This is a genomic window from Arthrobacter sp. R3-55, assembly GCF_054161505.1.
In genome coordinates this window covers 4,236,567-4,293,456 of record NZ_CP096423.1, presented here as the reverse complement: position 1 = coordinate 4,293,456, position 56,890 = coordinate 4,236,567, and the positions used below count along the sequence as shown (strand labels likewise).

At 61.0% G+C, this 56,890-nt stretch carries 57 protein-coding genes and 1 pseudogene (2 of these 58 only partly in view); 32 read left to right on the top strand and 26 right to left on the bottom strand.

From position 1 onward, the window contains the following. Positions 1–132, bottom strand: the start of a protein-coding gene (locus M1D51_RS19585; protein ID WP_458107692.1) for an SIR2 family protein. Its footprint begins 1,413 nt before the window's first position; only the first 132 of its 1,545 coding nucleotides appear in the window; its start codon is at positions 130–132; the stop codon falls past the left edge of the window. Positions 133–916: 784 nt separating this feature from the next. Here M1D51_RS19585 and M1D51_RS19580 point away from each other — a divergent pair. The 5 genes from M1D51_RS19580 to M1D51_RS19560 all read left to right on the top strand — a co-directional run bounded on the left by M1D51_RS19580 (position 917) and on the right by M1D51_RS19560 (position 9,863). Further along, positions 917–3,151: a GmrSD restriction endonuclease domain-containing protein gene (locus tag M1D51_RS19580; protein ID WP_458107691.1), complete on the top strand. Its 2,235-nt coding sequence runs from the start codon at positions 917–919 to the stop codon at positions 3,149–3,151. A 453-nt stretch (positions 3,152–3,604) separates the two neighbouring features. Then, the gene (locus M1D51_RS19575; RefSeq protein ID WP_458107690.1) at positions 3,605–4,492 is read left to right on the top strand and encodes a hypothetical protein; all 888 of its coding nucleotides are present in this window, start codon (positions 3,605–3,607) and stop codon (positions 4,490–4,492) included. A gap of 291 nt (positions 4,493–4,783) precedes the next feature. After that, a complete protein-coding gene (locus M1D51_RS19570) occupies positions 4,784–5,593 on the top strand; it encodes a hypothetical protein (protein WP_458107689.1) in 810 nt (269 codons plus the stop codon). A gap of 8 nt (positions 5,594–5,601) precedes the next feature. Next, positions 5,602–7,263, top strand: coding sequence for an Eco57I restriction-modification methylase domain-containing protein (locus M1D51_RS19565; protein WP_458107688.1), 1,662 nt, complete (start codon positions 5,602–5,604; stop codon positions 7,261–7,263). After that, entirely contained in the window at positions 7,260–9,863 is a 2,604-nt protein-coding gene (locus M1D51_RS19560) for a DEAD/DEAH box helicase (protein ID WP_458107687.1), read from the top strand. Before M1D51_RS19565 ends, M1D51_RS19560 begins: the two co-directional genes overlap by 4 nt. 381 nt (positions 9,864–10,244) lie before the next feature. Here the strand turns inward: M1D51_RS19560 and M1D51_RS19555 are convergent, their stop codons facing one another. The 5 genes from M1D51_RS19555 to M1D51_RS19535 all read right to left on the bottom strand — a co-directional run bounded on the left by M1D51_RS19555 (position 10,245) and on the right by M1D51_RS19535 (position 14,460). Beyond that, entirely contained in the window at positions 10,245–11,246 is a 1,002-nt protein-coding gene (locus M1D51_RS19555) for a hypothetical protein (protein WP_458107686.1), read from the bottom strand. A gap of 133 nt (positions 11,247–11,379) precedes the next feature. After that, complete coding sequence (locus M1D51_RS19550; protein WP_458107685.1) at positions 11,380–11,937, bottom strand: hypothetical protein; 558 nt, start codon at positions 11,935–11,937, stop codon at positions 11,380–11,382. Between the two features lie 1,374 nt (positions 11,938–13,311). Continuing rightward, positions 13,312–13,629, bottom strand: a complete 318-nt coding sequence (locus M1D51_RS19545; RefSeq protein WP_458107684.1) for a helix-turn-helix domain-containing protein — start codon at positions 13,627–13,629, stop codon at positions 13,312–13,314. Next, on the bottom strand, positions 13,626–14,030 hold the full coding sequence (locus M1D51_RS19540) for a hypothetical protein (RefSeq protein WP_458107683.1): 405 nt from the start codon (positions 14,028–14,030) through the stop codon (positions 13,626–13,628). The genes M1D51_RS19545 and M1D51_RS19540 overlap by 4 nt, the downstream gene beginning before the upstream one ends. Positions 14,031–14,238: 208 nt before the next feature. Further along, complete coding sequence (locus M1D51_RS19535) at positions 14,239–14,460, bottom strand: hypothetical protein (RefSeq protein WP_458107682.1); 222 nt, start codon at positions 14,458–14,460, stop codon at positions 14,239–14,241. Positions 14,461–14,596: 136 nt separating this feature from the next. On the opposite strand from M1D51_RS19535, the gene M1D51_RS19530 reads away from it, so the two are divergent. Both M1D51_RS19530 and M1D51_RS19525 read left to right on the top strand, forming a co-directional pair. Continuing rightward, positions 14,597–15,409 carry a hypothetical protein gene (locus M1D51_RS19530; RefSeq protein ID WP_458107681.1) on the top strand — a complete coding sequence of 271 codons (813 nt, stop codon included), beginning with the start codon at positions 14,597–14,599 and terminating at the stop codon, positions 15,407–15,409. An 11-nt stretch (positions 15,410–15,420) separates the two neighbouring features. Continuing rightward, positions 15,421–16,920, top strand: a complete 1,500-nt coding sequence (locus M1D51_RS19525) for a tyrosine-type recombinase/integrase (RefSeq protein ID WP_458107680.1) — start codon at positions 15,421–15,423, stop codon at positions 16,918–16,920. A 227-nt stretch (positions 16,921–17,147) separates the two neighbouring features. On the opposite strand, the gene M1D51_RS19520 is transcribed toward M1D51_RS19525, so the two are convergent. Both M1D51_RS19520 and M1D51_RS19515 read right to left on the bottom strand, forming a co-directional pair. After that, entirely contained in the window at positions 17,148–18,788 is a 1,641-nt protein-coding gene (locus tag M1D51_RS19520; RefSeq protein WP_458107679.1) for a serine/threonine-protein kinase, read from the bottom strand. Continuing rightward, positions 18,785–18,928, bottom strand: coding sequence for a hypothetical protein (locus tag M1D51_RS19515; RefSeq protein WP_458107678.1), 144 nt, complete (start codon positions 18,926–18,928; stop codon positions 18,785–18,787). Before M1D51_RS19515 ends, M1D51_RS19520 begins: the two co-directional genes overlap by 4 nt. Positions 18,929–18,984: 56 nt before the next feature. Between M1D51_RS19515 and M1D51_RS19510 the strand changes: the two are divergent. The 8 genes and pseudogenes from M1D51_RS19510 to M1D51_RS19475 all read left to right on the top strand — a co-directional run. Next, positions 18,985–19,158 (top strand): annotated as a pseudogene (locus M1D51_RS19510) (ArsR/SmtB family transcription factor); the annotation flags it as partial. 128 nt (positions 19,159–19,286) lie between these two features. Beyond that, entirely contained in the window at positions 19,287–20,288 is a 1,002-nt protein-coding gene (locus M1D51_RS19505) for an SIS domain-containing protein (RefSeq protein WP_458107677.1), read from the top strand. Positions 20,289–20,369: 81 nt separating this feature from the next. Next, positions 20,370–21,254 carry a PfkB family carbohydrate kinase gene (locus M1D51_RS19500; protein WP_458107676.1) on the top strand — a complete coding sequence of 295 codons (885 nt, stop codon included), beginning with the start codon at positions 20,370–20,372 and terminating at the stop codon, positions 21,252–21,254. A 74-nt stretch (positions 21,255–21,328) separates the two neighbouring features. Then, positions 21,329–22,435: a LacI family DNA-binding transcriptional regulator gene (locus M1D51_RS19495; RefSeq protein ID WP_172324167.1), complete on the top strand. Its 1,107-nt coding sequence runs from the start codon at positions 21,329–21,331 to the stop codon at positions 22,433–22,435. 209 nt (positions 22,436–22,644) lie between these two features. After that, entirely contained in the window at positions 22,645–23,967 is a 1,323-nt protein-coding gene (locus M1D51_RS19490) for an ABC transporter substrate-binding protein (RefSeq protein ID WP_458107675.1), read from the top strand. Positions 23,968–23,978: 11 nt separating this feature from the next. Further along, positions 23,979–24,950: a carbohydrate ABC transporter permease gene (locus M1D51_RS19485; protein WP_458107674.1), complete on the top strand. Its 972-nt coding sequence runs from the start codon at positions 23,979–23,981 to the stop codon at positions 24,948–24,950. Beyond that, positions 24,944–25,780, top strand: a complete 837-nt coding sequence (locus tag M1D51_RS19480; protein WP_458107673.1) for a carbohydrate ABC transporter permease — start codon at positions 24,944–24,946, stop codon at positions 25,778–25,780. The genes M1D51_RS19485 and M1D51_RS19480 overlap by 7 nt, the downstream gene beginning before the upstream one ends. A gap of 11 nt (positions 25,781–25,791) precedes the next feature. Further along, complete coding sequence (locus tag M1D51_RS19475) at positions 25,792–26,649, top strand: sugar phosphate isomerase/epimerase family protein (RefSeq protein WP_458107672.1); 858 nt, start codon at positions 25,792–25,794, stop codon at positions 26,647–26,649. On the opposite strand, the gene M1D51_RS19470 is transcribed toward M1D51_RS19475, so the two are convergent. Both M1D51_RS19470 and M1D51_RS19465 read right to left on the bottom strand, forming a co-directional pair. After that, positions 26,646–27,446 (bottom strand): PKD domain-containing protein, encoded by an 801-nt coding sequence (locus tag M1D51_RS19470; protein WP_458107671.1) that lies wholly within the window; start codon positions 27,444–27,446, stop codon positions 26,646–26,648. The genes M1D51_RS19475 and M1D51_RS19470 overlap by 4 nt on opposite strands. Positions 27,447–27,609: 163 nt before the next feature. Then, entirely contained in the window at positions 27,610–28,287 is a 678-nt protein-coding gene (locus M1D51_RS19465) for a DUF6318 family protein (RefSeq protein WP_458107670.1), read from the bottom strand. A gap of 222 nt (positions 28,288–28,509) precedes the next feature. Between M1D51_RS19465 and M1D51_RS19460 the strand changes: the two genes are divergently transcribed. From M1D51_RS19460 to M1D51_RS19430, 7 genes are all read left to right on the top strand, one after another. After that, the gene (locus M1D51_RS19460) at positions 28,510–28,956 is read left to right on the top strand and encodes an Asp23/Gls24 family envelope stress response protein (RefSeq protein WP_172322118.1); all 447 of its coding nucleotides are present in this window, start codon (positions 28,510–28,512) and stop codon (positions 28,954–28,956) included. Continuing rightward, entirely contained in the window at positions 28,953–29,144 is a 192-nt protein-coding gene (locus M1D51_RS19455; RefSeq protein ID WP_026542624.1) for a DUF2273 domain-containing protein, read from the top strand. The genes M1D51_RS19460 and M1D51_RS19455 overlap by 4 nt, the downstream gene beginning before the upstream one ends. Next, positions 29,141–29,521 (top strand): hypothetical protein, encoded by a 381-nt coding sequence (locus M1D51_RS19450; RefSeq protein ID WP_458107669.1) that lies wholly within the window; start codon positions 29,141–29,143, stop codon positions 29,519–29,521. Before M1D51_RS19455 ends, M1D51_RS19450 begins: the two co-directional genes overlap by 4 nt. Next, positions 29,518–30,183 carry a DUF6286 domain-containing protein gene (locus M1D51_RS19445; RefSeq protein WP_172322116.1) on the top strand — a complete coding sequence of 222 codons (666 nt, stop codon included), beginning with the start codon at positions 29,518–29,520 and terminating at the stop codon, positions 30,181–30,183. Before M1D51_RS19450 ends, M1D51_RS19445 begins: the two co-directional genes overlap by 4 nt. Then, positions 30,180–30,791 carry a hypothetical protein gene (locus tag M1D51_RS19440; RefSeq protein ID WP_172322115.1) on the top strand — a complete coding sequence of 204 codons (612 nt, stop codon included), beginning with the start codon at positions 30,180–30,182 and terminating at the stop codon, positions 30,789–30,791. Before M1D51_RS19445 ends, M1D51_RS19440 begins: the two co-directional genes overlap by 4 nt. Before the next feature lie 99 nt (positions 30,792–30,890). After that, positions 30,891–31,226 (top strand): hypothetical protein, encoded by a 336-nt coding sequence (locus tag M1D51_RS19435; protein ID WP_216659616.1) that lies wholly within the window; start codon positions 30,891–30,893, stop codon positions 31,224–31,226. 212 nt (positions 31,227–31,438) lie between these two features. Further along, positions 31,439–32,125, top strand: coding sequence for a DNA alkylation repair protein (locus tag M1D51_RS19430; RefSeq protein ID WP_458107668.1), 687 nt, complete (start codon positions 31,439–31,441; stop codon positions 32,123–32,125). A gap of 46 nt (positions 32,126–32,171) precedes the next feature. Here the strand turns inward: M1D51_RS19430 and M1D51_RS19425 are convergent, their stop codons facing one another. Next, entirely contained in the window at positions 32,172–32,573 is a 402-nt protein-coding gene (locus tag M1D51_RS19425) for a helix-turn-helix domain-containing protein (RefSeq protein ID WP_026542619.1), read from the bottom strand. Between the two features lie 262 nt (positions 32,574–32,835). On the opposite strand from M1D51_RS19425, the gene M1D51_RS19420 reads away from it, so the two are divergent. From M1D51_RS19420 to aqpZ, 5 genes are all read left to right on the top strand, one after another. Next, positions 32,836–34,182 carry an ABC transporter substrate-binding protein gene (locus M1D51_RS19420; protein ID WP_458107667.1) on the top strand — a complete coding sequence of 449 codons (1,347 nt, stop codon included), beginning with the start codon at positions 32,836–32,838 and terminating at the stop codon, positions 34,180–34,182. 96 nt (positions 34,183–34,278) lie between these two features. Beyond that, positions 34,279–35,244: a carbohydrate ABC transporter permease gene (locus M1D51_RS19415; RefSeq protein WP_172322113.1), complete on the top strand. Its 966-nt coding sequence runs from the start codon at positions 34,279–34,281 to the stop codon at positions 35,242–35,244. Beyond that, entirely contained in the window at positions 35,241–36,203 is a 963-nt protein-coding gene (locus M1D51_RS19410) for a carbohydrate ABC transporter permease (RefSeq protein WP_172322112.1), read from the top strand. The genes M1D51_RS19415 and M1D51_RS19410 overlap by 4 nt, the downstream gene beginning before the upstream one ends. A gap of 116 nt (positions 36,204–36,319) precedes the next feature. Continuing rightward, entirely contained in the window at positions 36,320–37,375 is a 1,056-nt protein-coding gene (locus tag M1D51_RS19405; RefSeq protein ID WP_172322111.1) for a LacI family DNA-binding transcriptional regulator, read from the top strand. Between the two features lie 218 nt (positions 37,376–37,593). Beyond that, positions 37,594–38,334, top strand: a complete 741-nt coding sequence (gene aqpZ, locus M1D51_RS19400; protein ID WP_458107666.1) for an aquaporin Z — start codon at positions 37,594–37,596, stop codon at positions 38,332–38,334. 32 nt (positions 38,335–38,366) lie between these two features. On the opposite strand, the gene M1D51_RS19395 is transcribed toward aqpZ, so the two are convergent. From M1D51_RS19395 to M1D51_RS19375, 5 genes are read right to left on the bottom strand one after another with little or no spacing between them, the layout of a single operon-like run. After that, entirely contained in the window at positions 38,367–39,326 is a 960-nt protein-coding gene (locus tag M1D51_RS19395; protein WP_458107665.1) for a hypothetical protein, read from the bottom strand. Between the two features lie 32 nt (positions 39,327–39,358). Next, the gene (locus M1D51_RS19390; protein ID WP_172322108.1) at positions 39,359–40,165 is read right to left on the bottom strand and encodes an exodeoxyribonuclease III; all 807 of its coding nucleotides are present in this window, start codon (positions 40,163–40,165) and stop codon (positions 39,359–39,361) included. Positions 40,166–40,224: 59 nt separating this feature from the next. Then, positions 40,225–40,791, bottom strand: a complete 567-nt coding sequence (locus M1D51_RS19385) for an HdeD family acid-resistance protein (RefSeq protein WP_458107664.1) — start codon at positions 40,789–40,791, stop codon at positions 40,225–40,227. A gap of 27 nt (positions 40,792–40,818) precedes the next feature. Beyond that, positions 40,819–41,445 (bottom strand): response regulator, encoded by a 627-nt coding sequence (locus M1D51_RS19380; RefSeq protein WP_458107663.1) that lies wholly within the window; start codon positions 41,443–41,445, stop codon positions 40,819–40,821. Next, a complete protein-coding gene (locus M1D51_RS19375; protein ID WP_458107662.1) occupies positions 41,442–42,659 on the bottom strand; it encodes a sensor histidine kinase in 1,218 nt (405 codons plus the stop codon). The genes M1D51_RS19380 and M1D51_RS19375 overlap by 4 nt, the downstream gene beginning before the upstream one ends. A gap of 174 nt (positions 42,660–42,833) precedes the next feature. Between M1D51_RS19375 and M1D51_RS19370 the strand changes: the two genes are divergently transcribed. Both M1D51_RS19370 and M1D51_RS19365 read left to right on the top strand, forming a co-directional pair. Beyond that, positions 42,834–43,409 (top strand): GlcG/HbpS family heme-binding protein, encoded by a 576-nt coding sequence (locus M1D51_RS19370; protein ID WP_458107661.1) that lies wholly within the window; start codon positions 42,834–42,836, stop codon positions 43,407–43,409. Positions 43,410–43,411: 2 nt separating this feature from the next. Beyond that, positions 43,412–44,113 (top strand): ankyrin repeat domain-containing protein, encoded by a 702-nt coding sequence (locus M1D51_RS19365; protein ID WP_458107660.1) that lies wholly within the window; start codon positions 43,412–43,414, stop codon positions 44,111–44,113. On the opposite strand, the gene M1D51_RS19360 is transcribed toward M1D51_RS19365, so the two are convergent. The 3 genes from M1D51_RS19360 to M1D51_RS19350 are packed head-to-tail and all read right to left on the bottom strand — an operon-like array spanning position 44,114 to position 46,781. Continuing rightward, positions 44,114–45,346: an acetyl-CoA acetyltransferase gene (locus M1D51_RS19360; RefSeq protein ID WP_458107659.1), complete on the bottom strand. Its 1,233-nt coding sequence runs from the start codon at positions 45,344–45,346 to the stop codon at positions 44,114–44,116. Further along, positions 45,343–46,044 carry a CoA transferase subunit B gene (locus M1D51_RS19355; protein WP_458107658.1) on the bottom strand — a complete coding sequence of 234 codons (702 nt, stop codon included), beginning with the start codon at positions 46,042–46,044 and terminating at the stop codon, positions 45,343–45,345. Before M1D51_RS19355 ends, M1D51_RS19360 begins: the two co-directional genes overlap by 4 nt. A gap of 20 nt (positions 46,045–46,064) precedes the next feature. Further along, on the bottom strand, positions 46,065–46,781 hold the full coding sequence (locus M1D51_RS19350; RefSeq protein WP_458107657.1) for a CoA transferase subunit A: 717 nt from the start codon (positions 46,779–46,781) through the stop codon (positions 46,065–46,067). Between the two features lie 171 nt (positions 46,782–46,952). On the opposite strand from M1D51_RS19350, the gene M1D51_RS19345 reads away from it, so the two are divergent. After that, positions 46,953–47,726, top strand: coding sequence for an IclR family transcriptional regulator (locus M1D51_RS19345; protein WP_458107656.1), 774 nt, complete (start codon positions 46,953–46,955; stop codon positions 47,724–47,726). Between the two features lie 48 nt (positions 47,727–47,774). Here the strand turns inward: M1D51_RS19345 and M1D51_RS19340 are convergent, their stop codons facing one another. From M1D51_RS19340 to M1D51_RS19330, 3 genes are all read right to left on the bottom strand, one after another. Further along, positions 47,775–48,356, bottom strand: a complete 582-nt coding sequence (locus M1D51_RS19340; protein WP_458107655.1) for an N-acetyltransferase family protein — start codon at positions 48,354–48,356, stop codon at positions 47,775–47,777. Between the two features lie 62 nt (positions 48,357–48,418). Beyond that, a complete protein-coding gene (locus M1D51_RS19335; protein ID WP_172322097.1) occupies positions 48,419–49,057 on the bottom strand; it encodes a response regulator in 639 nt (212 codons plus the stop codon). Further along, on the bottom strand, positions 49,045–50,286 hold the full coding sequence (locus M1D51_RS19330) for a sensor histidine kinase (RefSeq protein WP_458107654.1): 1,242 nt from the start codon (positions 50,284–50,286) through the stop codon (positions 49,045–49,047). The genes M1D51_RS19335 and M1D51_RS19330 overlap by 13 nt, the downstream gene beginning before the upstream one ends. A gap of 110 nt (positions 50,287–50,396) precedes the next feature. Between M1D51_RS19330 and M1D51_RS19325 the strand changes: the two genes are divergently transcribed. Together M1D51_RS19325 and M1D51_RS19320 are read left to right on the top strand one after the other, a co-directional pair. After that, complete coding sequence (locus M1D51_RS19325) at positions 50,397–51,707, top strand: acyltransferase family protein (RefSeq protein WP_458107653.1); 1,311 nt, start codon at positions 50,397–50,399, stop codon at positions 51,705–51,707. 191 nt (positions 51,708–51,898) lie between these two features. Beyond that, positions 51,899–52,585, top strand: coding sequence for a fasciclin domain-containing protein (locus M1D51_RS19320; RefSeq protein WP_458107652.1), 687 nt, complete (start codon positions 51,899–51,901; stop codon positions 52,583–52,585). A 130-nt stretch (positions 52,586–52,715) separates the two neighbouring features. Here the strand turns inward: M1D51_RS19320 and M1D51_RS19315 are convergent, their stop codons facing one another. From M1D51_RS19315 to M1D51_RS19300, 4 genes are all read right to left on the bottom strand, one after another. After that, positions 52,716–52,928: a hypothetical protein gene (locus M1D51_RS19315; protein ID WP_458107651.1), complete on the bottom strand. Its 213-nt coding sequence runs from the start codon at positions 52,926–52,928 to the stop codon at positions 52,716–52,718. A gap of 45 nt (positions 52,929–52,973) precedes the next feature. Continuing rightward, entirely contained in the window at positions 52,974–55,013 is a 2,040-nt protein-coding gene (locus M1D51_RS19310; RefSeq protein WP_458107650.1) for a BCCT family transporter, read from the bottom strand. A gap of 370 nt (positions 55,014–55,383) precedes the next feature. Further along, complete coding sequence (locus M1D51_RS19305; protein WP_458109623.1) at positions 55,384–56,190, bottom strand: IclR family transcriptional regulator; 807 nt, start codon at positions 56,188–56,190, stop codon at positions 55,384–55,386. 123 nt (positions 56,191–56,313) lie between these two features. Next, positions 56,314–56,890, bottom strand: partial view of a molybdopterin molybdotransferase MoeA gene (locus M1D51_RS19300; protein ID WP_458107649.1) — the final stretch only. It continues 632 nt past the right edge of the window; the window shows 577 of its 1,209 coding nt (coding positions 633–1,209); its start codon lies off the right edge, out of view; its stop codon occupies positions 56,314–56,316.

The following is a 56,890-nucleotide window of genomic DNA, read 5'->3' as shown; positions in this document are numbered from 1 at the left end:
CGCGAAATACCGAAGGAGCCCCTCCCAGTCTGGGATGCCCGCATAACGGCGGGAGAGTCCGGAACCCACGAAGAGGTACGGGCCGGCCAGACCCTTTAGATGGGGGCCGAGGTAATCTGCTACTACTCCCAAGGTTTAGCCTTCTTTCTGGTCCTGACATGCATTTTCCCCGGCCATTGATGCAAAACCCCCGAGGCGCGCAGCTTGGTTGTCGCTACCCACTAAGGTCGAAGTTACCACCGGCGGTCAGCATTTCCGGTTGCACGCGGGGAGGTTACCTGCAGCAGAGGGAAGCCTCTAATTCGAGTGCTCGTGAGCCGATCCTCTTGCTGGCCCAAGCCCCGACAAGCGGTGGACAAACGCCGTCAGCTACTTCTGGAATCGTATTCTTGCAGCCCTGAACGATGGGAGGCTGTCCTGCTTCTAAGAAGGCGGTTTGACATTTAGTAGCGTTTGGGGCCCTTCACTGGGCATTTCGCGAGCAAGTCTTACGGAACTCAGGTAGCCCGGGTCACGCACAGCCTCTAAAGAGCGTTAGATGCGGTCGGGGTGGGGACTCGGGGCGTCTCGCAACCAGAACAGCGATAGGTGTGAATGGTCGCAGTTCGTTTCAGTTGATTTGGGCCCCTAATGACTCCATGAAGCAGCCAGCCTCGGGGCTTGAGATCTGGCCGTCGCTAGTCGCAGAAGTCTGTGTCGAACCAGAGCTACGGGCAGGCGCGTGACGAACTGCAAGATCAGTTAGGGATCGGTGCGGCGCGCCGCGGCCGTTGATATTCCTGAACGTCAGCCGGGCTGTGTAGGTTCAGGTATGGGCTTGTCTCGGGCCATCCCTTCCGGGGAACTGATGACAGCGGATGACAATTGATTCACCCAGCTAGGAATATGCAGTTATGGCGACGAACGAGAACAAGGCATGAAGCCCGAGAAGGTCAATCCACGGGAGGTCTTTTATCAGCCCTCGAGAATGGTGGTGCCCCTTTTCCAGCGCCCTTACGTGTGGTCCAAGGAGCGGCAATGGGAGCCACTGTGGGAGGACATAGCTCGGCTCGCTGATGTGCTGGCCACGAAGAACCCGGCCGCCACGCATTTCCTCGGCGCTTTCGTCGTGCAGCAGCTGCCTTCCACGCTCGGTTCCATGCCGGAGTGGAGCGTCATCGATGGTCAGCAGCGACTCACGACGCTTCAGATCCTCCTCGACGCCCTTCACTCGCAGCTTGACGCCCGCGGTCTGTCGATGCTCGCGGCGCAGGTCGAGCCGCTTATCGTTAATCCGGCTGCCTTTCTCAAGAAGCAGGATGACCGTTTCAAGGTCTGGCCGACGAATCTAGACCGGGTAGGGTTCAAGTCGGTCATGAGCGCCTCGGCTCCGGTTGACTATTCTAGCGTCGTGCCATCGCGGCTCGCTGAAGCGCATCAGTACTTTAGCTATTCCATCGGCCTGTGGCTCGACAAAGCGGACGAGCTCGAGATTAGTGCGAAGCTTCTCGTTGATGCCGTGTCCGGTCAGCTCGAGATCGTGAGCATCCGCCTCGACGCGACAGAGGATGCCCAGGCGATCTTTGAGACGCTGAATGCACGGGGCGAGCCACTGAGCGCTGCGGACCTAATCAAGAACTTTATTTTCCAGAATCATGCTGGCACCGAAGCGGAAGTCGAAGTCGCCTACCTCAGTAATTGGGCTGAACTCGAGACTCCGTGGTGGGTCACGCCGGTCACGGCCGGACGCGTCTCGCACCCGCGCGCGTCCTGGTTCCTCTGGCACTGGCTGCGCGCCCGACTGCTCGATGACTTCCCGATTCGAGAGCTATTTACTCAATTCAAGAGTTACGTGAATGACAAGCGGCCCGATCTGTCTAACTTGCTACCGGAGATCAAGACGGCGGCGGACAGATATCGGTTCGTGATCGAGGGAGCGCATGCGGTAAACGGTCCGTTGACGAGGGCGCAATGGTTCAGTTACCGCGTCGGCACTCTCGATTCTGAGGTCGTTCGACCGCTGCTGATCTGGCTAGATGAGGAGCCGCAGCAGGATGTTCCGGAAATAGATAAGACCGAGATCCTCAAGTACCTCGAAAGCTGGTTTGTCCGCCGCGCGATCGTGAAAGCCCCTTCGCAGGGCACGAACCGATTCATGGTCGACCTCATCGTTCACCTCAGCAAGCAGCCGCACGATCGTCTAGCCATTGAAGTCCGGTCCTACCTCGCTTCGAACAAGACGCCCGTCGGCTACTGGCCGGATGACGCAGAGGTCATCTCGGCGCTGAAGGGCGCGCCGGCATACAACAAGTATCTTCGGGCTCGACTCCGAATGATCCTTGAAGCGCTCGAAGATTACCGCCGTGGTTACCCTGATTGGAATGCCCTTGGTATGGGGCCGATCGCGCGTGGGGTTGGTACGGTCGAGCACTTCCTGCCTCGGAAGTGGCGGGCAAACTGGCCGGCTGTCTGGTCGCCCGAGGAAGCCGAGATGAAGGCGGCGTCACGTGACCGTGCTCTCCATGAAATCGGCAATCTCACCTTGGTGACCCAGAAACTGAATTCGAAGGTATCAAACGGGTCGTGGGCGACGAAGGTAGAGCACTTTAAGCACATTAACGACGTTCTCCTCACGAACGATGTCATTCAGTCCGTCCCAACCGACTGGGACGAAACGGCGATTGCAGCACGTACGTCGACGCTCGCGGCATCGGTCCTAGAGGTTTGGCCTGCCCCAGCAGGACATATTGGACTCGCAACGCATCCGGCGCAGCCTGAAGCTTTGGGGGAAGTCGATCTGGCTCTGCTTGTCTCGGAGGGGCTCATCCAACCGGGAACCGTTCTCGTCGCTCGTCCCGCTGTCCTAAACGGTGCGACCGCCGCGGTTGGGCTCGACGGGCGCGTGTTCGTCGGCGATGTCGGTTATGACACGCCGTCCGCGGCGGGGGTGGCTGCTAACTCAACCGGCCTGTATCGGGGCGGGATCAATGGTTGGCGATTCTGGAAGATCCAAGGGTCTGGGAAGTCGCTCTGGGAAGTTCGCAACGAATACCGCGCCAGCCTTGGCGAAGATGACCAAGGAGACGAGGTCGGCGTGGATGCCCAAGTCTCAGAGCAGATCGAGGCCGAACTGGTCGCCGCGGAGGGCGCAGACGAAGTTGACGACGAATAGGTCAGCAGGCTTCTGGCTCTTCCCAAGCACTTCGGACGCGCTGGGCTGAATTTTGCCAAGCCTCAGACGCATAGCTGTTCCGTTTATCGATCACTAGCTGGCGCCGGTATTGCCGACTTCATGGCCTCGGTTTGCGGGTGGAATAGCCTGAATCCCATGGTCATTCAGCGGTGCCGTCCTGATCTCGGATGTCCGCAGGGACGTCGTTATCGCTGCCGGCAAGCATGCGTAGATTTTCCGAATCGACGCCTTTCCAGTCATTTAGCACCAATGGCGGGGAAGTGACGTAAAAGTTCGGCGATATAGGGCTTAAAGCCGCCATTTATCGCCGAGCGTCGCAGATGGGGAGTTCCCCGATCTGGCTGTTCCATTTCCAAGGAAATGTGACACCCTGTATATCGATCTGTATACGTTGTGGCGGGCGCTGTCTCTCATCCCAGTTATCGTCATGACATGTACAACACCACAGGGCTGTTCAGTAAAGACGTCAAAGACCCGAAAACCTCTATCGGTCAATACCTCCGCGCCAACTTTCCCAATGCGAAGCCGCTTCAGGCTGAATATAAAGCGCTTGCGGGCGACCTCGTCATCGACTCGTTAGGGGCGAACGCCGGAAACGTGGGAACTGCTGTCGATCTGATCGTGCGTCTACTCCTTGAGCCTGACGAGACCCCGGAGTCAGCGCTCATACTCTTTCCCTTTAACGCGACCTACCACGAAATTGTCAAGGAACTAGCGGGCCTCGTTGGTCGGTCGGGTGACAGTGAGCTAGCCGCTCGCGCGGCCTGGGCTCTAGCTCTCTGCGTGAGCGCATACCGGGCGGGTGCTGCCTGGGCTCCTCTCGTACCCGATCTGGTGCACAGCAATGACTTCACCGTGGACAAGATGCTTGAGCAAGCGAATGATGCCGCTGTCGCTGAGCTAGTTGCGTTGAAGGAACTCGCCGAAGTACGCCTCATTCCGAAGCTCGCAGGTCCACTGAGCCTAGGTCCCACCTTCGATCTCTCGACGCTCGGCGCCACCCAACGCATTGCCGCGGAAGCTGACCTCATCGCAAATGGATTGCTAGTTGATATCAAGACCACACTTGCTCCCAGGAACAAGGAGGGACTCCGCCCAGACGTGCTGAAAGCCGATCATGTATATCAGCTTCTTGGCTATGCGCTGCTGGATTACTCAAACCAATACAACATTGACCGGTTGGGCATCTTCTCGGCTCGCTACGGTACGTTGACCGAGTGGCCTCTCGAGCGAGTCACGTCGCTCATGTCTAATAGGAAGTTCGATTTCCCTGCGGCGCGCCAGGAAATCTGGGACATAATGCAGCAGGACACCGCCTAACTCGCTGCAATTTCTTAGGTACTGCGCCCCGTAGCCATGCCATGCAAGACGGTACTGCCGCCAGATCTGTTTGAGTTAGTGCCATCGGGGAGGGCGTCCCAGTTCCAACGAAGTGGGATGCTGCGGCGCTGCCTCGTATGCCGGAAAGGCATGCCCAACCGGACCCTGACGCCTTTCTTATGGCCTAACAACGTCTTAGCCCGCTGCAGACGGTCATGTTCTTGTCCAGAATCCTCTGAGGAAGCCGCTACAGTGAGACTGCAAGGGACAGACTGAGATAAAGGGGGCGGAATGACTTCGCCTGACTGGTGGGCGCCACACTGGAGCCAAGACAGCACCCAGGATCCCGACGCTGGCTGGAACCCGCCGTCAGATCCGATACTCGTTGGTAATGCTCCTTGCGAGACCCGTGCCGATACAGCGCCCGTCACCGAGGACGCCAGCCTCGCACCCCTGAAAGCGCAGCTTGCCCAGGTTCGCTCACGCGAGCGGGTGCGGGACCTGGCAGAGGTATTTACGCATCAACGCGAAGTCGACGCAATGCTGGACCAGCTGCCAGACGCTTTCATTGCCCTTGACGTGAAGTTCCTGGAACCAGCTTGCGGATCGGGCAACTTCCTCACAGAGGTCCTCAGACGCAAGCTTCGGCTAGTCGCCAAAAATGACTGCGTATCGCAGGAGCAATACGAGCATCGACTGTTGCGAGCGATCGCTTCGATCTACGGCGTTGACATCTCTGCTGAGAACATTTCGGAAGCCCTTGGGCGAATGGCCAACGTACTACTTGAGCATTATCAGTTCGATGCAAACACCACACAGCCCACGACTGGCTTCTTGCACGCATCTGCGCTCATCCTCGGGGACAACATTGTCGTCGGGGACACCCTCAACGCGCCGGAGCAGGTCCAGCTCTGTGACTGGCAGCCACGGCCCGGGGGCTGCTTTGTTCGCGTGTGGAGTAATGCTCTGGTCCCTCCGAATGAGCGGGACCTATTTTGGGCGGAGCGCATCCAGGACAGCGAACCCGTTCACTATGCCGCGTTGGTGCACGAGAAGACAGCACTGGAGTCAGCTCAATCATGGGCACTGGCGTTGCGATGACCACGGACATGACCAGCAAAGTCGTCCGGACAAGACCGAACATGCCTGACATCCTCGACGTGATCGCAGCCCTGTCGTCAGATTCCGTCCCCACACCCCCGGTGCTGGCCCGAGCATTGCTGGACGTTCTTCCCACCGAGGTGTGGTCCAATCCCGACTATAGGTGGCTGGACCCGGCGACAAAATCTGGTTCGATCCTGCGGGAAGTCGCACGACGACTCATGCAGGGGCTCGCCGAGTGGGAAACGGACCCGGCAAAACGCGCGGAACACATCCTTACGAAGATGCTCTACGGCTGCGCCGTATCCCTGGTACACGGGGAAATGACACGGCGTTCGGTGTACATATCCCGAGATGCCACCAGCCCACTATCGATCGCGTCCTTCGATACCCCGGATGGGAACCTGCCCTTCGTATGGGCAGAGCATGACTATCCTCTGAATCGTCAGGGACGCCCGGCCGGCCCGTGTCGAATCTGCGCCGCCCCGGTGGAGCTGGAGCGCGGCGCGACCAGAGAGAACTACGCACACGCATTCATTCACGGGGCATACCCAACAGAGGAGACGAAAGACATGCAGTTCGATGTGATCGTTGGGAACCCCCCGTACCAGTTGGAGACGCAGGGATTTGGGTCTACTGCTTCCACGATCTATCACCATTTCGTCGAGCGCGCGATCGCGATGGAGCCGAAGTACGTGGCTATGATCACCCCATCGCGCTGGTTCACTGGGGGCAAAGGCCTCGGGGAGTTCCGGACCCGCATGATCGCTGACCGTCGACTGCGAGCCATCGTCGACAATCCGAAGCTCTTTGACTGCTTTCCAGGCGTGGAAATTAAGGGTGGCGTGAGCTACTTCCTGTGGGACCGAGACCACGACGGGGACTGCGAGTTCTCTACGCGGATCGACGGAACGATCATCTCGAGCATGAAGCGGGACTTGCGCATGGGCCACGGCGTACTCATTCGGGACAACAAGGCAATGAGTATCGTCGAGAAGGTCAGCTCCAAATCCATGAAGAGCGCCGAAGAGTTGTGCACTGTCACCAAGCCGTTCGGCCTCACTATGCGCTCCAACTATCCAGGCAGCGTACCCGAGCCGTTCGACGGTGCGATCCCGCTTATCTACGCAAGCCACGTCGGGTACAGCCGAACCGACCAGATCCAGCGCAACCACCAATGGATCAACACGTGGAAAGTGCTGCTTCCCAGGGCTGGGGACGGACATGGCCGCGAGGTATCGTACGTACTGGGCGAACCCATCGCGCTCGCACCTGGATCGGCATGCACGCAGACGTATTTCATCGCCGGTATGTTCGGCACACGCGAGGAAACCGAGAACTACGCTCACTACCTGACGACAAAATTCGTTCGCTTCCTCGTTCTGCAGCGTAAGACCACCCAGGACGTCACTCCAGACCGGTTCCGCTTTGTGCCCCTGCTGGACATGAAGCGTCGGTGGACGGATGCCGACCTTTACCAGCACTTCGGTATTAGCGAGGATGAAGCCGTGTACATTGAGTCGACAATCCACCCGCGCGAACCCATTCTGTCGCTCGATTCGCCCACCCCAGCCTCCCACTTGCCCGGCGGCATCAAGTACCGGCCCCCGGGCGTCCGCAACGAGACGGAGGCACCAGACGTTGATGACAGCGATCAGGACGATGAGTGAAGGCCAATAAGGTTCCAGGCCGGATCTACGTCTACAGCGCCCCGGGCTATGATACGGACTGGACCCGCACGGTCGGATCCGTCACTGTAAACGGGCGTGGACGATTCAAGGTCGGCTACACCGGGCGACCCGACTCACGAGTGCGCATCAAGGAGCAGACCGGAACCGTCTATCCCGACGGGGACGGCATAGTAATCCATCTCGACGAACCAGCGGTTCGTCGAGATGGAACCCCATTCGATGATCATGCGATCCACAAGGTCCTTGACACGGCCGGCGTTCAGCGGGACAGCGAAGTAGTCCAGGCAACCCTTGCCGAGGTACGCGCAGCGATTACCGCCGTCCGCGCCGGCACCACCTACGACCCAGCACGCACCGATGATTTCCCGATACGCCCCGAGCAGGCTGCTGCCATCGAGCAGACAGCGGCGTACTTCACAGAACACACCAACGACTCACATCCTCCCCGGTTCCTGTGGAATGCGAAAATGCGCTTCGGCAAGACATTTACCACATACCAACTCGCCCGGCGCATGGGCTGGAAGCGTGTCCTCGTCCTCACGTACAAGCCCGCTGTGCGCAACTCCTGGCGTGATGATCTCAGCGGACACGTCGACTTCGCCAACTGGGTGTATGCCGACCGTAACAACCCCTGTGACCCGGACACACCTGATCCCATCGTGTGGTTTGTATCCTTCCAAGACCTGCTGGGAACGACCACAGGCGGCGATGTCAAGGCCCATAACGTCGACCTTCACTTGATCGACTGGGACTGTGTAGTCCTGGACGAATACCACTTCGGTGCGTGGCAGGGCGCCGCTAAGGAAGTGACCAGCCCCGCTCCGCCGGTCGCCGATGCGGGCAAGTCCGATCTGAGGGCCGCGGAGGCGGAGGCTGAGCACGCGGATGAGATCATCGATCTCGCGGTCGCAGGCACACCACGCCTGTACTCCGCCACCCCGGACGCCGGGATCGCATCCGACCTCGATGCTGGGCAACTTCACCTATCCAGTCGGCACTACCTATACCTCTCGGGCACACCGTTCCGGGCATTGACCGAAGGCGAGTTCAATGAGGATGCGATCTATAACTGGTCGTACCCCGACGAGCAAAACGCGAAGCAGCAGTGGGCGATTGACCCGGCCCGAGACCCGAATCGCAACCCGTACCGCGAATTGCCGCAGATGCAGATGTTCACCTACAGACTGTCCGAGATGGCATCAACTGCCATCGAGCAGGGGGCTGACGGACTGTTCGATCTGTCCGGCTATTTTGAGGCAAAGAAGATCGGCTCGGAGTACCACTTCACGGACCCCGCCCGCGTGGATGAGTTCCTCAATATGCTACGGGGCCGGCTCACCCAGTCGGCCACTGAGAAACTGCTCAACAATTTCAAGCCGCCGTTCCCTTACAGCGACGTTAGGTTCTCCGGTGCCGTTGACCACACCATTTGGTTCTTGCCGACCGTCGCTTCCGCAAATGCAATGAGAGCTGCCCTTGGGGCTCATCCTTATTTCCGCGATTTCCTTGTCCACGTTGCTGCAGGAAACGGCGCGAGGATGGGAGCGGCAGCTAAGGAGCCCGTCGACGCAATGCTGGTACAGGCTGCCAAGCTCGGGAAACAGACCATCACGCTGTCCGTCGGGAAGCTCATGACGGGTGTCACCGTCCCCCAATGGGGCGCCATCCTCATCCTGCGGTCTCTTAAGTCACCGGAGTCGTACTTTCAGGCCGCCTTTAGAGTGCAGTCGCCCTGGGTGATCCGCGAGGACGATGGGACGCGTACTGTCAACAAAGACACGTGCTTCGTGTTTGACTTCGACCCCAACCGTGCACTCACCCTCATTTACCAGTACGGAACAAAGCTTGCTGGAGGAGCGACAAAGACAGCGCCGTCCGACGTAATCGGCGAGCTGATCGAGTTCCTGCCAATCTTCGCGTTCGACGGCGGCCGTATGGATCCGGTTGATGTCAACGGCGTCATGGACTGGGGAACGGCCGGTGCCGGTGCCGCCATGCTGGCTAAACGCTGGGGCAGCCCGCGGCTGATCGACCTGTCTGAAGACGTCCTTGCCAAGCTTCTGTCCGACAACGAACTGGTCCATCGCCTTGAGCAGATGGAAGACTTCCGTAGCCTGCGCCAGGACGCGACCAAGATCATCGCTCAATCCCAAAAGCTGCGCGAGGGCAAGAAGCCGAGGGGCGCTGGTTCTGACGAGACAGAAGACCCCGAGCTTAGGGCAGCCCGCAAAGCCAAACGCGAGCAGGTCAACACACTGCGCTCTAAATTGCTTAAGTTCGCCCAGGCGGTGCCGGTGTTCATGTATCTCACCGATCACAGAGAAGAAGCCCTTATCGACGTCATCGAGTCTTTGGACACGCAGCTGTTCGAGCGCGTCACAGGCCTGACGCTGGCTGACTTCCACAAGCTTTCTGAGGTCGGTGTTTTCCATCCAGCACACATGAACGAGGCCATCTGGCAGTTCCGCCTGTTTGAGCGCTCCAGCCTCGACTACTTGGGCGCTGCAGCACAGGACCTCTCGAAAGTCCGGATGGGGTTGTGGGATTCAGCTGTCGAACTGCCTCCATACTCAAACTGAGGGGTTCAACTGCTCGTCTCCACGACGGAAGTCGGAAGGCATCCCGGCGCCCCTACTCCTGAGCCCACGCACTCGCAGCTCGAGCCTTGGCATGCTTGCCCGTTGTGGCGTTGCCGAAAAGGGCGTCCCATGAGGAGGCCGGCGCTGGTGTATGGTTCTGGAATCTGCCGGACTCAAGGACATGCGGGTGTGTTTTCGGACTGCCCCTTAGGCGTTCGTCTCGCGATTGCACAAGCGTTGTTGGTGGGTTGTCGTGTGTTCTTTCCAACTGGCGTTCGGGACCTGCTGCGCGCCTGATCGTGAGGAACCGCGGCGCCGCCCCGGCGTTCACCTGGCCGGCGTCCACCAACGCCGTGAACGGGCCGCCTGATCTTGCTGGCGTCACTCTGACCTTTTGGGTCGTGACTTTGGCTCTGGCGGAGGAGAAGAGTATTGGCTGCCGGTTCCCAACGGACGCTTTGGTACCTCGGCTATGTCTTTCCAGGCTAAGGCGGGAAGTAGTTCGTTGCGAAGTCGGGAAATGAAGTAAGTCCGCTGCGCGGGTTCAATGAATGCAGACAGTTCGCTGATTTCGCCGTTTACTTCGCTGTAAAGCCTGTGGATCCAGCGACCTTTGTCGTGAGGAACTGGCACCAGGGCGGTACCTGTCAAAGTGATTGTGTGGCTCTCGTGCGCGCCTGAGTCCGCGTCGGTCAGCGATCTAATATTCAGCTGCGGGTAGTTTGCGAGTTCACCGCCGCCAGCCACTCTGGCCTGGTGGGTATCCATCCAGAAGCCAGCCGGCCGACTCAGTGTGAACTCGCCTGCCAAAGTTTCACCTACCCCTACTGGGATGTCCTTGTTGATCCCCGCGAGTTGATTTATGCCCTCGACTCGAGCGGCGTCAACTACGTGGTACTTTATCGGGCGGTTGAAAAGAAGCTTGGCGCTCTTTGGGCCGTCGTTCTTGATGCGGATCCTAATCGAATGTTCGACTTCCAGGTTGCGATCGTGGGGATCCACGATCGCCTCGGGTAAGGCGGCTCCTCCAGACACCTTTACATCCTTGAGGATCGTGGCTTCTTCAATAACAAGCCGAGGCATCTCTGCATCGATGCGCGTCCTGACAGTCTCGGCAGTCACATAGAGTGACTGGAGATGCTGCTGATGCGCGTAGTCAAGCTGGGTTTGCGCGTAGTCGAGTGCGCGGTTAGCAGCATCGGCACTCCGTTTCGCCTCGTTTGCCGCTTTTCGCGTAGCGCGAGTCTGGAATGCCACGAACACGACAGTAACAGCCGTCACAACTGCAGCAGATCCAGTCGCAATAGTCCCCCACGCGGTCCAGTCCCAGTCTCCTGGTTCCACGCGAGCCAAAGGGAAGCGAGACAAGATATCAGCCATCATGTGTTGATTCTGTCAAAGATTTCGCCCTGCACGTTCCACGTACCTGTGTTCGAGGAGTCCGAAACAGGGGGCACACATGGTGGCTGGCGACGTAAATTGCAAACGGCGCGGCTTATGAGCGAGTCATAGCTGCTCAGGAAGGATTAGCTAACCCCTCCATTGCCGTTGTGAAGCCAGCCCAGACTTTTCGCTGGTAAAGGTCAGGATGTGGGTATTCACGGAAATTTTGCTCCATGAAAGATTCAAGGAAATCCGCGCAGCTGGCGAACTCCTCGGCAACAGCTTCGGCTTCTCCAGGGGTCCACACAGCTACCTGATGGGTTCCCATCCCCGATGCCTTCTCGGAAACCCTTCGGCTAAGGACGGCGACATGTTCGCCTGGTTTAGTTCCGCGCTGCCAGACGGCGTGAACTAGCAGGTTCCGGGAGATGCGCAGCTTTGCCAGCCTCTTTGTGATCATAATTATTTCTTCAATGTGATCATCGCTCAGGCTGTTGTTGTAGCGCATTACCTTGAGGCAGGTTCGCCCAAGGGCGGCTGAGTCCTCGCCGGCCGTAATGACTCGACCGAAGGGTGACCCGATGAGGCAGCAATACAGCTCGCGGAGGAGGTCATCAACAATCGCGCTTTCGCCTGCCACTCGACCAATAGCCGCGAGCATGCTCTTTGTAGGGGAATTGGTCGTCACCACATGGCCATGCTAACGGGCCGAAGGCTCAAAAGTAACGCACACTCTCGCTCTCTACTTGAAATCAACATAAGTAGGGGCCAGTGTTGCTCGCTTACGGTCCAGCCGGCTCAGGTCTGACACCGCAGCAGATGTGTAGACGGTCGATGCCGGGCATGCGTACGTTGTCAGAAACTTGCCAGGGATGAGGTGCCGGTGAGTGATGACGAGAGCTGCCTAGATGGAAGTCCGCTGAATTTCAGGCGGGGAAGCCGCGCCAAGTAATTCTGTCTGTCGCCCATGGGTATGACCGCCAATTGCCCGACTGCTGAAATGTCAGGGGCATCCTCGTGCACTGGAAATATGTCACCATCAAGGCCGAGCGCTTAGGGTGGCTGTTTGCTGTTCAACTATCGCCCTCACGACAGCGGAGACTCACCGCACGTCTTGCGATGGCGTTGTCAGGCAATAGGCTTCAGAGCCTGTTCCGACCCGTTCTCGGGGGGATGGTTGACGAGAACTTGGCATCCCGCCGCGGACTACTGCTCCGCCACCCGTTCGGCTTCTTTGCCGGAAATGTGGCGACAATTGGCTTACAAGCCTCGCATGGCAGTTCGTGGTCAGAAAAGCCCAACTGATGACCCCACGCTGCTTGGGCAGCGCAGCGGGAACAGAGTCCCAGTCTGATGTAGTGGCGTTTGATGGTGTCGAACGTCCTGGCCTGCCGAAGACTTTCGGGGTGGGACCCGGACTTGCGCGGTTTCTGGACCACGGTTGGCCTTTCAGGAGTTGGAGGATGTCTCAGACCGCGAGGCCTTGGTAATTCCCAGGACTAGGTGAGTTGCGCGGAGCTTGCTCCGCCGTCCGGGCTGCGCGGGGCTCCGCTTTTGCCTTCACCAGCCACAAGCTGCAGGACGGTTTGTCGCTAGACGCAGGCCTGTTGCCTGCCCCCTTGCCAGCTTTCCGGTTGATGATCAAGCCTCTGCGCCGGAAGGGGCGCGATTTCGGGAACAACCCCGTTGCCCAGCCCAGGCACGACCGCAAGCAGTGATGGCGGGGCAACGGTGGGGGCCTCCTGAAAGAGGCCCGCAAGTGAAACCTTCTTGGAGGGAATGACGCTGTCGGTAGTTGATAGAGGTAGTTCGAATTCAGGTAGTCCTCCCTTGAGGTCGTTCTACCTGAGGTAGTGGAACGGTGAGGTAGTTAGGGGGCGCTATTCCCGCGGTAGCCCTGTATTGAAAAGTTGCTGTAGGTCTGCCGCGATAAATTCGTTCCACCTACCGACTAATTTGTAGGCGGGCTGAGTGGTCTCTTCCGGGGTAGCACCGGTGCTAAACGACCCTTGATAGCTCGGGGAGAGGAACTTTTCCTTTGGAAAGCCCCTCGCCCCTCGCTCGGCTATGTCGTTGGATGATCCGGCGGGGCCTCCGAGCAAGGCTCAGTGATGGTGTAGATAATCGAATTGTTCTTACGAACAGTCTTGAGGAGATAGCCGGCCGCTTCAGCGCGAACCGTATGCCTTGAAATCACCGGCTTCGAAAGACCGGTGGCCTTAGCAAGCGTCGCCAGTGAGGGCCATGCGGTGCCGTCGGTATTGTCTGCGAAACTGGCCAGAGCCCAGCAGACCGCCCGGGCTCCCGTGGGAAGGCGGGAGTTTGCTACCGCCTTCAGGTACTGCAAAGGACGCGACTGCCTGCGCGGAATCGGTTCAGTCACAGTGCTTCCTCCTCCGGGAGTTGAATCCGCCACCCCCGAGACGAGTGGTACATGTTGCCCTGGTGGCGCCCCAAGTAGCCTGCGGTCTGAAGCTCACGAAGGTTGGAGTGCACGCGGGGGTCACGCGACTCCCGACCCAGATAGCGGTTCAAACGCTGCCAATCGGTGAGTGCAACGCGCCCGATTCCGACGGACCGCGAAAGAGCATTGGCGACAAGCAAGGCTTCGGCACTGATGGCGGTGTCACCTGTGACCGCAGCGATCCAGCAGTCCAGGTATGGGTTCAAACCTTGTGCCGGCAATTCAGTGACGCTGCGCTGAGGGACCGGCTGGGGCTGGGAGTGTGCGGCGTTGAGGCGGCGAGCGAGCCGAATGGATGCTTCCCACGCTTCATCGCTCACGCGAGGGCGATAGGTCTTGCGACGCGGAACGGACATGCTGATCGGGCGCCGATTCGGTGAGTGGGACATATTTACCTCCAGTTGTTGAAGTTGCTTGGGCGATAGATGACTCGAGAAAGAGCCGGGAGACAACCGCCTGGCTGTCGTTGCGGCGCGCTGATGGCTGCCCAGTTGTGCAGGTGCTGAGCTCTTTGAGCTACTTGGGGAGTCACTGCCGGCACTCATGCGCCGCCATGTAGGCATCAAGGGCGGCCGCAGAATAGCGCACAAGACCGCCGATCTTGATGATCGGGGGGCCGCTCTTGGTGTTGTTGGCGAGCCAATGCGCGGGCACGTTCAGATAGCTGGCGGCCTCGGAGCGGGTGAGATAAATGGGCCCTGACAGGTTTTCGCCGGAAGCACTAATGAACCCTTCCATGGGGTGTTTCACCTGCACGTCCTTTCATAGTCTTCTACCTGTGTTCATAGTTGCATTCTATGAACGATGGGTCTAAAGTTAGGGCATGGCGCCGAATCTGTCAACCTATGAATCTAAGTTTTGGACTTTGATCGGATACTGTGAGGTCATGAAGTCCGACGTTGCGAGTCCTGCCCTCCGGAAGCTGACTGAAGATTTGGTCCTCCTTGTGCGTCACATGAGCGCGGGGCGCAATAAGCTCCCCAAGCCGATCGATAGGTTGTATGAGAACGTCGCGCTCTCGGCGTTTCCGATCGACAACTGGGCGGTGGGGCTGCGTATTGAGTTCACCCCCGATGACTGGTCGCTGGCGGAGGTACTATTGCTCCCGTTGGGCCGGGCCGCCGGTCTACCTCCGCTTGGGAGCCTTGAGCTGGAGCCGTACGTCGATGCGGCCGTTAGGCGCGCACGCGATAGGCAGCGAGCAGCGGAAGAGCAGGTCGAGAAGTTGAGGGGAAATGCGGCCTACGTTCAAGGTCGCTTCGACGCCTGGCGAGACAAAGCTTCGGCGAAGACAAATGTCGAGTACGCCGCTTTGGCTGCTAAATACGCAGAGCAGATTCGGCTGGGCAACTCGCGTGCGACAGCAACGTTGGCGAAGCTTGTTGACATGTCGCCTGCCGTTATGGCGCAGCGCATAAAGGAAGCGCGTCGACGAATGCTTCTCACTGCGGGTGAGCGAGGAAGGGCTTCCGGTTCGCTGACCCCGCTCGGCGCTCTGCTCACGGATCCTGACTTCCCCGGGTTCCGCCAGTTGCGAATGGCCGGGATGACGCAGAGCGAAATCGCCGAAAAGTACGGCATCAGCGAGCAATACGTATGGCACGGACTTATTGAAGGACGCGGCCCCGATGAACGCGACATCTTCCTTGGTAGCGAGACAGTAGCGTCTGCGGATGATTTCAAGCGGCACTATGGCTAGGAGTGATAGCGATGGGCATTCGCAAGCTTGATTGGGCTGTTACGTACTCGACGGTCTCCGGAAAGCGAATACGGAACGAATACGAGACTGAGGCCAAAGCCCGGCAATTTGCTGAAGGGCAGGCCAGCCGTGCGAAAGAGTATGGCTTGACGCCGCCGGCGGTGTCAAAGCTTAGGTCCCGTCGATGGGAAGTCGGTTATCTGGACCCCCAGCGAAAGTGGAAGACGAAACGATTTAACAAGAAGGACGAGGCTGAGGACTTCCGTAAGGATCAGACGAAGTCAGTACGAACGGGGACCTACGTCGATCCAAGGTCGGCGGCAGGCATGACGATTTCCCAGCTGTACAAAGTGTGGATTGCCCGGATCGAATCTGTCGGGGCGAGTGGGAGACGTCCCGCGACGCCCAAGACAGTGCAGGGTTACGAGTGGCTCTACTGGCGCATGATCGATCCGTACTGGGGGCGGATCCCTTTGAGCAACGTCAAGTATGCGGAGATTGCCCAGTGGACTCGGTCAATGAAGGGGGTTGACGGCCAGGCCGCCTCGGGCGATACGAGAGCTCGGGCGTCTAAGCAGCTATCAAGAATGCTGGACCACGCCGTGAGCATCAGGATTCTTGGTGCCAACCCAGCCAAGGATCCGGCGGGTGGGCGTGACTATGTGCCGTTGATAAAAACAGAACGAAAGCCTGTTTATCTCACGCGTCCGCAGCTCGAGCGGTTGGCATCATGCTCCGGCGGTCATGAACTTTTGATCCGGTTCACGGGGCTCACGGGGCTGCGTTGGGGAGAAGTGACTGCGCTGGTCATTGGCGATCTTGACTTGGGACCTAAGCCTTATGTGTCGGTTTCCAAGGCTTATTCAGAGGTACACGGTCAGCTCGTCTTAGGTGAAACGAAGGGTCATGAATCCCGCGAGGTTCCTCTTCCAGCTTCCTTGGTGAACATCCTTGTTGGGCTTGTTGAAGGACGAGCCCCGGATACGCTGTTGTTTCCTTCGGCCCAAGGTATGCCCATGAGGAACTCCAACTTCGGAAGGCGCTACTTTGGGCCAGCCACGCATTTGGCCGCCACGAGTGTCGGCCGTGTTCAATCCGCCTTAGGAGTGACCGAGACGAGACGTGGGCTGGCCTTCTTCGGAGATCTGACCATTGCCGCTCTGACTGGGTTTCAATACGATCTGGAGTTGCCGAACCAAGGGGCCGTCGGTTCCGAGACCTGGCTGGCGCTCGCTTCCCAAGCTGGGATTGCGGATGAACTGCGTGACGAGTTGCGTCGATCCGAGAGTATCGCGCTCGAATATGGGGACTTGGACTTCCGGCCGCCTGTATTCCACGACCTTCGACACACTGCCGTCAGCCTTTATCTCTCTGTGACCAAGAACGTCAAGCATGTCCAGCGGATTGCTGGACACAAAGATGCCACGACCACCTTGAACACCTACGCGGAACTCTTTGAGGATGATTTCTTTTCGGCAGCCAACGGTCTGGACCGCCTTATCGGAGGATGACGGGCTGGGGAGGACTCTGGTAAACCCTTGGTATAACTCCGCAGCAACCCAGCAAATAGCGGCATTATTCAGCACAAAGCGTTCGACTGAAAATCGAAAGGTCACCGGATCGACGCCGGTCGGAGCCACCACTGGGAAGCATCAGTTCTTCGGAACTGGTGCTTTTCTTCTTTAACGCCATTGGCCTGCCAGGGGCCGGGCGGTCCCGCGAAGGGGCCGGCCGGCTGCTAGTCCACGCAGGCAATGGATCCCTCTTCTCCTGCCGAGGAAGTACCGTCAGCGCGGACAATAACTACCTGGATGCAGAGTTGCTCATCAAAGCCGAAGTAGGCCCGGGCGTGTGGCTCATTTACGGGGTCGTACTGGCCTTCCGGGATGTCGACAGTCCGGTAACGCCACATATAGGTGTCCCCTGGCTGGGGTTGAGGGTTCTTCCACCGGAAATCAGCGAAGTCCGGGTTATCGGGATCCCGCACCCCTACAAGGTCTACTACATCGGGTACGCCGCCGTCCCTCGAGGGGCCAGCTGGCTTCTGGCTCTCCGTTTCCGTGGTGGCCACCTTCGGCTGCGCCATGAAGCCCAGTACTACCCCCACCCCAATGGCGACAACCAGTACTGCTGCGCCGGTGCCGGCCAACCGCCGGTTGCGCTTGCTGTGGCCTGCCGGCGTAGCGTCTTCCTTGGTTGCCGCTGAGCCGGCGGTGGACGGTGGACGCGAAGGCTGCCAGCCGCGCAGCACGGTGGACCCGGCCGTTTTCGACTGTGCAGGGCCGGTGCCACCGTGCGCTGATGTGTAGGGCCCCCGCGCCTGGAACTGCAGCGCATCGTGGTGGATGGGCTGGGCAGGGCTGCTACTCGGCTGCGTGGGCCAAGTGGGCCAGGCGGGCCGCTGTGGGGCGTCGGGTTTTGTGGCATCCGGCTCGGTCGAGGAGATGCTCCGGACACGGGTTTGCTCGAAGTTGTCGTCCGGGTGCTGCTCGTCGTCATGTCCTGGCTCTTCAAGCACCTCAAACGGCGTGACTGAAAGGTTCAGTTCTGTCTGGATCCGTTGGAGCGCCAAGGCAAAAGCGTGCGCTGACGAGTAGCGGGACCCCGGCGATTTCGCCATGGACGTGGCCAGCACAAGTTCAAGCGATTCCGGAACGTCCGCCCGCCCAAGCCTGGGAAGGGGCGAGTTGGTGATGCGCGAAATGAGCTCGCGCTGCGAATTGTCCTGCCCGGGCAGAACAAAGGGCGAACGGCCGGCCAGGAGCGTGTACAGGGTGGCGCCAAGGGCCCAGATGTCCACGGGAACCCCGTCCACGGCACCGCCACGGAACTGCTCCGGCGGCGACCACGGAATGGACATCCCGGCGTCGTCCTCGGTGTCGGCGCCGATGGTACCGGAGATACCAAAGTCCGTCAGGGCAGGCCGGTTGTAGTCGGTGACCAGGATATTTGCAGGCTTAATGTCACGGTGCACAATGCCGGCCCGGTGGGCGGTTTCGACGGCGGAAGCCACCTGGATGCCGACGGCCAGGACCTCGTCCACGCTGAAGCGCTGCCGGCGGTACCGGACATCGAGGCTCGGCCTGGAGCAATACTCCATGGCGAGGTAGGAATGGCCGTTCTCCGTGATCTCCGCTTCGAAGATCGTCACGATGTACGGGTGCGAGGATAGCTGGGCCATCAGGTTGGCCTCGGACTCGAAGCGACGCCGTGCGCCCTCGGTTTTCAGGTCCGAAAGCAGCACCTTAACGGCTACTTTGCGGCGGGGCCTGTCTTGTTCGTACAGGTAAACATCCGAGAATCCGCCCGAGCCGAGCAGGCTGACGTACTGGAATCCCGGGATGGGTGGAGGCGGCGCGGGGGGCCTCTTGGAACTCAAAGAATCTCCTCGAAATGCAGTGAAACAATATCGCCCAACTCGGCAATACCGCCGTCCAGCAGGATATCCATCTCGGTGGGGGCAAGCCGGCGGGATCCCGGATGCTGTCCTGATTTGTTGTGTTCCGAGTTGGTGCGCATACTCAATCATTACCCGTCGCTGGCGTTTCTCTTGCCCCCGGCCCTCGATGAAGGGCATGGAGACTCTCATCCAAGCCCCGGTGCTGGCCCGGTTCGGTTTTGCGGTCTCGGACCCGACCAGGGCCAAGGTTCTTCTGGCCCTCGCGGAGTCCCCGTCTTATCCGTCCGATTTGGCGGACTCGGTCGGGGTGTCCCGGCAGAGTATGTCCAACCACCTGACCTGCTTACGTCCCCGATAAACCGCGCCAACCGAATCTATTGACGCCTTCGATTCCCCATGACACCATAATGACCACATCTTGATACCGGTATCAACTTGTTTCAACTCTCTCAGATCGTCATAGTGAAAGGACCATCCGTGCTTGGCTTCAAAGAAGAGGAATTCCTCACGCAGACCCGCAGCGCACTGGCACTGCAGGGGCAGATCGAAACGGTGGTTGATTCCATCCAGCAGCGCGGGATGACCGACCTGTTCCTCATCGGTGCCGGCGGAACCTATGCAGCAATGCTGCCGTACGAGCACTTCATCCGGTCCCGCTCCACCTTGTCCGTCCGCGCGTCCATCGGCAAAGAGCTGATGCTGACCCAGGATCCCACGTTCGGCCCCGGCTCCGTGGCTGTCTTCGCCTCCGTATCGGGTACTACCGAAGACGTGATCGAGGCCATCGAGTTTGCCAAGGCCAAGGGCGCCTACACCGTCGGGTTCACCGGATTCGGTGACAGCCCGTTCGCCAAAGCCCTTGACGTGGCCTTGGTGACCGAACCCAAAACCTGGCCGTTCGATATCCCCATCATTCTCTTGAGCACTCGTCTTCTCGCCGCGCGGGGCGAATTTGAAGGGTACGAAGAGCTGGCTGCAGAACTCCAGACCGTCCCTGAAAGCCTGGTCGATGTCGCCCGCCAAGCAGAATCAGTGGCTGAAGCGTTCGCTGAGAAGAACAAGGACGCTGACTACCATTTCCTGGTGGGCACCGGGAACCTGTGGGGCCTCACCTACCTGTATTCCATGTGCATCCTGGAAGAGATGCAGTGGCTCCGGACCACCCGCGTGCACGGTGCCGAGTTCTTCCACGGTTCCCTTGAGCTCATCGAGGAAGACACCAGCCTCATGTTGCTCCTGGGTGAAGACGAAACCCGCCCTCTGATGGATCGGGTGGCCAAATTTGCCGAGAACTACAACAAGAACACCACTTTGCTGGACAGCAAGGATTACGAACTCCCGGGGGTCAGCCCTCGATTCCGCGCACTCCTTGCCCCGCTGATCCTGGACACGGTGCTTGACCGTTTCAGCAAGCACCTCGAGCGCGTCCGCAACCACTCCCTGGATCTGCGCCGCTACTACCGGGTGGTCGAATACTGACCAGCGCAACGCCCGCAAAGGCATAAGGCCGCGCTGCGGGCCCGGCACTGTCCGGGCCCGCAGATTCGAGACAGGAAGAGCATGAAAGTAATCGGTTTCGGGGACAACATTGTGGACCGTTTTCTCGACCGTAAAGTGATGTACCCCGGGGGAAACTGCGTCAACGTTGCGGTCTTTGCCTGCAGGCTGGGCGTTGAATCCGCCTACCTCGGCGTCTTTGGCTCGGATCCGCTGGGCACTTTTGTCCGCGATGCCATTGATGCGGAGGGTGTTGACACCAGCCGGTGCATCATCCGCGACGGCCTCAACGGGGTCACTGAAATCAAAGTGGTGGACGGCGACAGGATCTTCCTGGGCTGGAACCAGGGAGGCGTCACCACAAGCGATCCCTTCGTGCTGGACGATGAACACCTCAACTACCTTGCCTCGGCCCAGCTGGTACATTCGAGCGTCTACTCCGCCTCGGAGAACCAGTTGCCTGCCGTGCGAAGTGCTGGGACCCTGGTCAGTTTCGACTATTCGTCCGAGCCCGAACGTAGAACGGACGCCTATTTGGCGCAGACTGCGCCCTACGTGGACCTGGCACTTTTGTCGTGCGGAAACATGACCGTTGCCGCCGTCGAAAATGACCTTAAACGTGTCCACGCAGCGGGCGTTTCGCTTGCGGTGGGGACGCGCGGCCAGTCGGGCGCAGTGATGTACGACGGCGAACGCTTCCTGACGCAGGCGGCGGCAGCTACCGATCCGCTGCGGTTTGCGGACACGATGGGTTGCGGCGATGCCTTCCTGGCGGGACTCGTGGTCAGTCTGTTGGGTTCGGGTTGGAGTCGATCGCATCGGCCGCCGGTTGAGGAGTGTCAAAAAGCCTTGGCCAGAGGTGCCCGGTCCGCCGCTGCCCAGTGCTATGTGGAGGGGGCCTTCGGTCACGGCCGGGCAGTCGAGGTAGCAGCCGGGCACGCGAGGTAGCTACTAGGATCTGATGCAGAGACAAATCAACGGACGGAACCGCCAACGCGGCTTCCACAACTGAAGGGGGCCGGATGGCGACGGATCATCAGAACCACCCGGCTGCCCCGACCATAACCGAAGTGGCAGCAGCCGCCGGCGTGGGCAGGGCAACCGTTGCCCGGACCCTGGGGAACTATGGATCGGTCAGTGAAGCCACACGGGCCAAGGTGATGCGGGCAGCCGAGAAATTGGGCTACCAACCAAACACGTTGGCCCGAAGCATGACCACCGGGGTCACCAAAACCCTCGGTATCGTGCTGGCAGATGTGGCAAACCCCTTCTTCTCAGGCGTGCTCAAAGGTATTTCGGAAACCGCCAAAACGGCCGGCTACGATGCCATCATCCTGAGCACTGACGAGAAGCTTGAGCTGGAGCGCGACGCGATCGCCGTCTTGCTGGCAAAGCAAGTGGATGGCCTCGTTGTGGCTTCAGCTGCGGGGCGAAGTGATGACGTCTCCCATCTGTCCAATGCCATTGATCGAGGAACCCCTGTGGTTCTTATCGACCGCCTGGTGGACAAACTGGAGACGGATTCGGTGGTGATCGACAACCGGGAAGCCGCGAGGTCCGCCGTTGCCTCGCTCATTCACAACGGTCATCGGCGCATAGCATTCGCGTGGGGGCCGGTGACCCTGAGCCCGGCGACGGATTTGAAACAGATGCACAGCATCCTGGACGAAGCGCTTTGGAGTGACGGCGAGCGGTTGAGGGGTTACCTCGATGCGCTCGAAGAGGCCGGGATTCCTTTTGATACTGCGCTCATCACCCACGTTCTCAAGAACGAGGGCCAGGCGACGCGGGCTATCAGTGGAATGCTCGCCCTTGCGGACCCACCCACTGCCATCTTCACCACCGAGACTGAGGCAACGGTGGGCGCCCTTCATTCCTTGCGTGCCAAAAACCTGCGCTTGCTGAAGGACGTTTCCCTGATCGGGTTCGACGACAGTCCTTGGGCAGCCGTCATGGAACCCCCGCTGACCATGATCCAGCAACCCATGCGCCAAATGGGGGCGGTCGCTTCCCAGCAGCTCATCGCGAGGATCGACGGCGATACTTCTGCCCCCAAGAAGCACGTCCTGCCCTCGCTGCTGGTTGCCCGCTCGTCGGATGGCCCTGTGCGGGCTGCCGGCAGCGAATAGAAATTTCCCTGTCCTAATTTTCTTTGCTCTCTTCCCCGATGCCTCAAATCATGATTCACTGTGGTACCGGTATCACAAGTTTCACCCCAACGTTCCAATCAGGAGTTACCCTTCAGCCCGTCTCCGTGAAGCCACCCAACGGCGGGCATAACTTCCCACTCCCATAGAGGAGACCCGGCTGATCGGCCCTTCGACCGAAAGAAGAACTGATGCGTAAAAGCACCCAATCACTGATGGCATTGCTGGCCGGCGCCGCTTTGGCGCTTACCGGCTGTTCCGACGGCGGCAGCCAACCGGCCGCTGTCCTGGATGCCAATGCTGAGCCGCAGTACACAGGAACCCTCAGCATCCTCACCAAGTTCGGCGGGGATCCCCTGGAGCCCTACTTTGAGGACCTGGCTTCCGAGTACAAAAAGCTGCACCCGGAAGTGTCTTTCGATCTCATCCAGGAGACGGACCAGAGCATCAAGGACAAGACCAAAACTCTGACTGCGTCCCAGGCCATGCCGGACATCTACTTCACCTGGGCCGGCAGCTGGGCCAACAACTTCATTGACGGTGGCCTCGCAGCAGATCTGACCCCCGTCATTGCCCCTGGCACTGAGTGGGGAAACAACTTCGGTGAATCCGCGCTGAAAGCATTTGCCAAAGACGGAAAGTACTTCGCAGTCCCGCTCTACAACAACGGCAAGTTCATGGGTTACAACCAGCGGATCTTTAAGGAACTGAACCTGACACCGCCGTCCACCTTCGACGAACTCATTTCGTCTTGCTCAGTGCTAAAGGAAGCCGGCTACGAGCCGATCTCCTTCGGAAACAAGGACGGTTGGCCGGGCCTGCACTACCTGCAGCAACTCTTCGCCTACGAGGTGCCCGCCGAAACGCTGCAAGGGGATTTCAGCCCTGCAACAGCCAAGCTCGAGGACAAGGGTTACCTCAAGGCCATGGACCAATTCACCACCTTGGTCAATGAGTGCACCGGCAGCGGCAAGGATTCCAACGGCGTTCTCTACACCACGGCCCAGCAGGCCCTGGCTGAGGGGAAGTCCGGTATGTACTACCAGGAGATCCTTGAATTCGACTCCACCGCCTCCGCCGATTCAAAGCTCAAGCAGGATGGGTTGGGCATTTTCAAGCTTCCAGCGGCAGCAGATGCCAAGGGCGATCCGAAGGCCATTGAAGGTTCCCCCGAGGGCTACATCATCAATGCGCGCTCCAAGAACGCCGCACTTGCGGCCGACTTCATGAAATTCGCTACCAACAGCCAGAATGCTGCCAAACTTTCCGCTCCGCCGTATGGGCAGCCCAGCGCCGTCAAGGGCGCGGTTTCCACCGAGAACTCCTCAGTGCCTGTGATCGAGGGCATCAAGCAGGTAAACGAAGCATCTGCCGCCATCACCTGGCTGGACTCCGTTACTGTTCCTGCCGTTGCTGATGCCTGGTTGGCCGGCGGGGAAGCCTTGGTGGCCGGAACACAGACCCCGGACCAGGTTCTTGCTTCTGTCCGGGCTGCTTCCAGTGCAGCAAAATAGCAGGCAGTGCCATGACTGTTTCCGATACTGCCTGGAAGCCCGCGGCTCCGCCTCCGGCACCTCTTTCCACTAAGTCGCCGAAAAGCCGGACACGCAAGTCCGCCCGGACGCATGGCTGGCGCAATTTTGTGTGGGTGCTGCCGGCGGTTCTGCTGCTGGGCGCGTTCGCCTACTTGCCCCTGGTGCAGAACCTTGGGTTCAGCTTCCTCAAATGGGACATCTACAGCGGCCGACAAACCTTTGTGGGCGCGGACAACTACCTCCGCATGTTCAACGACCCCATCTTCTGGAAGTCACTCCTTAACAACTCGCTGTACGCGGTCATCTCCATTGCCTTCCAAGTATTCGGGGCGATGATCCTCGCAGCAATGATCGAGGGACTGCGAAGCCAGCGTTGGAGGGGAATCCTCCGTGCGGTCTACTTTGTGCCGTCCGCCATCTCCCTGACAGTTGCCGGTCTCTTGTTCTACTTCATCTATGAACCGGAGATGGGCATCCTCAACGCGGCCTTGGATTTCCTGGGCCTCGGAAATTTCACGCAAGCATGGCTGGGACAGGAAAATACGGCGATCTTTGCCATCATCGCCATGAGCCAGTGGCAGGGCTTTGGATACTGCACGCTTCTCTTCTCGGTGGCCCTTCAACGAATCCCCTCCGAGCTGTATGAAGCTGCGTCGATCGACGGCGTTGGCCCGTTCCAGCGTTTCTTCTCGATCTCCTTGCCGCTTGTCAGGGAAATGACCGGCCTCATGATGATCGTCACGGTGTCCGGAGCCTTCCAAGTGTTCAACGAAGTCATGGTGATGACCAGCGGAGGGCCCAACAACTCCAGCCAGGTCCTTGGCACATGGCTCTACAGGAATGGATTCGTCCGCAACGACTTCGGTTACGCGGCCGCCGTCGCCACTGCCGTTTTCATCATCACCCTGGTCCTGGCCGTCATTCAGCTACGCATCTCCAAGAAAAGGAGGGTCCAATGGTGACGCGCTCAGCCCTGCTGCTGGTACTCGGCCGGGTCCTCGTTAAGGCGTTCCTGGTTGCCCTCGCCGTCGTGGTTGTTTATCCCTTGGTTTGGATGCTGCTCAACGGCGTGAAGTCCAACGCCGAACTCTTTTCCAATCCGTTCGCCCTGCCCGTTGCATGGAAATGGGAGAACTACATCACGGCATGGAATCGCGGGGTGGGCGACTACCTCACTACCAGCGTCCTGGTCACCGTTGCTTCCACCATTGCGACAGTATTTATCAGCGCATGGGCTGCCTATGGCTTGACCCGGGTCAACATCCCCTTCAACAGGGTGGTGCTCATTCTCATCCTTGGCGGACTGATGCTCGCTCCCACGGTTGCCCTGATCCCGCTGGTCAAGATGTTCCAAAGCCTGGGGCTTTACAACAATCTGTGGGCGTTGCTCATCCTCTACACGGCATTCCGGGTTCCGTTCACCACGTTCCTTATCCGGGCTTACATGATGGACTTGCCCGCCGAGGTGGATGAGGCAGCATCCGTGGACGGGGCGTCGAAGGCCCGGGCCTTTTGGCAGGTCATCTTGCCCATGTGCAAACCGATCCTGGTTTCCACTGTCCTTCTGAACATCCTCTTCACGTGGAACGAGTACCTGTTCGCCATGGTGTTCACCAGCGGGGGAGCGTTGCAAACCCTGCCGGTGGGGCTCACCAACTTGATGTCGAAGCACGGCACGGACTATCCCGTGGTCTTCGCGGGCATGGCAATCGCGGCAATTCCGGTGATTGTGCTGTTCTTTGCCGGACAGCGGTACTTCATCCGTGGACTCGCCGACGGAGTGGGTAAGTAGTTGTGGGCGTGATGGGTTTGGAGCATGTACTGAGCTTGGACCAGGTCGGTGGATCGAACTTCGCCTACCAGTACCACACCCTCGAGCGTTGCCTCGATGACATGGCTGAGCTGGGAAGGACGAAGGTGGAGCTTTGGGGCATCGCCCCGCACCTTCACATTCCCCACGTTAATTCAGCACATCTGAAAAAAGTCAGGAGTCAGCTGTCGGAGCGCGAGCTTAGCGTCGCCTGCCTGACCCCTGAACAGGTTGCGTATCCCGTGAATATTGCCTCCGGGGAGGACTGGCTCAGAGATCACAGCTTGCAGTTGTTCTTGCGAGCCGCGGAAGTGTGCAGCGAGTTGGAGGCTCCGCTCTTGTTCCTGACCGCCGGACGAGGGTACGAGGACGAACCAAGGGAGCTCGCTTGGGCGCGTTCGGCCGAAGCCCTGCAGACCATCACTCAGCGCGCTGCCGAACTTGGTGTGGGATGCGTTCTTGAGCCCCTTCAACGTGTTGAGTCGAACCTGGTCACCGATGTCAGCTCGCTCCGGTCAATGCTCGACGACGTCGGATCCTCAACTTTGGGGGTGGTGATTGACACTGTTGCCATGACAGCGGCCGGAGACGATGTCAGCGACTACGCGAAGGCCTTTGGTGAGGAGATCCGACACGTTCATTTGGTTGATGGTGCTCCCACCGGACACCTGGCTTGGTGCGATGGAGTTCTGGACCTCGATGAGATCCTGCGCGACCTCAGCCGGCTGAACTACAGCGGAGCGCTGACCTTTGAACTCTTTGGGGACGGCTCCTACGCACTGCAGCCCCGCCCCGCAGTAGAGCGGTGCCTGGAAGCCGTTAAAGCGAGCCTGACCACGATATCCACCTAACCGGTCTTGGCGTCGGGGCAGCCCCAGGAGTTGGGGTTTTCCTGGCAGGTGTCGGCGACGAGTGCTCTTTCTGTTTTCCAGACGTGGATGGTTTTGGTTGGTGTGGTGAGGTTCAGGGTTCCGTTGATGGGCAGGGGTGGGCCGTTGTTGACGGAGTAGGTGCCGGTGAAGCTGATGGTGAGGGTGGCTTGGTAGTTGCCGGTTTCTGTGTAGCTGTGGCTGGTGCGGGTTTGGTTGTTGAGCCATTCGGTTTCGGGGATGGAGTAGCCGGCGGCTGGTGTTGGTCCGAGGGTGGTGCCGTCGCCGAAGGTGTAGGTGTAGTTGGCGGGTGTTGCGGTGAGGTGGACTGCTTGGCCGAGGATGCTGATGTCGAAGGCTTGCTCGCCGGTTGTGGTGTAGAAGTTGGTGGGTCCGCCTTTGAGGGTGTGGGGGAAGGGTTGGGCTTGGAGGGTTCCGGGGTTGATGGGTAGTTGTTGGAAGTCGTTGAGGATCCGGGCGGCGATGTTGGCCAGGACGTTTTCGGGTTGGGCCGCGTAGAGGCAGGTGGGTCCGCTGACGGGAATCCAGTCGGTCCAACCGGGGTTGGTGATGGCTTTGGGGGCTTCCTTCCAGATGACCGGGGTGCCTGCTTCAGTGTTGGTTGCGGTGGCTGGGCATTCGAGGGCATCGCAGCCGGGGTCCTTGGTGTCGGGCCCGTCGGCGCGACAGTGGGTGTCAGCCATGTACTGATTGGGGTCCTCCTCGGCAGTGGAGGAGGTCAGTGTTCCGCCGATACTGCTTGCTAGCTGTCCGGTCAAAGGGTCGATTTTGAACCTGCTTGTTACGTCAAGGGCATCTTGCTGATTGTTGTAGCCCGCCCAAGAATCCGTGTCAGCGTGTGCTGGACCATATGCCGTGAGCGCGAGTATCACGGCTGCCAGTCCGGCAATCGAGGAAACGCGCGAGAGCCAGCCCGGATGATCAGTTGAGAATGCCAAGATTTGTCACCGTCCAGCCGTGGGAGCCATACGAAGCAAGTAGGCCGAAGGCAGAATTTGTGGCGGCTTCTGTGGCTCTCCCCAAGGTCCCGTCAGCATTGAAGTACTCAATCTGCTCTTGGATTACTTGGACCTTAGCCTGTTGGTTCGCTGTTCCACTTGCCCAGATGGGCTCGACCACCGGGATGGAGATGCTGCCGCCGACAGACCATCGGCCATTGATGTGGCTGTCATTTATGCCCTTCTGGATCCGTTTACAGGTCTCGCATTCGTCGGTGCTGAGTTGGGACCACGTTGTCTGGTCTCCGGTTTCATCTGCATAATTGCCAACCGCATAGTAATACCCAATAAATGCCTCCAACCCCGCCTTGGAGTTCTCCTTTGCCAGCTCGGGCATCACGGGGACCGGCACGTTCTGCGCCTTTCCTTTCGCATCCGCGGGCTTGTAGATTGCGGACGCAGACGGCGCACCGGAGGCCGCCGAAGCAGCCGGGGCGGCGGGACTCGAGGTGGGGGACGGCGTCGTCGAGCCTGTTTGTGAGGGTGAGCCGTCCGGCGCGCTTCCGCCTTGGCAACCCGAGAGGAGCAGGGCAAGCCCCACAGCCAGGGCGGCCGTCCGGGAGGAGGCAAAAGGAAAAGTGGCAGACGAAAGACGTGGCATGACAGGCTCCCCGGCAGCTGTTTTGTGATGTGTCGGCCAGTCTAGGTGGGCTGCCAAGGCCGTCCCAGCCACGAATCCTGCTATGTGGATAACCCGCCGGAAGTGGCTGCTGGAGCCGGCATTTAAGCCGGGTTCACATCAAAACAGGTGCCCGAAGAGAAGCTTCTCCCAAAGCGTCGGAGCTAGACGCTAGGGTGGTACTCAAGAGAAGGGGAGTGCTCCATGGAAGACCAGAACGTGCAGCTTGATCCTGTGCCTGGGGGCGAGATCCTGGGGACTGGACGCACTATCATCTCCGAAGCGGCGGTGGCCAAGGTTGCTGGCATTGCCGCCCGAACGGTGCCGGGCGTCTACTCGTTGGGTTCGGGTCCGTCCCGTGCGCTCGGCGCGATTCGCGACGCCGTCGGCAGTTCGGACCACGCAGCGGGCGTGCGCGCGGAGGTCGGCGAAACCCAGGTGGCCGTGGACATCAACCTCGTGGCCCTCTACGGATACCCCCTGCACAACGTCGCCAACCAGGTCCGCAGCGCCGTTTTCCGCGCCGTTGAAGAGCTTGTGGGCCTGCAGGTCATTGAGGTCAACATCGAGATCAACGACGTCTACGTGGCTCCGCCGATCAAACCTGCCGGAAGCAAAGCGGCCGTAGTGGAAAGGGAGGCGCTCCAATGAGCATGACCGTTGTTGGAATCGCGATCGGCGCCTTTGTGGCGTTCATGTCCTTCTCGTTTGGACTGTGGGGATTCCTGATCTCACTTCTCTTCATGGGCATCGGAGCGCTGCTCGGCCGGGCGGCCGACGGAAAACTCGATCTCCGTAGCGTCCTGGACGCCATTACGGGCCGGCGCTCTTCGTCATGAGCGTGGCTGAGGCTGTGGGATCCACCACCAGCCTGGCCGGCCACAACCGGATCAGTACCCAGGCTTTGACTTCCTTGGCGCGCGCCGCCGCCTCCGAGGCCCTCGGCGTTGAGGCAGGCGACATCCGTGCTGATTGGGCGGACGACGACGGCCTGCTGGCTTTGTCGATCGTGGCACCAATCAGCATCCCGGCTTTGACCGAGGTCCTCCGGGACCCGTCGCGCGTCCAAGGCTTTGGCGGCTCCATTTGGGACCGCGCGGTAGCTGCGAAGGCCACCGTTCTCGAGACGGTCACGCGCCTCAGCGGATCCCAGGTAAGCCGTGTGGACATCAGGATCAGCGGAGCCCACGTGACAGAGGGAGGCCGCGTTCAGTGACACAGGACCAGGAAACCCAGGACCGGCACACCCCGGAACAGCAAGCTCACACCGAAGGATACTCAGGAGCAGCCCCGGTAGCGGGCGAAGACCCTGAAATGAGCCGTATCCTGCGCCGTGAAACCCATTCATCCCGCGCCGGTGCTGCTGCCATTGCCGCTGTTTTGGTGATTGTGCTCTGCCTTTATGCACTTCTTGAGGCGGGCGTGCGGGCTGTGGGTCAACCGCCGTGGTTGATTGATCCCACCACTGCGGCGGAGCGCATCATCGCTCTCCCGGAGGGTATTTCCCCTTTGTTGCTTGGTGCCAGTGGAGCCGTCGTGGCCATGGTGGGACTTTTCTTCTTCCTGCACGCAGTGCTGCCCGGCAGGCGTGCCCGGCATCTGCTGCGGGACCCGCGAACCGCCGTCGTGGTTGATGACGAAGTCCTTGCCTCGGCACTGGCGCGTCGTGCGCGAACTGCCGCGAACGTCACCCAGGAACAGGTGATGGTGATCGTCTCCCGGCAGCTGGTGGTGGTCAACGTGCGGCCCACATCCGGCATCCGGGTGAGTGAGGAAGCGGTGCTGGCAGCAGTTCAGGCAGAACTTGAAGAAATGTCGCCGGTGCCGATGCCTTCCGTCCGGGTCAACGTTGCGTCAACGGGGGTGATCGGAGCGTGAATGGAACACCGCGGGCCCTCAATCGCGTGCTCTTGTTCATCATCGGCGCTAAACTCCTGGCCGTCGGACTCCTTCTCCTGCTGCTGGCCACCGTGCCGGCTGTGGCAGCGTGGTGGCACGGCTGGTCGGCAGCCGTCTGGGCAGGAATGGAGAATGCCTTCCGTCAAACGCGCTTCCCCGGGCGTGAGGAGAGCTGGCTGTGGATTGTGGCTGGAGCAGTCCTGGTTGCCATCATCATCGCCATGGTTGCATGGCTTTCGCAGCAGGGTAAGGGCAGGGCCAACCTCTTGGTCGCCAGTGATGACGATAGCCATATCGATGGAGAAGTACGGATCGGTGGCGGCGTCGCTGAGCAAGCGCTGAGGGCGGCACTGGCTCAGAGGACTGACCTGGCAGCCGCTTCCGTGGCGACCTATGAGGTTCGCGGGAGGCCGGGCCTGCGCATCCGCATCCAGCCCAGGCAAGGAGTTGCTCCGCATCTGCTTGCTGCCGAAGTGTCGCAACTGGTTGAAGCCTTGGACCTGGTCATCGGCCAAAAAACCCCGGTATTGGTGCACATGGTTTCCGGCGCACGCTCCAGGTTTACCAAGGCGGAGCGTGTCCGCTGATATTGCAGAAGGCAAGCCCAAGCCAATAGGTTGAGCCCAAGGGGGAAATCTCCTTTGGCACGCTACGTCACAGATCCGACCCTTACAGAGGAGAACACCATGAGTGAAGAGACCACGGGAGCAGAAGCGGTAAACGGCGCAGCAGGAAACGCCAAGGACACGGCAGGCGAGGTCCTTGAAAATGCCAAGGAATTCGCGGGTGAAGCCGTAGAGAACGTCAAGGAATTCGCCGGTGATGCAGCTGGGAACGTCAAAGAGTTCGCAGGTGAGGCCGCAGAAAACGTCAAAGAATTCTTCTCTGGCGATGTGGGAGAAAATGCCAAGGAATTGGCGGGAGACGTCGCGGAGAAATCCAAGGAAATCGCCGGAGATGTAGCCGAAAACGTCAAGGGACTTGGCACCAAGATCGCTGGTCTGCTGAAGGGCGACAAGTAGCAGGTTCCCCCAACAGCAAGGGATGGCAGCTCGCATCCGCCGCGGAAACCCGCGCGGAAACGGGCTGCCATCGCGGTTTCAGTGCCCAATGCCCAGTGTTCGCTCACGTGAGCCATCCAGCCTGCTAACCCATCCAGCCCGCTAACCTATCCAGCCCGTTAGCCGCCCGCACCTAGTAACCTGAAGCCACAAGCGATGGACGGGAGACTGCAGTGGCTGGAACAACGGTGCTCGACACCACGGTGGCCGGGCTCATGACGGAGTTGGCAGCGCTGGAGGAACCCCGGGCGCGGGAGATCAACGAAAAACACGGCGATGACCATGGCGTGAACCTCAGCAAGCTGCGTGCCGTCGCGAAGAGGCTGAAAACGCAGCAAGAGCTCTCACGTGAATTGTGGGCCACAGGTGACACCGCAGCCAGGCTGTTGTCCCTGCTGATCTGCCGGCCCAAAGCCTTTGAACGGGAGGAACTGGACAGTATGCTCCGGGAGGCACGGGCTCCCAAGGTGCAGGACTGGCTGGTGAACTACGTAGTCAAGAAAAGTCCACACTCTGAAGAGCTTCGCCTCGCCTGGTTCCGGGATACCGATCCCGTGGTGGCCAGTGCAGGGTGGGCGCTGACATCAGAACGAGTGGTCAAGAAGCCGGAGGGCCTTGATCTTTCCGGGCTGCTGGACCTCATCGAGGGCGAAATGAAGGAAGCGCCGGATCGTCTCCAGTGGGCCATGAACCACTGCCTGGCCATGATCGGGATTGAATTTCCGGAGCACCGTGCCAGAGCCCTGGACATCGGTGAGCGCTTGGAGGTCCTGAAGGACTACCCCACACCGGCAAACTGCACTTCACCGTTCGCACCCAGTTGGATTAACGAGATGGTGCGGCGCCAGGCGGGTCAGTGAGGTAAGCGGGGCAATGAGCCAGGCGGGTCAGCAAACCGGCCGTCATTCAGCCTCTGTTGCGGTGCATCATCCGGTACGTGAGCTCAGCGAGGAGCTCTTCGTCGGAAAGGTGGGACGCCCTGGCTATGGGAGCAGCAGGGACAGCGATGCGGGGAGGTCCCTGCCGAGGTTCGTCGCCCGAACGCATGTCGTCCGGAGTGATCATTTCAGGAGCAAACGTCGATTTCCCTTTGAGGACTTCCGAGACGGATCCTGCGCGCCAACCCAGCGCATGCTCAAGCTTGCGCTGATTGATTTCCTGGGTGCGCCGCGTTCCCGATTCCAAGGTGCGGACGGTCTTGATGGCGGTACCTGCCTGTTTGGCCAACTGCACCTGGCTCAAGCCTTGGGCCAAACGTTCTTCCTTGATCAATCGGCCGATAGTCTGCAGTGCTTCAAGTTCATCCACACTTCCTACCTTTCCATAGGCAACACTGGGTAAACAAATCCGCGGCGCCTCCGAATGCTGCCCATAACCGGCCACATGCCCGGCGATTGTGGCCTGCCGCAGCCTCGCAGCAGCCCGCGAGGCGAGATCGGCAGGTTACTTGGTATCGATGCGGTTACGTTCGGTGTAAGCGCTTGCATTTGGGCGTCGATCATGGCTAGTGTGAGCGTCACCACATCAATTGCGCCGCCGAATCACTTGTACTCAGCGAGGAGTCTTTAGCATGAAGAAAACCAAGTACCTGCTACCGGTCGCAGCCGCCGGTGTTCTGGCACTTACCCTTTCCGCCTGCAGCGGAGATGGGGGCGGCGGAGGATCAACCGCAGGCTCGGATGATTGCTCCGCTTACGAAAGCTATGGAAAGCACGACGGCAAGACGGTCTCCGTCTACTCGACGATCGTGGACATTGAGGCAACCAACCTTGAGGAATCCTGGAAGCAGTTCGAGGACTGCACAGGCATCACCATCAAGTACGAAGGCAGCAAGGAGTTCGAGACGCAGATCGGCGTCCGTGCCCAGTCCGGCACCGCGCCCGACGTCGCGATCTTCCCGCAGCCGGGCCTTCTTGCCACCCAGGCAAAGGCAGGCTACCTGAAGCCCGCTCCCAAGACCGTCTCTGACCTCGTGGACAAGAACTGGTCCCCGGACTGGAAGAAGTACGGCACTGTAGACGGCACGTACTACGCCGCTCCGATGCTTGCCAACGTCAAGGGTTTTGTTTGGTACGCCCCCAAGACCTTCAAGGACAAGGGCTGGGAAGTTCCCAAGACCTGGGACGAAATGATCGAGCTGTCCAAGAAGATCGCAGCTGATGACCCCAACATGAAGCCTTGGTGTGCCGGATTCGAGTCTGGTGAAGCGACTGGCTGGCCGGGCACGGACTGGATCGAAGATGTGGTCCTGCGTGAGCATGGCCCCGAGGTCTACGACCAGTGGGTTGCTCACCAGATCCCGTTCAACGACCCCAAGATCGTAGATTCCTTCGACAAGGCCGGTGACATCCTGCTCAACCAGGACATGGTCAACGGCGGCTTCGGTGACGTCCGCTCGATCCTGAGCACCGGTTTCGCCCAGGCCGGCCAGCCGGTCCTCGACGGTACCTGCGCCATGCACCACCAGGCCAACTTCCAGGCCGCCAACTGGCCTGCAGGAACCAACGTTGCTGAAGATGGCGATGTGTGGGCCTTCATCACCCCGCCGATCGACGAAAGCAAGGGCAAGGCAGTCACCGGTGGTGGCGAAATGGTAGGCGCTTACAAGGACACCCCTGAGGTTCAGTCCTTCCTGGCATACCTGGCCAGCGCCGACTTCGCCAACAACCGCGTGAAGCTGGGCGGTGTCGTCAGTGCAAACAAGGGCCTGGATCCCAACAATGCACAGTCCGACCTCGACAAGCTCACTGTCCAGATCCTTCAGGACCCCAACACGGTCTTCCGTTTCGATGGCTCGGACCTGATGCCGAGTGCTGTGGGTTCAAACTCCTTCTGGAAGGGAATCGTGCAGTGGATCAACGGCACGTCCTCGCAGGATGTTGCCAACAGCATCGAATCCAGCTGGCCTAAGAGCTAACTCCCAAAGTGCTGCCTCCCCTGACTGGTTTGCCCAGCCGGGGAGGCAGTGCTTTTCCCGGAACTTAGTGATTCACTCACGCCCCGGAGGTTGGGTATGGAATTTATTGGAGAAAAACTCCTTCAAGTAGTGATAGCCCTGGCGATATTCGCAGCGGTTATCGGCCTCATCATGTTGCTGGTGGACAGGGCCCCCAAATCGGTCAAGGACAAGGTCACGGTGGCAGGCTTCCTTGCTCCTGCGGCGATCCTTATGGTGGTTGGCCTCGTATATCCGGCAATCCGCACATCCATGCTGGCGTTCACCGATGCCAGCGGCAACGGCAACGGTTTTGACAACTTTGTGTGGATGTTTACGCAGCCTGAAGCATTGACCACGCTGCGAAACACCGTTATCTGGACGATTCTGGTGCCTCTGCTGTCCACGAGCTTCGGACTCGCCTACGCGGTGTTCATCGACAAGGCCCGGGGCGAAAAGGTTCTGAAATCGCTGGTCTTCATGCCGATGGCCATCTCCTTTGTGGGCGCCGGCATCATTTGGAAGCTGGTGTACGACTACCGCGGTCCGAACATCGAACAAACAGGTGTCATCAACTTCTTCCGGGTGGCCCTGGGCATGGATCCCAAGCAGTTCCTGCTGGATGCACCGGAGAACACGATCTTCCTGATCATCGTGATGGTTTGGATTCAAACCGGTTTTGCCATGGTCATCCTCTCGGCAGCCATCAAGGGTGTCCCGGTGGAACTCATTGAGGCAGCCCGCCTGGATGGCGCCAACGCCTGGCAGCAGTTCCGCAACGTCACGATCCCGGGTATCCGCGGAGCCTTGGTGGTGGTGCTGACAACCATCACCATCGCTACGTTGAAGGTCTTCGACATTGTCCGAACCATGACCGCTGGTAATTACGACACCTCGGTTGTAGCCAATGAAATGTACACGCAGGCGTTCCGCGCCGGTGAACCCGGCCGTGGTGCCGCCCTGGCCTTGGTCCTGTTCCTGATGGTCCTGCCAATCGTCGTGTACAACGCTCGTGTCCTTCGCAAGCAAAGGGAGATCCATTGACAGCCACGCCAGCCCCGAAAGAGGCCTCGAAGGCCACCCGGCAGCGTCCTGGATCCGATCCCACGGAGGACGCCCAGCCGATGATGCGGCGCGTCAAGACCAAGCTCACGTCCAAGTGGGCAACAGCGGCAGCGATCGTGATCGCCGTCGTATGGTCTGTGCCGACGTTCGGCCTCTTTGTTACCTCATTCCGTCCTGCAGCCAAACAGGTGGGTCCCCGGTCCGACGGCTGGTGGAATGCCTTCGTCGACTGGCAGTTCACGTTCAAGAACTATGCCGACGTCCTCACGCCGGCGGGATCGCAATCTGCCAACCTCTCGCAGTACTTCGTCAACTCCATAGCGATCGTCATCCCGGTCACCATCTTTGTGCTGGTGCTGGCATCCATGGCCGCTTACGTGTTTGCCTGGGGAAAGTTCAAGGGTCGGGACGCGCTCTTTATCTTCGTTTTCGCCCTGCAGATCATTCCGCTGCAAATGGCGCTCATTCCGCTGCTGCAGTTCTTCACCCAGACCCTGCAATTGCCGGCAGGATCCTACGCGCAGCTGTGGATTGCCCACACCATGTTCGGCCTTCCGCTGGGCATCTTCCTGCTGCACAACTTCATCTCCGAGATTCCCGGTGAAGTCATTGAAGCAGCACGGGTGGACGGTGCCGGGCACAGCACCATCTTCTGGAGGATCATCCTCCCGTTGTCGGTTCCGGCACTGGCATCACTGGCGATCTTCCAGTTCCTGTGGGTCTGGAACGACCTTCTGGTGGCACTGGTGTTCTCCGGTGGAACGGCGGACGTAGCCCCGATTACGCAGCGTTTGGCGGAGATTTCCGGTACACGCGGTGCAAGGGACTACCTGAACCCGGCAGCAGCATTCGTCTCCATCATCATCCCCCTCCTGGTGTTCTTCGGCTTGCAGCGCTACTTCGTACGCGGCCTGCTGTCCGGCGGCCTCAAGGGCTAGGAACCGCACCCTCGGTTGCGCAGCGCATTACGCCGCTGCGTAACCGAGGGCAGCAATCCACAAGTACACACCTAAGGTTTTGAAGGCGGAGCAACGGCGGCCGGAGAGGGGAGCCTGTGTCACGAACAACGGGTAGGTCCCAACGCGGCGGCCACACCGGCGTCAGTATTGAGGACGTTGCGGCGGCCGCCGGAGTTTCGACGGCGACCGTCTCACGGGCCGTACGAGGGTTGCCGAGGGTGTCTCCCGCGACCCGCGAAAAAATCCTGGAAGTAGCCAGTTCCCTGGGCTACGTGGCGTCGTCGTCGGCGTCTGGCCTTGCGACCGGCCGTACGCGCACTATCGGTGTCCTGGCCCCCTTTGTGAGCCGGTGGTTCTTCTCCAAAGCAATTGAAGGCGCGGACCGGGAACTGCATTCGCGCAAATACAACCTTTCCCTCTTCAACCTGGGCGGCCACGGCAGCAACCGTGAGCGGCTCTTCAGCTCCACCATGGTCTATAAGCAGATTGATGCCTTGCTGGTTCTCTGCATGTCCTTGACCGAGGAAGAGCTGGAACATCTCCACAAGATCGACATCCCGCTGGTAGTGGTGGGCGGCCATGTTGAGGATTGCGCGTACATCGGCATCAACGATTACGACGCCGCGTCCACCGCCGTCCGACACCTCCTGGACCTGGGCCACAAGGATATTGCGCTTCTTCACGGCGACGATGAAACAGACCTGAACTTTGACGTACCCCGCGTGCGGATCCGGGCCTTCCAGGAAGTGATGACCGACGCCGGCCTGGAAGTCCGCCCTGAATGGGACCAGTGGGGCGATTTCACTGTCGCCAGCGGCCAAGTGGCCTTCAACCGGCTGTGGAACCAACCGGGACGCAAACCGACGGCCATCTTCTGCTCCTCGGACGAGATGGCGATGGGCGTCATCTTCGAGGCTGGCCGCCACGGCGTCAGGGTTCCCCAAGACCTCTCGGTCATCGGTATTGACGATCACGATTTCTCGTCCTCCATTGGCCTGACCACTGTGGGCCAGCGACCCGATAACCAAGCCGAGCTCGCCACCAAGATGTTGCTCGACGAGCTGGACGGGAACCATGGGGCGGTCCATTCCGAGGTGGCCCCCCACCAGTTGATCGTCCGCGAGACCACAGCACCGCCAACAGCGGGCTAGCAGGTCCGCACTGCCGTCTAGCAGGTCCGCACTGCCGTGTTCCTCCACGGCGGGTTCCGAGTGCGGAGCCGGGGATTTTCGTCATGAATCCCGCCCGCGGCCCACATGACTACTGACCCACATAGTTACTGGCCCACGCAGTTACCGGCCCACGCAGTTTGTGGCCACCCATGTACTGTGCCGCGGCCCCGGGTCACTCGTCGAATGAAAGAGGAATCATGCACACATCACTTCCGTCCCGGCTTGGGGCCGAAGCATTGGGGACTTTTGTCCTCGTCTTCGGAGGCTGCGGCAGCGCAGTCTTGGCTGCAAAAGTCCTCTCGGAGGACAAGGTCAACATGGGCATCGGATTCCTGGGCGTCGCGTTGGCTTTCGGCCTGACCGTTCTGGCCATGGCCTATGCCGTGGGGCATATCTCCGGGGGACACTTCAACCCGGCAGTGACTATCGGTGCCGCCTTAGCGGGCCGGGTTGAATGGAAGGCCGTGGGACCGTACATCATCACCCAAATCGCTGCTGCGTCCATGGCCGGGCTGGCCCTGTTTGCCATAGCCTCGGGCAAGAGCGGATTCGATGCCGTGAAATCCGGTTTCGCCTCCAACGGTTACGGCGATAGGTCTCCGGACGGGTATTCGATGGCCGCTGCCTTGGTGACTGAAATCGTCCTGACCGCGATCTTCCTTTACATCATTCTTGGCAGCACTGACTCCCGGGCACCAAAAGGTTTCGCACCAATAGCAATCGGGCTAGGACTGACCTTGATCCATCTGGTGTCCATCCCGGTCACCAACACCTCCGTCAATCCTGCACGCTCGCTGGGCGTGGCGTGGTTCGCCGGGCCTGAAGCCCTGGGCCAGGTGTGGTTGTTCATCCTCGCCCCGGTCATTGGAGCTGCCATTGCCGGCATCACTTACAAGATGTTCTTCCCCAACACCGAAGAAGTGGTCCTCGAGCGCTAAAGAAGGCCGACCAGGACGCTGAAGAAGGCCTGCTAGGACGCTCTTGCCAATTGGCGGATGGGGATCCAGCGGGAGGCGAGCCGACGATACGCGGCAGCCGCCCCGGTCATATCGCCCTCGGCCAGGCATTCGATGCCCAACCGCACATCCATGGGGGACTCGTCCGGGTACACCTTGTCCGCTACTGCCCCGTAGTCCAGCTCCACCATGGACTGGATGTGGAACAGTTCCAGCCATTCGGTGAGCTGCGTCAGGTCATCGAGCATGTCCAAATCCGGCGCAGCCAGGGCCAGGTGCGCCACGGCGAAGCGGGCCCTGTCAAGTGCCTCGGTCAGGGGAGTCCACACACGGACGGTGAGAATGCGCCCTTCGGACTCCACCACGTCCTTCCGGTCCGACTCTGCAAAGAGCGAGAACCAACTGAACGGGATGCCCCATGTTGAGGCGCGGGTATGGACGCGCTTGGCGTCTTCCCCGGCATTGACCCGATCAATTCTGGCCTGATGCTTGTCCCGTTGCGAGACGGGAATGAGGAGGTCGGCGAGGGGACTGTGCACACCGTCCATGAGGGCATTGGCCGCCAAGCCGGCCCGAATCACCAGTTGGCTGGGGCAATAAAGCAGCCGTCCGGCGTCGTGCGCTCTGTGGGCCGGCGCGGCAGTCTGCTCCGATACATCAGGTTCAGCCGGCGCGGCAGTCTGCTCAGGGGAGGGAGCTTGGTCCGGCATCGCCGCGTGCCGCCCCGTGGGCACGCGGGTCATGCGGACCAAGTCCGTTTGTCCTGTGGGGAAAGGATCGCCGCCGGAGCGCGTAATGCGGCCCAGCGAGGCTTGGAGTTCCGCGTTTTCGACGGCGGCCCGGGAACCGCTCTTGCTGCCTTTTGCCACGAGCTGGCGCTGCTGCGCAGGAGGGAACGCTTCGAGGGGCTCGTAAATGCGCAGCGACGAAGAGAACGGCAGCCCTGCCTGGCCCCGGTACAGGTTTCCAGTCATCTCAGCCGCCCCTTTCGTCAGTGGTTCTGTCCTTAGTCTGCGAGCTCCACGATCACGGGAGCGTGATCCGAGGCGCCCTTGCCCTTGCGTTCCTCGCGATCGATCGAGGCTCCGGTGACCCGCGATGCCAGGGCGGGGGAAGCGAGGCAGAAGTCGATGCGCATGCCTTCCTTCTTGGGGAAGCGCAGCTGCGTGTAGTCCCAGTACGTGTAGACGCCGGGGCCGGGCGTGTAAGGGCGGACGACGTCGGTGAACCCGGCGGCTTCGAACGCGTGGAACGCGGCGCGCTCGGGTTCGGAGACGTGGGTGTAATTGTTGGTTCGGAACAGCTCGATGTCCCACACATCGTCGTCGAACGGGGCGATGTTCCAGTCACCCATGAGGGCAATTTGGGCGGTGGGATCGGACTTGACCCACTGGGCCGCATGGCCCTGCAGGACGTCCAGCCACTTGATCTTGTACGGCATGTGTTCATCGTCCAAGGAACGGCCATTGGGAACGTAGAGGCTCCAGATGCGGATGCCGCCACAGGTGGCGGCGATGGCCCGGGCTTCCTGAGCGGGATCCTTGCCGGCCTTGCCGAACGCCGGCTGGTCCAGGAACGTGCGTTCAACATCTTCCAGGCCAACGCGGGAGGCGATGGCAACACCGTTCCACTGATTCACGCCGAAGTGCGCAACCTCGTAGCCCATGCGCTCAAAGAGCTCCCACGGGAAGTTCTCGTCCTTGCACTTGGTCTCCTGGATGGCCAGGACATCACAGTCGCTGCGCTCAAGCCAGGCTTCAACGCGGTCTGCACGGGCGCGGAGGGAGTTCACATTCCAGGTAGCTATCTTCACAGCCACTAACTTACCGAACTTGGCGCTGAGCGCATCCCCTGACGGCTTTTTACCGTACCTTAGTGCCCGTACAACGGCTGCGTGCGGGCCAGTTTCCGCAGCCCGATGCCGGAGGCGATCAGGAGCAGCCCCGTCAGGATCGCGAAGCCCGCCAACATCCACACCAGGCCCAAAAGCCCGAGCCCCGGGTTGAAAAGGACAACGATTCCGAACACCGTGGTGATGAGTCCCGTCAGGAACCAGATGCCCCAGCTCCGGACAAAGATTCTCGCAGCAAGGGACAGAATAATCTGGGAGAGCCCCAGCACCAACGCCCACAAACCGATGAGCACCCCGATCGCGGCGGCCGTAATTCCCGGCAAGGCAATTGCCACAATGCCGGCTGCGATGGAGATGAAGCCGCCCACCAAGGTCCAGCGGGAGCGGCCGGCGGGGTCGTAAAAATAATGGGCAACGCTGGTGATGCCGTCAATGATCGCAAATACACCGAACATGACAACAACAATCAAAGCAGTCGCGCTCGGCAAAACAATGATTAAAAGGCCAAAAACAATGGAAAGGGCTCCCCGGACCAGCAAAGCAGTTCCCGGGTTTTTGAACATTTTGCGATCCGCTGCGTCCGACATATGGTCAGCGTAACCAACCACGCGCCTTTACCGCATCCCCTCGCGCCGGATAGCTGTAGCAATTGCTGCTGCCCGCGTCTCCACGCCCAGCTTGGCATAGATGTGGGCGAGGTGGGTTTTTACCGTCGCCTCGGAAATGAACAGGCGCTTGCCCAGATCGCGGTTGCTGAGCCCCTCCGTGAGCAGGCTGAGTAGTTCAGCTTCGCGCGGAGTGAGGATCTCGTCGGGATTCCGCAGTTGCTGGAACAGCCGGGATGCCACCGGCGCACTCATCACGCTCTTCCCCTGCACAGCACCGCGCACCGCTGCGAAGATCTCCTCCGGCGCGGCGTCCTTGAGCAAATAGCCCATGGCGCCAGCATCCACGGCACGGACAATGTCCGCGTCGGAGTCGTAGGTGGTGAACACGATGATGGCTTGCTTCGGGGTGCGTTGGCGGAGCTGTTTGATGGCTTCGATCCCGTCCATCCCGGCGCCCATGGCGAGGTCCATGAGGATGACGTCGGGGGCATGCTGCTGTGCCGCTTCCAGCGCTTCCTCACCCGACGCGGCTTCACCGACGACGCCGATATCGGCTTGAGTGCCCAGGAGCGCCTTGAGTCCGCTCCGCACTACGGTGTGGTCGTCCACGAGGAGCACTGAAATGGTGTTCACCGAGCCTCCTTCAGGGTGTTTGCCGGATCAGCAGGCCGGGACAGCGGGAACTGCGCCGCAATGATGGTTCCTTCTCCCGGTGAGCTTTCCACGGACAATTCTCCGCCCAACTGTTCCACACGCTGCCGCATGGCCCGCAGCCCGTATCCTCCGGTTTCCGAGGGCGGAGGTACCGTTCCGGGATCAAAGCCGCGACCGTCGTCGTACACGTCCAGGGTGACGGCGTCCGGAAGGTAACCAAGGGTCACGCTTGCCTGGCCGGCGCCGGCATGGAGTTTGATGTTGGCCACGGCGCTCTGCGTGACGCGCAGCAGGGCATGCCGGACCTCGGACGGAAGCGGCCGCGGATCACCGGTGACCTGTACCCGGATGGCCTCAACGTATTGGCGGGCCGCGTGTTCCAAAGCCTCGGGGAGTGGGCCGGTTTCCAAGCCCGGTGCGGAGAGTTCGTGCACCAGGCTGCGGGTGTCGGCGAGATTGCGCCGCAGCAGATCGGCGGCCTTGCGAACGTCGTGGTTCGCGCTCGGAGCGGGCCACGCGCGCTGGGCGGCCTCAAGGAGGAGGAGGCTGCTGGCCAGGCCTTGGGTGACGGTATCGTGGATTTCCCGGGAAACGCGCTCACGCTCCGCTGCGATCCCGGATTCCCGTTCGCTGGTGGCGAGCCGATCCTGGTCCCGCTCAATTTTGTCGTAGATCAGGGTGAGCAGGGCGCCTGCAGCGAGCGGGCCGAGCAACATGGCGATGTCTGTCCAGCCGCTCATCCGGAACAGTCCGACGGCGGTAGCGGCCGCCGTCGCGCCTCCGGCGACGTATCCCGCCCATCCGCGGAAGGCAGTGCGGGTCAGGAAGAAGATGGCGAAGGAACACCAAGCGAAGCTCGGGGCGGCAATGACGAGTGCTGCCCAGGCTGCCACCAACGCGATCATCCATGGAATCCATAGCTGGCGCCGGCCCGGTTGACGTTGGCCCCGTTGCCGTCTGCCCGGCTGCCGTTTGCCCTGTTCCCGTCGATGGGCCAGCACCGCAGTGACCGCGTACAAGGCGCAGACAGTTCCTGCCAGCGCCACCGTCCAGAGGTTGTCCGCGGGGGAGTGCCGCATGACGTAGCGGACTGCGGAAGCGACCATGAGGACGGCGAAGCCCAGATGCACCACAGCATCGATGCGTCCGTCGAGCCGAATGCTCGGCGTCGGCTGTGTAGGGGCAGTGGGCATCCTTCCATGCTAGGTCCCGCACGGGTATTGGTCCCTCCACCTTTTGGCTGATACCAATGGCGGAAAGGCTGAGCCCGGAAACGGCGACCGGGCGATGTGGCCATCCGGCCGTCGGCGGAAACATGGAGGTGTACCCGAAGCTGTGAACCCGATGCCCACTCCAAGGAGAACCCCGTGAAGAAGTCGAACAAGATGATTGCCGCCGCCGCTGCTGGAGCGCTGCTGCTCACCGGCGGTGTCACGGCCGTGGCCAACGCCGTGTCCCCTGCAGGCGCGCCGGCTGCTGCCCCCGTGAAAGTTGCCGCAGAGGTTCAGCCGGCCCCGGAGAACGTCGTAGCCCAGAACCGCATCTCCGTGGGGGCCTCGAGTGCCGCCGTCAACGCTGCGCTCGCCAAGTGCCAGGCGGACAAGCTGCCGTTCGTCACTGTCGCACTGGTTGACCGGTTCGGAACTGTCCAGGCAATCCTGCGTGGCGACAACGCTGCCGAGCACACCATCGAAGCCGCCAAGCAGAAGGCCTACACTGCGGCCGCTTTTGGTGCTCCCACCAGCGAGCTCGCCAAGCGCGTCAACGGTAACGGCCCCTCCATCGCCGACCTCCCCGGCACGCTGTTCCTCCCCGGCGGGGTACCGCTGAAGGTCAACGGTGTTTCGGTGGCCGGCATCGGAGTGGGCGGCGCTCCCGACGGCGCCCTCGACGAAGCCTGCGCCACCGCCGGTGCCGATGCACTGGCTACGGCCGCGAAGTAGCCATGAAAACTCCGGTGGTGGGGGCGGGATTGCTGGTGATCGGGCTGCTGTCCGGATGTACGACGCCGGCCGCCCCGCCTCCCGCCCCGGCCTCGTCTTCCGTAGCTCCAAGCCTGGCCTCGCCTTCAGTAGCCCCAAGCCAAACCGCGACGACGAGCGCTGGTCCCGGGCCGTCGTCGTCCGCTGTACCGTCAACGCTCCCACCGGAGGCCCAACTGGAAACCGACCGTCTCCTGATCCTGGCCGCCAAAGCCAACGACGTACCCCGTGTCCGCGAACTGATCGCCGCTGGTGGCAACGTCAACGCCAAGGATGAGATCCAGGACTCCGCGTTCCTCTATGCCGGGGCGGAAGGCTTCAACGAGGTCCTTCGGTTGACGTTGGCTGCGGGCGCGGATGTTCGCAGCATCAACAGGTATGGCGGAACTGCGCTGATCCCGGCGAGCGAGCATGGCCACACCGAAACGGTTCGGATCCTTATTGCAGCAGGTGTGCCGGTGGACCACGTCAACAACCTGGGCTGGACCGCCATGCAGGAAGCCATCCTGCTGAACAACGGCGGGCCGAACCAGCAGGACGTGGTCCGGCAGCTCCTGGCCGCCGGGGCGAACCCGGACATCCGCGACCCCCAAGGACGAACCGCCCTGCAAAACGCAGAGCGGCTCGGATTTACGGAGATCGCGGCACTGATCCGGAACCGCTAATTAGAGAGCCTCCAGGACGCTGACGTAGTTGGCGATGCCCACGCCGCCCATGTTCTGGACAGCGCCCCGGCGGGCCGCGGGCAACTGCATGTCGCCCGCGGTCCCGCTGAGCTGCATTGCCGCAATGACATGCTGCGAGACCCCCGTGGCACCCACCGGGTGGCCCTTCGCCTTGAGGCCGCCGGAGACGTTGACGGGCAGCTTGCCGTCCTTATATACCCAACCCTCCTGGACAGCACGCGCACCTTCTCCGCGCGGTGTGAGGCCCATGGCTTCGTACATGATGAGCTCGGCGATGGTGAAGCAGTCGTGCACCTCGGCGAAATCCAGGTCCTCCAGGCCTACCCCTGCCATGGTGAAAGCGCGCTCCCACGAAGCGCGGGTGGCTGCGAACTCGGTGGGATCGCGCTTCTCCGCGGGGAAGAAATCGTTGGCGTGGCCGAATCCGGCCAGCCGCACAGGCGCGGTTGCGCCGCCGGTAGCCGAGGTGGAAAGCACGACGGCGGCAGCACCGTCCGAGACCGGCGAACAGTCCGTGCGGCGCAAGGGCTCGGCCACCATGGGGTTCTTCTCGGAGATGGTCCGGCAGAACTCCTCGCCGAAGTCCCGGTGCATCTGGGCATAGGGGTTGTCCATGCCGTTGCGGTGGTTCTTGGCCGCAATGGAGCCCAGGACATCGCCCAGCCCGCCTTCAAAACCCAGGCGGCCTTCAAAGCCCAGTCCGCTGATGCCTGCCCCATAGCGCTTGCCATAGTGCTTGGCGACTTCCGCGAACAGGCCGGTGAACCCGGTGGAGGACGCTTTTCCGGCCATCTCGTAGGAAGCGCCGAGCAAGGCCGCCCCCACCACGTCCGCACCGGCATCGGTCATCTTCTCCGCGCCAATCACCAGGACGTTGCGGGCGGTTCCGGCCAGCACCGCTTTGACGCCCTGCTGGAAGGCCGCCGATCCGGATGCACAGGCATTCTCGGTGCGGGTTGCCGGGACATTGGCCAGATCGGCGGATAACTGCAGGGCCAGCGAGGAAGTGAATCCCAAAGGCTGCATCCCCGAGTTGAACTGGCCGAGGTAGATCTCGTCAATGTCCTTCGGGTCCAGGCCCGAGTTCCTGATGGCTTCGCCGGCCACCTGGACGATCAGCGACTCCAAGGTCTCATCAGTCAGCTTCCCGAACTTGCTGTGGCCCCACCCTGTGAGCAGGATGTCTTTGCCAAATTGCTCTTTCAGGCTCATGCGTTGGCTCCTTCAAGCGTGTGTTCAACAAGCGTGGGTCCGACAGAGGCAAGCGCCACGGCGAACTCTGCGTCCGTCTTGCTGCGGAGCTCCTCCACCGTGACGCCCGGGGCGAGGCGGGTCAGCAGAAGGCGGGTGCCGCCGTCGTGGGTTTCTTCGATGTCAAAAACTGCGAGGTCCGTGATGATCCGGTCCACGCACTTGAGCCCCGTGAGCGGGAGCGTGCATTCGGTGACGATCTTGGCCGAACCGTCCTTGGCGTTGTGCTCGGTGAGGACCACCACCCGCGGGGTGCCGGCCACCAAATCCATGGCCCCACCCATGCCCTTGACCATCTTGCCGGGGATGGTCCAGTTGGCCAGGTCCCCGGAGCCGGACACCTGCATAGCGCCCAGGATGGCCACCTTGACGTGCCCGCCGCGGATCATGCCGAACGATGTTGCGGAATCGAAAATGCTGCCGCCGGGAGTGATGGTGACGGTCTGCTTACCGGCGTTGATGAGGTCGGCGTCTTCCTCGCCCTCGTAGGGGAACGGGCCCATGCCCAGCAGTCCGTTCTCACTCTGGAGGACCACCCGCACGCCGTCGGGCAGGTTGTTGGCCACCAAGGTGGGAATGCCGATGCCGAGGTTCACGTAGTCGCCGTCGTTCAGTTCTTCAGCCGCGATGGCGGCCATCTGGTCTCGTGTCCATGCCATGGTGATGAGCTCCTTTGCTGCTAAACCGTGAGTGATTCGGCTCGTTGCCGGACCGTGCGCTGTTCGATGTCCTTGACCCGGTCCGTGGCTTGAACAAGCCGCTGGACGTAGACCCCCGGGGTCACAATGTGGTTGGGGTCCAGCTCGCCCGGCTGCACAATGATCTCAGCCTCGGCAATGGTCACCGCACCCGCGGTAGCCACCACCGGGTTGAAGTTCCGTGCCGTATAGCGGTAGATCAGGTTGCCGTCCGTATCGGCGGTGTGGGCGTGGACCAGCGCGACGTCGGCGGTGATGGCGCGCTCGCGGACGTACGTGACGCCGTCGAACTCTTCCAGCGGTTTGCCTTCGGCAACCAGGGTTCCCACACCGGTCCGTGTGTAAAACGCGGGAATCCCGGCGCCGCCGGCGCGCAGGCGTTCGGCCAGGGTGCCCTGCGGCGTAAACTCAACCTCCAGCTTCCCGGCCAGGTACTGCTCGGCAAAAAGCTTGTTCTCGCCCACATAGGAAGCGATGACCTTCCGGACCTGGCCTGCCTCGATGAGGACGCCGAGCCCCTTGCCGTCCACGCCCATGTTGTTGGAGACGATGGTGAGGTCCTTGGCGCCGGAGTCACGGACGGCGTCGATCAGGTCTGCGGGGATGCCGCTGAGGCCAAAACCTCCGACGGCGATGGTCAGGCCGTCTGCCATCACCTCACGCAGCGCTTGGGCTGCACTCGCGTACATGGTTGACATTGCGAACTCCTCGTTGAGCTGGTTGGTCCACTTTGTGGACGTGTCTCTTCTTGGAGTCGAGCCTAGGCAGGGCAACGCAAGAGATCAATGGCGGCACGGACCAACTACTCACGCTGTGGACGCTAGACTGAACGGTATCCATATTGTGGACAAAATCGCAGGGAGGATGCTGTGGCAGTGCAAGGAGCCCAAGTTGTGGGCAGGGTGGCGCAGCTGCTGCGCCTGGTGGGCCGCAAGCCGGGTGGAACATCACTGGCGGGTCTGGTGCGCGAGTCCGGGTTGACCCGGCCAACCGTCCACCGGCTGCTGACGTCCCTGGCTGCCGAAGGTTTGCTGGAGCACGATCCGGGCACGGGCAAGTGGGTGCTGGGGCCGGAGATCTTCCTGCTCGGATCGGTTGCTGCCGCCCGTTTCCCCATGGAAGACATCGCCCGGCCCTCCCTGCGCAGGCTGGCCGCGGAAACCGGGGAGAGCGCGTTCTTCTCCCTCCGCCGTGGGAATGAAACCATCTGCGTCCTGCGCGAAGAGGGAGCGTTTCCTGTGCGATCCTTTGTGCTGCACGAAGGGGTCCGCTTCCCGCTCGGAGTGGCCTCGGCCGGAACCGCGATCATGGCCTTCCTCCCCCCGGAGGAACAGGAAGCACTGCTGGGGGACTGGCCTGCGCACGCCGGCGACTTTGCTGTGGGCCACCCCGAAAACGTAGTGCGGGACAACCTGGAACGCACCCGCCTGGCCGGTTACGCCGTTAATCCCGGACTCATCCTCGAAGGCAGCTGGGGTATGGGCGCTGCGGTGTTTGACCAGCAGGGCCACCCTGCCTGGGCGCTCTCCCTGACGGGAATCGAACCGCGCTTCCGTCCTGACCGCCAGGAGTTCCTGGGCAAACTGCTGCTCGAGGAAGCGCACCGCATGAGCGCAAGGTTGCAGGGAGCCCGCCCCAACTAGGTGACAGTAAACGTTCTACTGAGCCCGCATTGGAGCATGTGCTGTTACCTAGTTGGGCTGGCGGAGGTCCAGGCGCATGAGCACCCTGGGGAAACCGTTGAGCACCGAGGTGGTTTCGGCGACCTTCCTGAAGCCCGCCTTTTCGAACAGTCTCCGGGTGCCCACGTAGGCCATGGTCAGATCCACCTTGCCGCCCCTGTTATCCACCGGGTAACCCTCAAGGGCGGGCGCCCCGTGACTCTTGGCGAACTCTATGGCCCCACGGAGCAGCTCATGGGAAATGCCTTTGCCGCGGTGCCCGGGCCTCACCCGAATGCACCAAATGGACCACACCTTTGTCTCGTCCACGTGGGGGATCTTGCGGTTCTTGGCGAAACTGGTGTCCGCGCGCGGGTGAACCGCTGCCCACCCCACTACTTCGTCGCCGTCGTACGCCAAAACGCCGGGAGGCGGGTCCTCGGAAACCAACTTTTGGACGTATTTTCCGCGCTCCTGCTTTTGGAGCTCCTGGTTGAGCTTCGACGGTATGCGGTAGCTCAGGCACCAGCACACGTTCGAGTCGGGACTCTTGGGCCCCAGCATGGTTTTCACGTCATCGAACATGGTCGCGGGTCGGACCTCGATAGCCATCCGCCCATGGTGTCATTGGTGCCGGATTCAGGCAACGGGATACCGCCAACGGGTTCCAGGGCTCAGCTCCGGAGATAAGCGAGCACTGCCAGCACCCTGCGATGGCCCCGGTCCATGGTGGACAGTTGCAGCTTTTGGAAGATGTTGCCTATGTGCTTGCTGACAGCCGTTTCGGTGACCACCAAGCGGGACCCAATGGAAAGGTTGTCCAATCCCTCCGCCATCAACCCAAGGACCTCGCGTTCCCTCGGAGTAAGCGTGCTGATGGGATCGCTGGCCCCGCGGCGGCTCATCAGCTGGGAGATCACTTCAGGATCCATGACGGTGGCGCCGCCGGCAACGCGCCGGAGGGTGTCAGTGAATTCCGCTACCTTACCCACACGCTCCTTGAGGAGGTACCCCAAGCCGGCGGCACCTTCGGACAACAGGTCACCGGCGTAGCGGTCCTCCACGTAAGCGGAGAGGACCAACACCGGAAAGCCGGGCCGTCGTCGTCGGGCCTCACGTGCGGCCAACAGGCCCTCGTTCGTAAAGGTGGGCGGCATCCTCACGTCAAGGACGGCGGCGTCGGCGTCCTCGAGGACGGCAAGGAAGTCGACGGCGTTGTCCACGGCAGCGATGACATCGAAACCTTCGCTCTTGAGCAGGAGCGACAACCCTTCGCGGAGGAGGGCGTCATCCTCGGCAATTACAACCCGCACGGCAGTTCCACCCTCACAGTTGTTGGTCCGTTGGCCGGACTGTGAAAGTCCAGGACGCCCTCGAAAGCAGCCGCCCGGCGTCGAATTCCTGCCAGCCCGCCACCTGGACGTTCCACCGCCCCGCCACGGCCGTTGTCCTCCACTGAAATCAGCAGCCGGTCAGCAGAGCCATCCCGTTTGACCACCACGGACAACCGGGTGGCAGCACTGTACTTATTGGCATTGGTCAAGGCTTCAGCCACGATGAAGTAGCTGGCCGATTCCAGTGCCGCCGGAACCCGGTGGAGATCGGACACCATGAGGTTGCAGGGAATGGCCGAGCGGCCCGTCAAAGCCGAGAGCGCTCCTTCCAGGCCCAGCTCGTCCAGGATGGGCGGGTGAATATCGTGAACCGCGGTTCGCAGCCCGGCCAGGGCGTCGGTGGCGGCTTGCTGTGCCCTGCGGACATGGGGGAGTGCGTCTTGCGGGCTTTTCTCAAGGGTCCGCTCCGCCAGCCCGAGCATCATGACGACGCCCACCAACCGGTTTTGCGCGCCATCATGGAGATCGCGTTCTATCCTTTTGAGCTCCGCCGAATGGGCATCCAACGCCGCCGCACGGCTGGCCGTCAACGCAGTCACCCGCTCGGCCAGGTACGCGCTCGCGGGAAGCGACAACATCTTTCCCTGAATCCAGGCAAGGCCTGCAGCCGCTCCGGGAATCAGCCACCAGGAGACCACTGCATATCCAAGGCCTATCAACAGCATCCACCAAGCACCCTCCCATGACGTCACCGGATACAGGTTGACTACAGGCTGGTCCGCGGGGAGGAGGTACCAGTAGGTGGGAATGAGCAGCGAGTTCAAGGCGCCAAAAGGAAACCCGATACACAGGAGTGCGACGATCGGCATCCCCAGCCCGTGAGCCACCAACCACAGCAGATCGCGTCCGGTGCTGCGGGAGAAGACCAGACGTAGGCGCTCTTCAAAGGAAGGCCTGCGGGGAATGGGAACGTAGTTTTCGGTCACTGGCATACCGGAGTAGCTGGATGTTCGACGGCGGGCTATCGCCGCCCACCAGCGCAGGCCGGCTACCGCCCGGGGCGCTACGAGCCATCCGCCGCTGAAAAGGAACAACGGGATAAGGAGCGCGGCAACCATGAACATGGCCATGGAGATGACGCTGGCGAGCAACTCACCAACAAGGTAGCCGTAGGCACGCAGCCATGGCCGAAAACGAGGTTTGATCATGACTTCAGTCTGCCGCAGCAGCATGGGCCTTGACGGTATAGCCAGCTCCACCTTTAAGAGGGTGGCCCGCACCATCGTGCCTGATTCCGCTGATCCGTAGCGTCGAAGGCATGAAAAGTGACACAACTGCACACCTGTCCCGGCCGCATGTCCCGGGCACTGCACGGGACGCCAGTGTGGACGTCATCCGGAGTTTCTGCCTTGTGGTGGTGGTGGCACTCCACGCACTGATGGTAGGCGTGAGCATTGGCCCCCAGGGGCCTGTGCTGGAGAATGCCCTGGACGGAAACCCTTGGTTCGCCTCTCTGTCCTGGCTTGTTCAAATTATGCCGCTGTTCTTCATTGCCGGTGGCTTCAGCTCCATCACGCAATGGCGTCGGATGCAGCTCCGGGGCGACACCGCCGGTGGCTATGTCCGGCTCAGGCTGGTGCGGCTGCTGGTTCCCGCCGTAGTTCTGGTGGCTTCGGTAGGAACAGGCCTCCTGATCCTTGCCGCATCCGGCGTTCCCGCGGAAATTGTTGAAACGGCCGGTTATCGGATCAGCCAACCCTTGTGGTTCCTGGCCGTCTACCTCGGATGTTCGGCTCTTGTTCCCGTGCTGGCATTCGCTCACGGGAAGGCGGGACTCCGGACCCTGGTGGGGTTGGGGCTGGCCATCGTTGCCGTAGATGCCGGGCGTTTGATCCTGGACCTTCCTGCCCTGGGATACGCCAACCTTGCTTTTGTGTGGCTCTTCATTCAACAGCTGGGGTTTTGGCTTGCAGACGGGCGGGTGGGACGGATGTCCGGGGCTGTGCGGAAATGGACTGCGGGGTTGTCGCTGATACTGCTGATGACACTCTTTGCCTCTGGTTGGTACTCGGGGGACATGTTCAGCAACCTCAATCCGCCAACGGGCGCCCTTGCACTCCTGGCAATCGCACAACTGATGGTTTTCTCCCTCGCCCAAAAGCGCATCAGACGGTGGGCAGAACAGTCCAGCGCCATGTCACTCGTCGGGTTGGTGGGTGCCAGGGCGATGACTATCTATCTCTGGCACATGCCGGTGATGGTTGCCCTTGCGGGTTTGCTGCTCGTGGTCCCGGTACATCTCCCGGTTCCTGGCAGTGCAGACTGGTGGCTTGGCCGGCCACTGTGGTTGGTGGCTGTTACTTCTCTCCTTGTTCCCGTGGTCCGGTGGCTCGGACGCTGTGAAGAGGTGAACGCACCCCACTCGCCCGCTTTCACGGATCGAAGGGCCGCGCTGAGCACGGTCAGTGGGGTGGCCGGCGTAGTGGTACTCCTTATTGACGGAATCACTCCAGCCACGGCCGCTGTCAGCGTGACCCTTTTTATCTGCGCGCTCGGGGTGGACCGTACTCCCAGGATTGCCGCTAAAAGCCCCGCCCTTGTTCGTCCCACTACCCGTACGGCGGCGTAGCGGACGTACAAGGGCGGGACCGTCCGGCGGCATGGAAAAAAAACTTTTTCAATCCGCACCCATCCACCCCGTCCCATCCTCCGAATAGCTGGTGAGACACAAACCGCAGGTGAAGCAAAAGCAACATCAGCAGCCCGTGTCCCACCAACCAATGGACCCAACGCCCTGGTTCCAAAAACAAGGAGAATGACATGTTGTCCACAAAGCGCCCCGCCCTCGCCTTCGTTGGCCTCACTGCAGCCGCCCTTCTCGGTCTCACTGCCTGTGGTGGCACCAGCACCTCCACTTCGCCTTCCTCGGCATCGGCTGCCCCGGAGTCCTCCTCCGCCATGCCGTCCGCTTCCCCGTCGTCCTCGGCCATGAGCAGTGCAGCCATGGACCCGGCCGCCAACCTCGTGGGCCCCGGCTGCGCCGGTTACGCCGCACAGGTTCCGGACGGTGCCGGTTCGGTCATGGGCATGGCCCAGGACCCGGTAGCCGTTGCAGCATCGAACAACCCGCTGCTCAAGACCCTGACCGCCGCTGTTTCGGGCAAGCTCAACCCCAAGGTGGACCTGGTTTCCACCCTGAACGGCAGCGAATTCACGGTGTTCGCACCGGTTGACGATGCCTTCGCCAAGATCGACCCCGCAACAATCGAGACGCTCAAGACGGACGATGCCCTGCTGAGCAAGATTCTCACCTACCACGTCATCCCCGGTCAGCTGACCCCGGACCAGATCGTCGGCACCCACAAGACTGTGCAGGGTGGCGAAGTGACGGTTGCCGGCACCAAGGATGCCCTCACGGTTGACGGAGCTTCCAACGTGATCTGCGGTGGCGTCCAGACCGCCAACGCCACGGTTTACCTGGTTGACTCGGTACTGATGCCCAAATAAGCCCTAGCGGCTACCAGTAGTATCAACAAAAAGCAGGCGCCGGAACCCCGGCGCCTGCTTTGTTGTGTGCTGCTGAGCGTGTTGTGTGCTGCCTGGCGTGTTGTGTGCTGCCTAGCGTGTTGTGTGCTGACTAGCGTCCCAGGTCACTATCGACGTAGGAGCCGGCCTTGCTGTGTTCAGATCCGCAAGGGCAACGGTCAACCTCGATCCGGACAGTCAGGGGTTTGGACGCGTCCAGGGTGACTGTCACGTCCTCATTGGCTTGGTTGTTGAGGCGCACTTGGTTGTTGAGACGGACTTTGTTGTTGAGACGGAGAGTGCCGGTGTCAGAAGTGTTGGGCATGATGGACCTCTAAGAATCGGTAAAGGGGATCAGTTCGAAGCTGGATTACTTGCCGGTGGAGTCCTGTTGGGGCTTACCGACCAGGGGGATGGTTCCCGTTGGTGTTCCCCCGGCGCAATCGGAGTCGGTGCATTTCTCCGCGCACTCGTGCTTGGTGACGAGGTCGAATTGAACACCCCCGTGTTGCTCAACGCCGGTCCGGATAGCCCGGTCCACTACTGAGGTAGCCAAACGCTTATGCAATTGCAGGGGGTCGCGGCGAAGATCCTTGACCAGGGCGAAACAGAGCAACAGCATGACGATCACAAAGGGCAGGGCTGCCACGATGGTCACTCTTTGCAGTCCCGACAAAGCCTCCGATGGCTTATCGCCGCCGGCAAGCAGCATGACTGCTGCCACTGCGCCGGTGAGGCTGCCCCAGAAGATCACCACTCCCCGACGCGGGTGTTCGGCGCCGTTGGAGCTCAGGGATCCCATGACGATCGAGGCGGCGTCGGCGCCGGTGACGAAGAAGATCGCCACCAGGACCATGGCCAGGACTATGACGGCAGCGGTCAGCCAACCGGGCATTCCCAGGTTCTTCACCAAATCGAAGAGGGCGCCATCGAAGTTGATGGAGGGTGCGCCGTCCACCATGGTCACAAGGCCTGGAGTGCCGGCTTTGTCCGCTTCCTGCTGGACGTGGAAGGCGGCCCCGCCGAAGATACCGAACCAGATGACGCTCACAACGCTGGGTACCAGCAGAACGCCGGTGACGAATTGGCGGATGGTGCGTCCACGGCTGATGCGGGCGATGAACATTCCCACGAAGGGCGTCCAGGAGATCCACCAGGCCCAGTAGAAGATGGTCCAACTGGTCATCCAGCTGCGCAGGGAATCATCTCCCACGGCTTCGGTTCGTGATGACATCTCGGCAAGGTCCCTGGCGTAGTCGCCCACGGCGGAGGGGATCAGGTTGAGGATGAACAGGGTGGGCCCGGCCACAAAGACAATCAGGGCCAGGACTACGGCCAGGACCATGTTGATGTTGGAGAGCCACTGAATACCACGGCTGATGCCGGACACCGCGGATGCCACGAAGCAGAACGTCAGGATGGCGACGATGACCACCAGCACCGGAGTGCCGATTTCACCCAGCCAGCCGTTGGACGTCATGCCGCTGCCGATCTGGAGGGCGCCGAGGCCCAGCGACGCAGCGGTTCCGAAGAGCGTGGCGAAGATGGCCAGGATGTTGATGAACTTCCCGAGCGGACCTTCCACCATGCGGATGCCGAACAGCGAGGTGAAGGCGGCGGACACCAGTTGCTTGCGACCCAAACGGTAGGTCCCGTAAGCCATGGCGATGCCCACTACGGCGTACATGGCCCAGGGGTGCAGGGTCCAGTGGAAGATCGAGGTGGCCATGGCAGTCTGGATGGCTGCCGGAGTGCGGCCGTCCACTGTTCCCGGCGGCGGTGAGATGTAGTGGTACAGCGGCTCGGCCACGCCGTAGAACATGAGCCCGATGCCCATTCCGGCGGCGAACATCATGGCCACCCAGGAGACGGTTCGGAACTCCGGTTTTTCACCGTCCTTGCCCAGCGGGATATTGCCAAACTTGCCGAGGGCAAGCCACAGGACGAAGACGACGAACAGTGAGGCGAGGACCATGAAGAGCCAGCCGGTGTACTCCATGACCCAGTTCAAGGCGCCTTTGGAGGTATCGGAGAGGCTGTCCCGCCCAACAAATCCCCAGACCACGAAGGCGACGGCGATGGCGCCCGTGATCCCGAAGGTGACTTTGTCGAGTGTAAGTTTGCGGTTCCGGCGGGCCGAGACGGCCTGCTCGGTCTTGGCATGGCGCAGTTCTTCCATGATCTGTTCGTATTCTTCAGAATCGGGAAGGGGCTCTGCACCTCCGTCCTCAGCGTCGAGGGCGGCCAAGGTGGTGTCGTCGGCGGAGACCCTGATGGTTTCCCCAGGGCTTGCCGCGTGGGCGGGGCTGCTTTCTTTGCTGGTGCTGGCTGCCGGTGAAGTGGCCGCCAACTGGTCGTCGGCAGGTAACTCCTCTGGTGTCAGCGGTTTGGTGTCACTGTTTATAGCCATGAGCGGGTCCTTTGCTCGGAGAGTCATGGGCTTGCGTTTATACATGGCCCTGAAGGGCGAGGTCGGCCGGAAGGTTGGGGGCTTCCTTGATGACCATGATCCTCCCGTTGGCAGCCTGCGGTGCAGGCGTACTCAGGGGCAGATTCATGGTGCACCTCTTTTGCTTGACAGTTGGTTGAACGCCGGGCTTTGGAAGCTTGGAAGGCGTTCCGCATGAATCAACAACATTCGCGCTATGCAACAGAGTGCTCCGCGTCACACCCAAAGTCAAGACTTTTCGGCTGTTTAACAGCAGATTGATATATCAATTGGCTTTGAGTCGCATATGTGCTTGGCACGTGCAGTTGCTCCGTGCCCGCGAAAGTGGTGCCTAGCGGTGCCTGTAGCCCATTCGGGTGCTGATGGTAAGGCCCGCTTCGCGGAGGCCCGCGATGAGCCCGGGTTGGTCCTCGGGAGAGAACCTGAACGCCGGCCCGGAGATACTGACTGCGGCGATCACACTTCCCGCGTGGTTGAAGACGGGCACGGCGATGGCAGTAAGGCCGATTTCAAACTCTTCGTGAACCGTGGCGTAGCCGTTTCGGGCGACCTCAAGCAGTTGCTTTTCCAGCTCACCCCGGTTGGTGACGGTGCGCGGCGTTCGGGCGGGCAGGCCCACTGTCTTGAGGACCTGGGATCTCTCGTCAGCGGTCAACGCGGCAAGAAGGACTTTGCCGCTGGAGGTGGCATGCAGCGGGGTCAGGCTGCCCACCCAGTCATAGGTGGCCAATGTTGAGGGACCCATTGCCTGGTCCACGTTGACGGCATAGTTGGAGCGAAGCACGGCCAGATTCACCGTTTCCTTGTATTCGGCCGCCAACGATTCCAGGACCCCCCGGGCCTCGTGGACCACACTCAGCCTGCCGGGAATGGAAGAGGCCAGGCGAAGTATGCCGAAACCCAGTTGGTATTTGCCGCGCTCGCTGTTTTGCCGGACGATGTCCCGGCTGACCAGGGAACCTACCAACCTGGAGACTGTGGACTTGTGGATGCCCATTTCCTCGGCGATCTCACTTACCCCGGCGTCACCTTCACGGGCCAGGATTTCCAGGATCTGGAGGGCGCGGTCCACGGATTGGACGCCGCCTGCTTGGGCGTCTGCGTCCTTGTCGATGTCCGGGTTGTTCCGTGCGGCCATGATGCCTCGTGTCCGTTGTCCAGGCAGGCCGCCCAAGGTGGTGCGTTGTCCGGCCTGCACGCTCGTCTGACCTCATCCTAGACGGAGTTTTGCAGGGACTCTTTCACACCATGGGCGCTCACCTTATGAGCGTGTCCACGGCAGGGGGAGGACGGGTACGGGCGCGCCGGCCGCGACGCCTTCCGGGGGAACGGCCATGTAGCCGTCTGCCCAAGCAAGCCCGCGCATCATGCCCGGGCCCGTGCGGGAGGCAGGGAACACCACGTCATGGAGCACGCTGCAGGGGATGAGGCGTGTCCGTCCCGGGTCCGGATCGACGTCGGCCCCGGACGTCATCAGGCCGGCTGGCCGGAGCGGCCTTTGTCCGAGGGCGGCCAGCAAGGGTTCGCCTACGGTCATCAGGGCCATCATCGCGGCCAGGGGGTTCCCTGGAAGTCCAATGATGAAGCGGCCCTCGGGAAGTTCCGCCAGCACTGCCGGATGTCCGGGCCGCATGGCGATCTCATCGAGGAGGAACCGGCCGCCGAGCGCGGCAACGGCTTGGCGGAAGTGGTCCGTCCCGGATTTTCCGGTTCCACCGGTGGTGATGGTGACGTCCGGCGGCAAGGCCCCGGGAACGCCTCCCAGCGCGCCCACCCACTCTTCGTACGAGTCGCCTATCCTGCGCTGGCCGCCGGGTTCCCCGCCCAATTGTGAAATG

What these genes read in the sequence shown, in the direction of transcription:
- M1D51_RS19320 (WP_458107652.1), top strand. Translation starts at nt 51,899, where the DNA reads ATGTTGTCCACAAAGCGCCCCGCCCTCGCCTTCGTTGGCCTCACTGCA.
- M1D51_RS19565 (WP_458107688.1), top strand. Translation starts at nt 5,602, where the DNA reads ATGACCAGCAAAGTCGTCCGGACAAGACCGAACATGCCTGACATCCTC.
- M1D51_RS19490 (WP_458107675.1), top strand. Translation starts at nt 22,645, where the DNA reads ATGCGTAAAAGCACCCAATCACTGATGGCATTGCTGGCCGGCGCCGCT.
- M1D51_RS19555 (WP_458107686.1), bottom strand. Translation starts at nt 11,246, where the DNA reads ATGATGGCTGATATCTTGTCTCGCTTCCCTTTGGCTCGCGTGGAACCA.
- M1D51_RS19475 (WP_458107672.1), top strand. Translation starts at nt 25,792, where the DNA reads ATGGGTTTGGAGCATGTACTGAGCTTGGACCAGGTCGGTGGATCGAAC.
- M1D51_RS19315 (WP_458107651.1), bottom strand. Translation starts at nt 52,928, where the DNA reads ATGCCCAACACTTCTGACACCGGCACTCTCCGTCTCAACAACAAAGTC.
- M1D51_RS19495 (WP_172324167.1), top strand. Translation starts at nt 21,329, where the DNA reads ATGGCGACGGATCATCAGAACCACCCGGCTGCCCCGACCATAACCGAA.
- M1D51_RS19525 (WP_458107680.1), top strand. Translation starts at nt 15,421, where the DNA reads ATGGGCATTCGCAAGCTTGATTGGGCTGTTACGTACTCGACGGTCTCC.
- M1D51_RS19480 (WP_458107673.1), top strand. Translation starts at nt 24,944, where the DNA reads ATGGTGACGCGCTCAGCCCTGCTGCTGGTACTCGGCCGGGTCCTCGTT.
- M1D51_RS19450 (WP_458107669.1), top strand. Translation starts at nt 29,141, where the DNA reads ATGAGCGTGGCTGAGGCTGTGGGATCCACCACCAGCCTGGCCGGCCAC.
- M1D51_RS19460 (WP_172322118.1), top strand. Translation starts at nt 28,510, where the DNA reads ATGGAAGACCAGAACGTGCAGCTTGATCCTGTGCCTGGGGGCGAGATC.
- M1D51_RS19575 (WP_458107690.1), top strand. Translation starts at nt 3,605, where the DNA reads ATGTACAACACCACAGGGCTGTTCAGTAAAGACGTCAAAGACCCGAAA.
- M1D51_RS19415 (WP_172322113.1), top strand. Translation starts at nt 34,279, where the DNA reads ATGGAATTTATTGGAGAAAAACTCCTTCAAGTAGTGATAGCCCTGGCG.
- M1D51_RS19375 (WP_458107662.1), bottom strand. Translation starts at nt 42,659, where the DNA reads ATGCCCACTGCCCCTACACAGCCGACGCCGAGCATTCGGCTCGACGGA.
- M1D51_RS19420 (WP_458107667.1), top strand. Translation starts at nt 32,836, where the DNA reads ATGAAGAAAACCAAGTACCTGCTACCGGTCGCAGCCGCCGGTGTTCTG.
- M1D51_RS19465 (WP_458107670.1), bottom strand. Translation starts at nt 28,287, where the DNA reads ATGCCACGTCTTTCGTCTGCCACTTTTCCTTTTGCCTCCTCCCGGACG.
- M1D51_RS19330 (WP_458107654.1), bottom strand. Translation starts at nt 50,286, where the DNA reads ATGATCAAACCTCGTTTTCGGCCATGGCTGCGTGCCTACGGCTACCTT.
- M1D51_RS19310 (WP_458107650.1), bottom strand. Translation starts at nt 55,013, where the DNA reads ATGGCTATAAACAGTGACACCAAACCGCTGACACCAGAGGAGTTACCT.
- M1D51_RS19435 (WP_216659616.1), top strand. Translation starts at nt 30,891, where the DNA reads ATGAGTGAAGAGACCACGGGAGCAGAAGCGGTAAACGGCGCAGCAGGA.
- M1D51_RS19500 (WP_458107676.1), top strand. Translation starts at nt 20,370, where the DNA reads ATGAAAGTAATCGGTTTCGGGGACAACATTGTGGACCGTTTTCTCGAC.
- M1D51_RS19570 (WP_458107689.1), top strand. Translation starts at nt 4,784, where the DNA reads ATGACTTCGCCTGACTGGTGGGCGCCACACTGGAGCCAAGACAGCACC.
- aqpZ (WP_458107666.1), top strand. Translation starts at nt 37,594, where the DNA reads ATGCACACATCACTTCCGTCCCGGCTTGGGGCCGAAGCATTGGGGACT.
- M1D51_RS19340 (WP_458107655.1), bottom strand. Translation starts at nt 48,356, where the DNA reads ATGGCTATCGAGGTCCGACCCGCGACCATGTTCGATGACGTGAAAACC.
- M1D51_RS19365 (WP_458107660.1), top strand. Translation starts at nt 43,412, where the DNA reads ATGAAAACTCCGGTGGTGGGGGCGGGATTGCTGGTGATCGGGCTGCTG.
- M1D51_RS19395 (WP_458107665.1), bottom strand. Translation starts at nt 39,326, where the DNA reads ATGACTGGAAACCTGTACCGGGGCCAGGCAGGGCTGCCGTTCTCTTCG.
- M1D51_RS19355 (WP_458107658.1), bottom strand. Translation starts at nt 46,044, where the DNA reads ATGGCATGGACACGAGACCAGATGGCCGCCATCGCGGCTGAAGAACTG.
- M1D51_RS19485 (WP_458107674.1), top strand. Translation starts at nt 23,979, where the DNA reads ATGACTGTTTCCGATACTGCCTGGAAGCCCGCGGCTCCGCCTCCGGCA.
- M1D51_RS19360 (WP_458107659.1), bottom strand. Translation starts at nt 45,346, where the DNA reads ATGAGCCTGAAAGAGCAATTTGGCAAAGACATCCTGCTCACAGGGTGG.
- M1D51_RS19325 (WP_458107653.1), top strand. Translation starts at nt 50,397, where the DNA reads ATGAAAAGTGACACAACTGCACACCTGTCCCGGCCGCATGTCCCGGGC.
- M1D51_RS19530 (WP_458107681.1), top strand. Translation starts at nt 14,597, where the DNA reads ATGAAGTCCGACGTTGCGAGTCCTGCCCTCCGGAAGCTGACTGAAGAT.
- M1D51_RS19455 (WP_026542624.1), top strand. Translation starts at nt 28,953, where the DNA reads ATGAGCATGACCGTTGTTGGAATCGCGATCGGCGCCTTTGTGGCGTTC.
- M1D51_RS19580 (WP_458107691.1), top strand. Translation starts at nt 917, where the DNA reads ATGAAGCCCGAGAAGGTCAATCCACGGGAGGTCTTTTATCAGCCCTCG.
- M1D51_RS19385 (WP_458107664.1), bottom strand. Translation starts at nt 40,791, where the DNA reads ATGTCGGACGCAGCGGATCGCAAAATGTTCAAAAACCCGGGAACTGCT.
- M1D51_RS19305 (WP_458109623.1), bottom strand. Translation starts at nt 56,190, where the DNA reads ATGGCCGCACGGAACAACCCGGACATCGACAAGGACGCAGACGCCCAA.
- M1D51_RS19515 (WP_458107678.1), bottom strand. Translation starts at nt 18,928, where the DNA reads ATGCGCACCAACTCGGAACACAACAAATCAGGACAGCATCCGGGATCC.
- M1D51_RS19350 (WP_458107657.1), bottom strand. Translation starts at nt 46,781, where the DNA reads ATGTCAACCATGTACGCGAGTGCAGCCCAAGCGCTGCGTGAGGTGATG.